The 55,719-nt window shown below is 63.4% G+C and carries 53 protein-coding genes and 1 riboswitch (1 of these 54 only partly in view); of the genes, 22 read left to right on the top strand and 31 right to left on the bottom strand.

Annotated features, from left to right (window positions below; genetic code table 11):
• Positions 1 to 888: the 5' portion of a TldD/PmbA family protein gene (locus tag FFS37_RS04625; protein WP_137929773.1), read on the bottom strand. Its footprint begins 456 nt before the window's first position; the window shows 888 of its 1,344 coding nt (coding positions 1-888); the start codon lies at positions 886 to 888; its stop codon lies beyond the left edge, outside the window.
• Positions 889 to 1,051: 163 nt separating this feature from the next.
• On the opposite strand from FFS37_RS04625, the gene FFS37_RS04620 reads away from it, so the two are divergent.
• Positions 1,052 to 1,468 (top strand): VOC family protein, encoded by a 417-nt coding sequence (locus tag FFS37_RS04620; protein ID WP_137929772.1) that lies wholly within the window; start codon positions 1,052 to 1,054, stop codon positions 1,466 to 1,468.
• A gap of 24 nt (positions 1,469 to 1,492) precedes the next feature.
• On the opposite strand, the gene epmA is transcribed toward FFS37_RS04620, so the two are convergent.
• Positions 1,493 to 2,539, bottom strand: coding sequence for an EF-P lysine aminoacylase EpmA (epmA, locus tag FFS37_RS04615; protein WP_137929771.1), 1,047 nt, complete (start codon positions 2,537 to 2,539; stop codon positions 1,493 to 1,495).
• Between the two features lie 114 nt (positions 2,540 to 2,653).
• Between epmA and efp the strand changes: the two genes are divergently transcribed.
• The 8 genes from efp to FFS37_RS04575 all read left to right on the top strand — a co-directional run bounded on the left by efp (position 2,654) and on the right by FFS37_RS04575 (position 10,652).
• Positions 2,654 to 3,223: an elongation factor P gene (efp, locus tag FFS37_RS04610; RefSeq protein WP_137929770.1), complete on the top strand. Its 570-nt coding sequence runs from the start codon at positions 2,654 to 2,656 to the stop codon at positions 3,221 to 3,223.
• Between the two features lie 233 nt (positions 3,224 to 3,456).
• Positions 3,457 to 4,365 (top strand): class I SAM-dependent methyltransferase, encoded by a 909-nt coding sequence (locus FFS37_RS04605; protein ID WP_137929769.1) that lies wholly within the window; start codon positions 3,457 to 3,459, stop codon positions 4,363 to 4,365.
• 85 nt (positions 4,366 to 4,450) lie between these two features.
• A complete protein-coding gene (locus FFS37_RS04600; RefSeq protein ID WP_137929768.1) occupies positions 4,451 to 5,440 on the top strand; it encodes a 3-oxoacyl-ACP synthase III family protein in 990 nt (329 codons plus the stop codon).
• Positions 5,440 to 6,438 carry an NAD-dependent epimerase/dehydratase family protein gene (locus tag FFS37_RS04595; RefSeq protein ID WP_137929767.1) on the top strand — a complete coding sequence of 333 codons (999 nt, stop codon included), beginning with the start codon at positions 5,440 to 5,442 and terminating at the stop codon, positions 6,436 to 6,438. Before FFS37_RS04600 ends, FFS37_RS04595 begins: the two co-directional genes overlap by 1 nt.
• Entirely contained in the window at positions 6,435 to 7,259 is an 825-nt protein-coding gene (locus FFS37_RS04590) for an MBL fold metallo-hydrolase (protein WP_137929766.1), read from the top strand. The genes FFS37_RS04595 and FFS37_RS04590 overlap by 4 nt, the downstream gene beginning before the upstream one ends.
• On the top strand, positions 7,256 to 8,518 hold the full coding sequence (locus tag FFS37_RS04585; protein ID WP_137929765.1) for a F390 synthetase-related protein: 1,263 nt from the start codon (positions 7,256 to 7,258) through the stop codon (positions 8,516 to 8,518). Before FFS37_RS04590 ends, FFS37_RS04585 begins: the two co-directional genes overlap by 4 nt.
• Positions 8,515 to 9,660, top strand: a complete 1,146-nt coding sequence (locus tag FFS37_RS04580; RefSeq protein WP_137929764.1) for a GNAT family N-acetyltransferase — start codon at positions 8,515 to 8,517, stop codon at positions 9,658 to 9,660. The genes FFS37_RS04585 and FFS37_RS04580 overlap by 4 nt, the downstream gene beginning before the upstream one ends.
• Positions 9,657 to 10,652 (top strand): Rieske 2Fe-2S domain-containing protein, encoded by a 996-nt coding sequence (locus FFS37_RS04575; RefSeq protein ID WP_137929763.1) that lies wholly within the window; start codon positions 9,657 to 9,659, stop codon positions 10,650 to 10,652. Before FFS37_RS04580 ends, FFS37_RS04575 begins: the two co-directional genes overlap by 4 nt.
• On the opposite strand, the gene FFS37_RS04570 is transcribed toward FFS37_RS04575, so the two are convergent.
• The 6 genes from FFS37_RS04570 to FFS37_RS04545 form a co-directional block, all read right to left on the bottom strand.
• Entirely contained in the window at positions 10,637 to 11,797 is a 1,161-nt protein-coding gene (locus FFS37_RS04570) for an ATP-grasp domain-containing protein (RefSeq protein ID WP_137929762.1), read from the bottom strand. The two genes, FFS37_RS04575 and FFS37_RS04570, sit on opposite strands and share 16 nt — an antisense overlap.
• Positions 11,798 to 11,832: 35 nt before the next feature.
• The gene (locus FFS37_RS04565; protein WP_137929761.1) at positions 11,833 to 12,702 is read right to left on the bottom strand and encodes a patatin-like phospholipase family protein; all 870 of its coding nucleotides are present in this window, start codon (positions 12,700 to 12,702) and stop codon (positions 11,833 to 11,835) included.
• Positions 12,699 to 14,081, bottom strand: coding sequence for a M16 family metallopeptidase (locus tag FFS37_RS04560; protein WP_232375575.1), 1,383 nt, complete (start codon positions 14,079 to 14,081; stop codon positions 12,699 to 12,701). Before FFS37_RS04560 ends, FFS37_RS04565 begins: the two co-directional genes overlap by 4 nt.
• Before the next feature lie 2 nt (positions 14,082 to 14,083).
• Positions 14,084 to 15,472, bottom strand: a complete 1,389-nt coding sequence (locus tag FFS37_RS04555; protein ID WP_137929760.1) for a M16 family metallopeptidase — start codon at positions 15,470 to 15,472, stop codon at positions 14,084 to 14,086.
• A gap of 117 nt (positions 15,473 to 15,589) precedes the next feature.
• Positions 15,590 to 16,147 (bottom strand): 16S rRNA (guanine(966)-N(2))-methyltransferase RsmD, encoded by a 558-nt coding sequence (rsmD, locus tag FFS37_RS04550; protein WP_137929759.1) that lies wholly within the window; start codon positions 16,145 to 16,147, stop codon positions 15,590 to 15,592.
• 13 nt (positions 16,148 to 16,160) lie between these two features.
• Positions 16,161 to 18,146, bottom strand: a complete 1,986-nt coding sequence (locus FFS37_RS04545; RefSeq protein ID WP_137929758.1) for a pseudouridine synthase — start codon at positions 18,144 to 18,146, stop codon at positions 16,161 to 16,163.
• Positions 18,147 to 18,327: 181 nt separating this feature from the next.
• Between FFS37_RS04545 and FFS37_RS04540 the strand changes: the two genes are divergently transcribed.
• Positions 18,328 to 18,780 carry a nucleoside deaminase gene (locus tag FFS37_RS04540; protein WP_137929757.1) on the top strand — a complete coding sequence of 151 codons (453 nt, stop codon included), beginning with the start codon at positions 18,328 to 18,330 and terminating at the stop codon, positions 18,778 to 18,780.
• 2 nt (positions 18,781 to 18,782) lie between these two features.
• On the opposite strand, the gene FFS37_RS04535 is transcribed toward FFS37_RS04540, so the two are convergent.
• The 3 genes from FFS37_RS04535 to FFS37_RS04525 form a co-directional block, all read right to left on the bottom strand.
• Positions 18,783 to 19,460 (bottom strand): metal ABC transporter substrate-binding protein, encoded by a 678-nt coding sequence (locus FFS37_RS04535; RefSeq protein ID WP_137929756.1) that lies wholly within the window; start codon positions 19,458 to 19,460, stop codon positions 18,783 to 18,785.
• A gap of 201 nt (positions 19,461 to 19,661) precedes the next feature.
• Complete coding sequence (ileS, locus tag FFS37_RS04530; RefSeq protein WP_137929755.1) at positions 19,662 to 22,646, bottom strand: isoleucine--tRNA ligase; 2,985 nt, start codon at positions 22,644 to 22,646, stop codon at positions 19,662 to 19,664.
• Positions 22,647 to 22,948: 302 nt separating this feature from the next.
• Positions 22,949 to 23,755: a MipA/OmpV family protein gene (locus FFS37_RS04525; RefSeq protein ID WP_137929754.1), complete on the bottom strand. Its 807-nt coding sequence runs from the start codon at positions 23,753 to 23,755 to the stop codon at positions 22,949 to 22,951.
• Positions 23,756 to 23,943: 188 nt separating this feature from the next.
• Between FFS37_RS04525 and FFS37_RS04520 the strand changes: the two genes are divergently transcribed.
• Positions 23,944 to 24,498 carry an HdeD family acid-resistance protein gene (locus FFS37_RS04520; RefSeq protein ID WP_137929753.1) on the top strand — a complete coding sequence of 185 codons (555 nt, stop codon included), beginning with the start codon at positions 23,944 to 23,946 and terminating at the stop codon, positions 24,496 to 24,498.
• A 57-nt stretch (positions 24,499 to 24,555) separates the two neighbouring features.
• Here the strand turns inward: FFS37_RS04520 and FFS37_RS04515 are convergent, their stop codons facing one another.
• Positions 24,556 to 25,536: a bifunctional riboflavin kinase/FAD synthetase gene (locus tag FFS37_RS04515; RefSeq protein WP_137929752.1), complete on the bottom strand. Its 981-nt coding sequence runs from the start codon at positions 25,534 to 25,536 to the stop codon at positions 24,556 to 24,558.
• Positions 25,537 to 25,542: 6 nt separating this feature from the next.
• Entirely contained in the window at positions 25,543 to 26,403 is an 861-nt protein-coding gene (locus FFS37_RS04510) for a TIGR01459 family HAD-type hydrolase (RefSeq protein WP_137929751.1), read from the bottom strand.
• Positions 26,404 to 26,690: 287 nt separating this feature from the next.
• Here FFS37_RS04510 and FFS37_RS04505 point away from each other — a divergent pair, with 287 nt between their 5' ends.
• From FFS37_RS04505 to FFS37_RS04495, 3 genes are all read left to right on the top strand, one after another.
• Positions 26,691 to 28,634, top strand: a complete 1,944-nt coding sequence (locus FFS37_RS04505) for a TadE/TadG family type IV pilus assembly protein (protein ID WP_137929750.1) — start codon at positions 26,691 to 26,693, stop codon at positions 28,632 to 28,634.
• Between the two features lie 202 nt (positions 28,635 to 28,836).
• Positions 28,837 to 30,822 carry a TadE/TadG family type IV pilus assembly protein gene (locus FFS37_RS04500; protein ID WP_171026172.1) on the top strand — a complete coding sequence of 662 codons (1,986 nt, stop codon included), beginning with the start codon at positions 28,837 to 28,839 and terminating at the stop codon, positions 30,820 to 30,822.
• 111 nt (positions 30,823 to 30,933) lie between these two features.
• Positions 30,934 to 31,566, top strand: coding sequence for a LysE family translocator (locus FFS37_RS04495; RefSeq protein ID WP_137929749.1), 633 nt, complete (start codon positions 30,934 to 30,936; stop codon positions 31,564 to 31,566).
• Between the two features lie 84 nt (positions 31,567 to 31,650).
• Here FFS37_RS04495 and FFS37_RS04490 read toward each other — a convergent pair whose 3' ends face one another.
• From FFS37_RS04490 to FFS37_RS04480, 3 genes are all read right to left on the bottom strand, one after another.
• Entirely contained in the window at positions 31,651 to 32,475 is an 825-nt protein-coding gene (locus tag FFS37_RS04490) for a DUF2189 domain-containing protein (RefSeq protein ID WP_137929748.1), read from the bottom strand.
• A 160-nt stretch (positions 32,476 to 32,635) separates the two neighbouring features.
• Positions 32,636 to 33,034 (bottom strand): VOC family protein, encoded by a 399-nt coding sequence (locus tag FFS37_RS04485; RefSeq protein WP_137929747.1) that lies wholly within the window; start codon positions 33,032 to 33,034, stop codon positions 32,636 to 32,638.
• Positions 33,035 to 33,085: 51 nt separating this feature from the next.
• Positions 33,086 to 33,658 carry a GNAT family N-acetyltransferase gene (locus tag FFS37_RS04480; protein WP_137929746.1) on the bottom strand — a complete coding sequence of 191 codons (573 nt, stop codon included), beginning with the start codon at positions 33,656 to 33,658 and terminating at the stop codon, positions 33,086 to 33,088.
• A gap of 153 nt (positions 33,659 to 33,811) precedes the next feature.
• Here FFS37_RS04480 and FFS37_RS04475 point away from each other — a divergent pair, with 153 nt between their 5' ends.
• Positions 33,812 to 34,318, top strand: coding sequence for a CAP domain-containing protein (locus FFS37_RS04475; RefSeq protein ID WP_137929745.1), 507 nt, complete (start codon positions 33,812 to 33,814; stop codon positions 34,316 to 34,318).
• A gap of 8 nt (positions 34,319 to 34,326) precedes the next feature.
• Here FFS37_RS04475 and FFS37_RS04470 read toward each other — a convergent pair whose 3' ends face one another.
• The 8 genes from FFS37_RS04470 to FFS37_RS04435 form a co-directional block, all read right to left on the bottom strand.
• Positions 34,327 to 35,310 (bottom strand): isopenicillin N synthase family dioxygenase, encoded by a 984-nt coding sequence (locus FFS37_RS04470; protein ID WP_137929744.1) that lies wholly within the window; start codon positions 35,308 to 35,310, stop codon positions 34,327 to 34,329.
• A gap of 79 nt (positions 35,311 to 35,389) precedes the next feature.
• Positions 35,390 to 36,925 (bottom strand): DHA2 family efflux MFS transporter permease subunit, encoded by a 1,536-nt coding sequence (locus FFS37_RS04465; protein WP_137929743.1) that lies wholly within the window; start codon positions 36,923 to 36,925, stop codon positions 35,390 to 35,392.
• Between the two features lie 310 nt (positions 36,926 to 37,235).
• Positions 37,236 to 38,414 carry an HlyD family secretion protein gene (locus tag FFS37_RS04460; RefSeq protein WP_137929742.1) on the bottom strand — a complete coding sequence of 393 codons (1,179 nt, stop codon included), beginning with the start codon at positions 38,412 to 38,414 and terminating at the stop codon, positions 37,236 to 37,238.
• Complete coding sequence (locus tag FFS37_RS04455; protein WP_137929741.1) at positions 38,411 to 38,890, bottom strand: MarR family winged helix-turn-helix transcriptional regulator; 480 nt, start codon at positions 38,888 to 38,890, stop codon at positions 38,411 to 38,413. Before FFS37_RS04455 ends, FFS37_RS04460 begins: the two co-directional genes overlap by 4 nt.
• Positions 38,891 to 39,040: 150 nt before the next feature.
• The gene (locus tag FFS37_RS04450; RefSeq protein ID WP_171026171.1) at positions 39,041 to 40,090 is read right to left on the bottom strand and encodes a FecCD family ABC transporter permease; all 1,050 of its coding nucleotides are present in this window, start codon (positions 40,088 to 40,090) and stop codon (positions 39,041 to 39,043) included.
• Positions 40,090 to 41,037, bottom strand: coding sequence for an ABC transporter substrate-binding protein (locus tag FFS37_RS04445; protein WP_137929740.1), 948 nt, complete (start codon positions 41,035 to 41,037; stop codon positions 40,090 to 40,092). Before FFS37_RS04445 ends, FFS37_RS04450 begins: the two co-directional genes overlap by 1 nt.
• Before the next feature lie 47 nt (positions 41,038 to 41,084).
• Positions 41,085 to 41,873 (bottom strand): ABC transporter ATP-binding protein, encoded by a 789-nt coding sequence (locus FFS37_RS04440; protein ID WP_137929739.1) that lies wholly within the window; start codon positions 41,871 to 41,873, stop codon positions 41,085 to 41,087.
• Complete coding sequence (locus tag FFS37_RS04435) at positions 41,870 to 42,268, bottom strand: DUF1636 family protein (RefSeq protein ID WP_232375574.1); 399 nt, start codon at positions 42,266 to 42,268, stop codon at positions 41,870 to 41,872. The genes FFS37_RS04440 and FFS37_RS04435 overlap by 4 nt, the downstream gene beginning before the upstream one ends.
• 91 nt (positions 42,269 to 42,359) lie before the next feature.
• Positions 42,360 to 42,567: riboswitch (cobalamin riboswitch) on the bottom strand.
• Positions 42,568 to 42,940: 373 nt separating this feature from the next.
• Between FFS37_RS04435 and FFS37_RS04430 the strand changes: the two genes are divergently transcribed.
• Complete coding sequence (locus FFS37_RS04430) at positions 42,941 to 43,642, top strand: hypothetical protein (protein ID WP_137929738.1); 702 nt, start codon at positions 42,941 to 42,943, stop codon at positions 43,640 to 43,642.
• Between the two features lie 34 nt (positions 43,643 to 43,676).
• Positions 43,677 to 44,360, top strand: a complete 684-nt coding sequence (locus FFS37_RS04425; protein ID WP_137929737.1) for a hypothetical protein — start codon at positions 43,677 to 43,679, stop codon at positions 44,358 to 44,360.
• A gap of 236 nt (positions 44,361 to 44,596) precedes the next feature.
• On the opposite strand, the gene FFS37_RS04420 is transcribed toward FFS37_RS04425, so the two are convergent.
• The gene (locus tag FFS37_RS04420) at positions 44,597 to 44,926 is read right to left on the bottom strand and encodes a hypothetical protein (RefSeq protein WP_137929736.1); all 330 of its coding nucleotides are present in this window, start codon (positions 44,924 to 44,926) and stop codon (positions 44,597 to 44,599) included.
• A 96-nt stretch (positions 44,927 to 45,022) separates the two neighbouring features.
• On the opposite strand from FFS37_RS04420, the gene FFS37_RS04415 reads away from it, so the two are divergent.
• Positions 45,023 to 45,856 carry an AraC family transcriptional regulator gene (locus tag FFS37_RS04415; RefSeq protein ID WP_137929735.1) on the top strand — a complete coding sequence of 278 codons (834 nt, stop codon included), beginning with the start codon at positions 45,023 to 45,025 and terminating at the stop codon, positions 45,854 to 45,856.
• A gap of 55 nt (positions 45,857 to 45,911) precedes the next feature.
• On the opposite strand, the gene FFS37_RS04410 is transcribed toward FFS37_RS04415, so the two are convergent.
• From FFS37_RS04410 to FFS37_RS04390, 5 genes are all read right to left on the bottom strand, one after another.
• Positions 45,912 to 46,226, bottom strand: a complete 315-nt coding sequence (locus FFS37_RS04410) for an antibiotic biosynthesis monooxygenase family protein (protein ID WP_137929734.1) — start codon at positions 46,224 to 46,226, stop codon at positions 45,912 to 45,914.
• A gap of 251 nt (positions 46,227 to 46,477) precedes the next feature.
• On the bottom strand, positions 46,478 to 47,428 hold the full coding sequence (locus FFS37_RS04405) for a bifunctional helix-turn-helix transcriptional regulator/GNAT family N-acetyltransferase (RefSeq protein WP_137929733.1): 951 nt from the start codon (positions 47,426 to 47,428) through the stop codon (positions 46,478 to 46,480).
• Positions 47,429 to 47,601: 173 nt separating this feature from the next.
• Positions 47,602 to 48,738, bottom strand: coding sequence for an alanine racemase (locus FFS37_RS04400; RefSeq protein WP_137929732.1), 1,137 nt, complete (start codon positions 48,736 to 48,738; stop codon positions 47,602 to 47,604).
• On the bottom strand, positions 48,735 to 50,015 hold the full coding sequence (locus tag FFS37_RS04395) for a D-arabinono-1,4-lactone oxidase (RefSeq protein ID WP_137929731.1): 1,281 nt from the start codon (positions 50,013 to 50,015) through the stop codon (positions 48,735 to 48,737). The genes FFS37_RS04400 and FFS37_RS04395 overlap by 4 nt, the downstream gene beginning before the upstream one ends.
• 69 nt (positions 50,016 to 50,084) lie before the next feature.
• The gene (locus tag FFS37_RS04390; RefSeq protein ID WP_137929730.1) at positions 50,085 to 51,263 is read right to left on the bottom strand and encodes an MFS transporter; all 1,179 of its coding nucleotides are present in this window, start codon (positions 51,261 to 51,263) and stop codon (positions 50,085 to 50,087) included.
• A gap of 123 nt (positions 51,264 to 51,386) precedes the next feature.
• Between FFS37_RS04390 and FFS37_RS04385 the strand changes: the two genes are divergently transcribed.
• On the top strand, positions 51,387 to 52,013 hold the full coding sequence (locus FFS37_RS04385) for a TetR/AcrR family transcriptional regulator (RefSeq protein ID WP_137929729.1): 627 nt from the start codon (positions 51,387 to 51,389) through the stop codon (positions 52,011 to 52,013).
• Between the two features lie 34 nt (positions 52,014 to 52,047).
• Here the strand turns inward: FFS37_RS04385 and FFS37_RS04380 are convergent, their stop codons facing one another.
• Positions 52,048 to 52,899: a hypothetical protein gene (locus FFS37_RS04380; RefSeq protein WP_137929728.1), complete on the bottom strand. Its 852-nt coding sequence runs from the start codon at positions 52,897 to 52,899 to the stop codon at positions 52,048 to 52,050.
• A gap of 77 nt (positions 52,900 to 52,976) precedes the next feature.
• Between FFS37_RS04380 and FFS37_RS04375 the strand changes: the two genes are divergently transcribed.
• From FFS37_RS04375 to groES, 3 genes are all read left to right on the top strand, one after another.
• The gene (locus FFS37_RS04375; protein ID WP_137929727.1) at positions 52,977 to 53,771 is read left to right on the top strand and encodes a class I SAM-dependent methyltransferase; all 795 of its coding nucleotides are present in this window, start codon (positions 52,977 to 52,979) and stop codon (positions 53,769 to 53,771) included.
• Positions 53,772 to 54,123: 352 nt separating this feature from the next.
• Positions 54,124 to 54,969, top strand: a complete 846-nt coding sequence (locus FFS37_RS04370) for a hypothetical protein (protein WP_137929726.1) — start codon at positions 54,124 to 54,126, stop codon at positions 54,967 to 54,969.
• 260 nt (positions 54,970 to 55,229) lie between these two features.
• Positions 55,230 to 55,526, top strand: a complete 297-nt coding sequence (gene groES / locus FFS37_RS04365; protein WP_010915433.1) for a co-chaperone GroES — start codon at positions 55,230 to 55,232, stop codon at positions 55,524 to 55,526.
• Positions 55,527 to 55,719 lie beyond the last annotated feature (193 nt).

Genomic DNA, 55,719 nt, shown 5'->3' with positions numbered 1-55,719 from the left:
GAACGGACGCGAGGCCTGGCCGCGCATCCTGAGAGGCTCGTCGGTGACCGTGATCGTGGAGGCCGCGACCTGCTTGCCCATGAAGTCGCGCAGGAACGAGGTCTTACGTGCGACGGACGCGCCGTTGATGGCGCCGGCAAGGTGTCCGGCGATGCCGCGCGCGACGCGCGGATCGAACACCACATCGACTGGTCCGGTTGCCGCCTTGCGGGCACCGAGGCGGCGCACGGCGCGCTCGCCGGCCTTGCGGCCTATGTCTTCGGGCGCGTCGAGATCGGCGAAGTGAAGGCGCGAGGAGAATTCGTAGTCGCGCTCCATGCCCGTGCCCTCGCCGGCGATGACGCTGGCGGAACGCGAAAAGCGGGAGACGATATAATGCCCGACAAAACCGTGCGATGTGGCAAGGACAAGGCCACCCATCCCCGCACCCGCGCTGCTGCCGGCCGAATTGGTGACACCCTTGACGGCTAGGGCTGCAGCTTCCGCCGCCAGCGCCGCTTCCTTCAACTGGTCGGCGGAGACCTGCGTGGCATCGAACAGGCCGAGATCGCGCGTTTGCCTGGCAAGCAAGGCCGGATCGGCAAGGCCTTGATAGGGATCCTGCGGCGACACCTTGGCCATCGCCACGGCCCGCTCGGCCAACGTTGCCGGGTCCGAGGCGGCGGTTGCCGAGACGCTCGCCACTCTCTGGCCGACGAAAACGCGCAACGAGACGTCCTCGCTTTCAGACGATTCAGTGCCCTCGACCTTGCCAAGCCGCACCGACACGCCGGTGGAGCGGCCGCGCACGGCCACGGCGTCCGCGGCATCGGCACCGGCCTTTCCCGCAGCCTCGACAAGCGCGGCGACGCGATCGGTCAGTTTTGCTGCGTCTGCTGTATCGGTCATGCGTGTGATCCTGCTGTCGCGGCCAATCCGTGGCCGCCCACCCATCTATTGTCCCAGTCCGGCTTGTGCAATGGCACAGGCTTCAATCACAATGCATCGATTTGGCGTTGCCACCGCGAAACGGACGACGCAAAACAGTCCGCAGCCTGTACGGAGCCTTTCGATGACGCCTTTCCATCTCGCCTTTCCAGTTCGTGATCTCGATGAAACCCGAGCTTTCTATGGCGACGTGCTGGGCTGCGCGATCGGCCGCTCTTCCGCGACCTGGGTCGATTTCGACCTGTTCGGCCATCAGATGTCGGCGCATTTGAGGCCGCAGGCCGCTCAAGCCGCCGCCGACGGCAAGGTCGACGGCATTCTGGTGCCGATCCCGCATTTCGGCGCCGTGCTGTTGATGGAGGACTGGCAGCGCCTGGCGACGCGGCTGGAAGCGCGCGACGACATAGACTGGCTGGAGCGGCCGATGGTCCGCTTCAAGGGCGAGCCTGGCGAACAGGCAACGCTGTTCATCCGAGATCCCTCCGGCAACGCCCTGGAATTCAAGGGCTTTCGGTCACTCGAGCAGGTATTCGCGCACTGACGCGAACGCTCTGAGAAAAGGTGTTCAGGGCGCTGCGACCGGCGTCCAGATGATGTCCTCGATCTTCTGCGCGCTGGTTGCCAGCATCACCAATCGGTCGAAGCCGAGCGCGATGCCGCTGGCCTGTGGCATGACGGCCAGCGCGGCGAGGAAATCCTCGTCCAACGGATAGCGCTCGCCATAAATGCGCTCTTTTTCGTCCATTTCGATGATGAAGCGCCGACGCTGTTCGGCCGGATCCGTCAGTTCGCCAAAGCCGTTGGCGAGTTCGACGCCGCAACAATAGAGCTCGAAGCGCTCGGCGACGCGCGGGTCCCTCGGACTCGGCCGCGCCAGGGCTGCCTCGGCGACCGGATACTCACACAGTATCGTGGCCTGCCCGATGCCAAGATTGGGTTCGACTTTCTCGACCATCACCCGGCTGAACAGATCGGCCCAGCTGTCGTCGGGCGCCGTGCGCAAACCGGATTGAACCAACGCGGCATGAAGCGCGTCCCGGTCCGTGCCGCCATCGCCGGCGACGGTGGCCAGCAGATCGATGCCGGCGTGACGCGTGAAAGCGTCTGCCACCGTCAGCCGCTCGGGTTCGGCGAACGGGTCGCAATCGCGGCCCCGGAAGGAGAAGCGCGCGGCGCCAGCCCTTGTCGCAGCCAGCGCCAGCAGATCGGCGCAGTCGCGCATCAGGCTTTCATAGGTCTCGCCCACCCGGTACCATTCGAGCATGGTGAATTCGGGATGGTGCAACGGACCTCGCTCGCGATTGCGATAGACCGGGCCAAGACTGAAAATACGCTGTTCGCCGGCCGCGAGCAGCTTCTTGCAGGCGAATTCCGGTGAGGTGTGGAGATAAAGCGGCGATGGCGTGCCATCCGGGCCGATCGCCTCGGTCGCGAAAGCCGCCAGATGCGCCTCATTGCCGGGCGAGACCTGCAAGGCCGATGTTTCCACCTCGATGAAATCCTGGCGGGCGAACCAGTCGCGCAAGGCGGCGGTCAAGCCGTTGCGCAGCAGCAGACGCGGGCGGCGGTCGGCATGGACGTGAGGCGTCCACCAGGGTGAAGCGGCGGTCATCGGCGCGTTTCAGCTTGCACAGGGGGCTGGCGGTTCGGTCCAAGATGCGGTAGGCCCGCATCCAGCGCCGCACAAGCCGGCAAACGCCATTCAAACCTCGCAGGATTTAAAACCGTGGTGAAAGTCATCGCCAGTTCGCTCCGCAAAGGCAATGTCGTCGACAAGGACGGCAAGCTTTATGTGATCCTCTTTGCCGAAAACATCCACCCAGGCAAGGGCACGCCCGTGACCCAGCTCGACATGCGCCGGATCGGCGACGGGGTGAAGGTTTCGGAGCGCTATCGCACCACGGAGCAGGTGGAGCGCGCGTATGTCGAGGAGCGCGAGCATACTTTCCTCTACGCCGATGGCGAAGGCTACCACTTCATGAACCCGGAAACCTACGACCAGGTTGCGGTGACGGAAGCCGTGGTCGGTGACGCGGCTCCCTATCTCCAGGAAGGCATGCCGGTGCAGGTGTCGCAGTTCAACGGCATCGCCATCGCCCTGGTCCTGCCGCAGCGCGCGACCTTCGAAGTGGTCGAAACCGAGCCGACGACCAAAGGCCAGACGGCGTCGTCCTCCTACAAGCCGGCCGTGCTTTCGAATGGCGTGCGCACGGCCGTGCCGCCGCATATCGCGCCGGGCACCCGCGTGGTGGTGATGACGGCCGATGGCTCCTATGTGGAACGCGCCAAGGACTGAGGCCAGCGTCTGGAGTTTGCGGGCCTTCGCCAGGCTCGCCATCTTGTGCCGATCGAATATCCCGGTCATTTCCGAGGGCTGCGCGGGATAGGCTGCAAGCGATCTGGCCGCGATCCTCAAGAAATGTGCTATTGTCGATATCCAGCCGAGGACGATCAGGCGGCAACTATTCTCTGTGACGGTTCGCCCGCCCGCACCACACAGAACGATCTCCGCGCAAGGGACACACCCCGATGCTGACAGCCGACCAGGCGCTGGGCATGATCGAGACGCTCGACATTGCCGTTTTCCGGGTCGAGACGCATAGCACGCCTGGCGACCGCGCGAGCTTCCTGCGGGTCCAGAACCTGGCCCGATCCGTGCTCGGCCGTTACGTCTACCTCGAAGTCGGCTCGCATCTTGGCGGAAGCCTTTTCCCGCACCTGATCGACCCGGCCTGCGGGGCCGTTTTGTCGTTCGATCCGCGGCCAACGGCGCTGCCCGACGAACGCGGCGAGTTCATTCCCTATCCCGAAAATTCAACCGCCCGCATGATCGCCGTGTTGGGTGAACAACTTCCTGCCTCGGCAATGACGAAGTTGACCACGTTCGACAGTGACGTTTCCGCAGTCCTTCCGGAGGCTGCGAGCTCAAAAGCCACGCTCGCGTTCATCGACGGGGTGCATACGAACCAGGCCTGTTTTTCGGATTTTGTCGGCGTTTTGAAGTTCATGGAAACAGACTGCATCGTGTGCTTCCACGACGCCAACCTGATAGCCGACGCGATCATCAACGCGGAGCGTTTGCTAGATCATCTCGGCATCGCGCATGAGACGGTATTTCTTCCGGACACCGTTGCCGTGATAGGACTTGGCGCGCATGCGTCAACAGTCCGGGATAGACTCCATCCCCATTCTCTGGAGCGGGCGGCGTATCTCGAGCACTCGCAACGAAAGCTATGGTCTCACATAGCCAAGGTGCATTCGCCCGAACTCCGCGCCGAAATCGACCGGCTACGCTCCGAGACTTCGCGGCTGGCCGAAAAAGTGGCACGCATGCGGGCGGAGAGACGTCTGGGCGCCAGGGTGTCGCGCATCGCCCGGCGTCTGTTCGCCTCCCTGGGCAAGAGGGCTGATCGGATCAGGCGCCGCTTGGCGCGGTGACCGGCACCCTCGGGCACCAATGTTTAGCCTCCTACCATCAGCCTGGCTTATGCGTTAGAAATCGCAACTCACTGGGCGGCTGAGAATGCGGATCAAGATCGTCGGAACCGGGCGCGCGCTACCCGCCCAATGCGTGACATCCCGTAACCTCGAAGAGCGGCTGGGCCTTGACCGGGGCCGGCTCGAAGCCGCTACCGGCATTGTCGAGCGCTATGTCTGCGAGAGCGAATCGCAAGTCGATCTTGCCTGTGCGGCTGCACGCCTGGCGCTGGCCGACGCCGCGCTGAAGCCCGATGCCGTCGATCTCGTCATCGGCGGATGCGCGGTGCCCTACCAGCCCCTGCCGTCGACAGCGCCGCTGGTGATGCAGCGCCTGGGGCTGGCCGACGGCTCGGCCGCAGCCTTCGACGTCAACAGCACATGCCTCGGCTTCCTCACGGCGTTCGAGACCGCCGCTCGCATGATCGATGCCGGGCAATGCGAGACGGCGCTGGTATTCTCGTCGGAGATCGCTTCACGCGCCCTGCCCTGGGCGGATCAACCCGAGATCGCCGCCCTGTTCGGCGACGGCGCGGCGGCCGCGGTGCTGCGCAAGGCCTTGCCCGGAGAAGGCAAGGTGCTGGCCAGCCTGATGCGCACCTATCCCTCGGCCTACGAAGCCTGCGGCATCGGCGCCGGCGGCACCCGCTTCGACTTCCAGCGCCAGCCTGAGGAATTTTCCCGCCATACGCTGTTCCATATGGACGGCAAGGAGCTGTTCCGGCTGACCTCGCGCCATTTCAGCGGTTTCGTCGGCGAACTCCTGCGGCGCGCCGGCTGGCGGCATGAGGATGTCGGTCTCGTCGTGCCACACCAGGCCAGTCCCCTGGCACTGGCGCATATGGCGCGTCAGTCGGGTTTTGCGGCGGAGAAGCTGATCGATATATCGGCGCGCTACGGCAACCAGATCGCCGCGTCCATTCCCTTCGCGCTCGACATTGCGCGCAAGCAGGGACGCGTCATGCCGGGCACGAAAGTGCTGTTTCTGGGCACCTCGGCTGGCGTCTCGTTCGGCGGCATGGCGCTGGAGGCCTGATGGGACGCGTGCTCGTCACCGGCGCCACCGGCTTTCTGGGGGCCCATATCGTGGCGCGGCTGGCCGCCGCAGGCACGCCGCTTTTGGCGCAAGGCCGCGATCCCGGGCGCAGCGCAGCGCTTCAGGACGCAGGCCACGCTATCCTGCGTCGAGACCTTTCGCGGCCGTTTGACGCCAAGGCCGATGCCGAGTTCGGCGAGGTCGATGCCATCGTGCATTGCGCCGCTCTTTCTTCGCCCTTTGGCCGGCTGGCCGATTTCGAGGCCGCCAATGTCGCGGCAACCCGCAATCTCGTGGATTTCGCGCGGCGGAACGGTGTGCGCCGCTTTGTCCAGATCTCCAGCCCCACGGTCGGCTTCGCCTTTCGGGACCAGCTTGGCGTTGCCGAAGACAATCCCTTGCCGGATCCGGTCAACCACTACGCCCGCACGAAACGGCAAGCCGAGGAGGCCGTGCTTGCGGCGGCACCCATAGGGCCCATAGTGCTCCGGCCGCGCGGCATCTACGGCGCCGGCGACCGCGCGCTGCTGCCGCGCCTGCTGCAGGCGGCGCGGCGCCGCCCCCTGCCGCTTTTTCGCGATGGTCAGGCACGCATCGACCTCACCCATGTCGACGATGTCGTCGATGCGGTGTTCGCGGCCCTTTCGGCCGGAGCGGCCGCCGAGGGCCAGATCTTCAACATCTCGGGCGGCGAGGTGCTGGCGGTACGCCACATTGCCGACAGGGCCTGCAAGCGGGCCGGATTGCGGCCGCTATGGCGCAAGACAGCGCTGGCGCCGGCAATGCTGGTGGCCGGCATGATGGAGGCCGTGGCGCTGTGTTTGCCCGGCCGGCCCGAACCACCGGTCACCCGCTACGGCCTCGGCCTGTTCGCCTATGCCCAGAGCCTCGATATTTCCAAAGCCGCACGAGTGCTCGGGTGGGCGCCAAGAGTGTCGTTCGAGCATGGGCTCGACCGCACCTTCGCCAGTGAACGCGAAGCCTGGAGGACCTCATGAAGATCGTCTTCGCCAACAGCGCCTGGGTGAGCGCCGCCGAACGGTTGATCCTGCGCGACGGCAGTTGGCAGAAAATCCGCTTGCCCGTCCGCTATGGGCTGATCATCCACCCGCGTGCCGGCCCGGTGCTGGTCGACACCGGCTATACGCCGCACGCGATCAGCGGCGCCCAGCGCGGCGCGGCTCTGCGTTTCTATGGCTCGGCACTCAAACCTGAACTCATCGAGACGGGGCAGCCGGTCCAAGTGCTGGCGCGCTTCGGTCTGACACCGCAAGATGTGCGCGCTGTTGTCGTCACGCACTTTCATGCCGATCACATTTCTGGCCTTGCGCTTTTCCCCAATGCCCGCTTCATCGCCAACGATGCGGCCTGGGCTCGCCTGAAGACGAAAACGGCCTGGCAGAACCTGCGCCATGGCGTGTTTCCCGAATTGTTCCCGAACGACTTCGAAAGCCGGCTCGACGGCCTGTCTTCTATGGAACAGATCGTGTCACGTGGTGACACCCCCGGTGGGGCCGACCTGTTCGGCGACGGCAGCGTGATCGCTGTCGATCTGCCCGGCCATGCCGATGGCCAATTCGGCCTGTTGTTTGCGCAAATGAAGCGGCCGTTGCTCTACGCCGTCGATGTGCAATGGCTGGTCAAGGCGCTGGTCGAAACCCGCACACCCGGCTTTCCGGCGAGCCTGCTTGCCGAGGATTTCGCCGCCATCGAGCCGAGCAGCGCCGTGCTGCGCCGTTTCATGGCCACCGGCGGCGAGGTGATGCTCTGCCACGATCCCGGACCTACCGAGTATGATCTGACGCCGGAGGGCGGATGACCGGGCTGGCCGAAGCGCTCAAATCCTTTGCTGTCACGATATGGGTGTCACGCAAGAGCCGTGAAAACTTCGAGCGTTGGCAGGCGCGGACCTTGCGCCGCTGGCTCGACAGCGACCTGCCGCGAGCCTCGTTCTACGGCAAGGCGCCACGGCAACTCGGCGACCTGCCGGTAACCGACAAGGCGCTCTTGATGGAGAATTTCGAGCGCTTCAACGTGGCCGGCGTGGCGGCGAGCGCGGCATGGCCGGCGGCGACCAGTGATGGCCGGCTTGGTGCGCTTACCGTCGGGGCGAGCACCGGGACATCGGGCAATCGTGGCCTGTTTGTCATTTCCGAAGCCGAGAAATACCGGTGGCTGGGCACGATCCTGGCGAAGGCCATTCCCGACCTGCTGTGGAAACGCCATCGCGTGGCGGTGATCCTGCCCCAGAACACCGGGCTCTATGACAGTGCCCGGAAATCGCGGCGCATCGACCTGCGCTTCTTCGACCTGACGCTGGGACCGGAGCAGTGGCGGGCGATGCTCGAGGATTTCGCACCGACCGTGATCATCGCGCCACCCAAGATGCTGCGCCATTTCGCGACCGAATGCTTCCGGCTCTCGCCGCTGCGCATCTTCAGCGCCGCCGAAACGCTCGATCCGGTCGACCGGCCCGTCATCGAGGCGTTTTTCGGACGCAGGCTCGACCAGATCTATATGGCGACCGAGGGGTTGTTTGCAGTGACCTGTCGGCGCGGCGGCCTGCACCTGGCCGAAGATTCCATATTCTTCGAGTTCGAATCCGCCAGCGACGGCCTGGTGACGCCGCTGGTAACGGCCTTCCGCCGCCAGACTCAGATCATGGCCCGCTACCGGATGAATGATCTGCTGCGGCTGTCGTCCGCGCCATGCGCCTGCGGCTCGCCATTGCGCACCGTGGACGAGATCGTCGGCCGTATGGACGATGCCTTCCGGTTCGCGTCAACACAGGGACCAATCCTGGTCACGCCCGACATCCTGCGCAACGCGGTGCTGAAGGCGGACCGGCGCATCGACGACTTCCGCCTCATCCAGACCGCGCCCGACGCTGTCGAACTCCGCCTCGAGGCCGAACTGCCCGCAAATGCGGCGCAGGCCGCGCTGGAGGCTGTACGGTCGCTGTTCACCCTGCGTCGGGCGACCGTCACCGTCGAACTGATACGTACGCCCCTCCCCCTGGAAACCAGCCGCAAACTGCGTCGTGTCGAGTGTCGTCTGCCGCCGGAGGCAAAGGCGTGAACCAGGTGGCAACCGCGCGGCAGTCCCCGGAGCCACCAAGCCGGGTCGAAAACGATCCCGGCAAGGTCGAGGTCTTCACGCGGCTTTTCAACGAGGTACCGCCGCGCGACCTCATCGCCAACCTCTCGGTCCGCGTCGAAACGGTCGAGATTGCCGGGCGCGCCTTTCCGCTCACTTTGAACGACGCCCGGGATGCGCCGAACTGCTATATCTGCTGTCCGTCCAGCGCCTATATCGACTATGCGATCGACGAGACCCGCAATTTCGCCTCGAGCCCCTTTTTGCAAAAGGTGATCAGAGCGCTCATCGGGCTGTGCGCGCCCCTGGTTCGAGCAAGCGGTCTCGACCATCAGGCGCAGTTCAACAACTGGCTCTTTTCGACCAATCCGGTGCCCCTGCTCGACAAGGCCCTGATCACCGAGATGCGCGCCGCGCTCACCGCACGATTTGCGGACCGCGCCATCGTCATCCGATCGTTGAACGCGATCGCCGATGCCTCGACCATCGCCGCGCTGCGAGCGCAAGGCTTTCGCATGCTGGCGGCGCGCCAGATCTATATCTTCGCCGACCGGAGCGCGGCGCCGCGCATGACGCGCGACATGAAGCGCGACCGCGCCCGGCTGCGCGCGCCACGACTGCGCCTCGTCGGCGATGCGGATTTCACGCAAGCAGACTACGTCAGGTGCGAGGAGCTCTACGCGATGCTCTATCTCAGGAAGTATACACCGCTCAATCCGCAGTACACGGCGCGTTACATCGCCGAAACGCACCGCCGCGGCATCCTGCGGCTCGCCGGGCTGCGCGACCGCTCCGGCCAATTGGTCGCCGTGACAGGGCTCTTCGAGAACGGCACCACACTGACCCAGCCGATCGTCGGCTACGACACCAGCCTGCCGGTCAATGACGGACTCTACCGGATGATGATGGCGGTGGCGCAGGACCACGCCACGACGCACGGCCTGTTCTTCAACATGAGCGCCGGAGCCGCCGATTTCAAACGCCAGCGCGGCGCCGTACCGACGGTGGAATACAATGCCTGCTATGTCGGGCATCTGCCGCTTCGCCGGCGCCTGGCGGTTCGGGTGATGGAACATGTGCTGGCGTGGGTCGGCATCCCGCTGCTTCGGAGATTCGAGCTTTGAGCAAGGCCGCGCGCAAGGACTACTGGCAAGCCGTGGCGCTGGCCGACGATGTCGGCCGCAAGCCACGCCGGATCCTGTTCGAGGGCGCGCCGGTGGTGCTGTTCCGCTCTGGCAAGGGCATCGCGGCGCTGTTTGATCGCTGCGTGCACCGGCTGGTGGAACTGTCTACCGGCAAGATCGTCAATGGCGAGATCGAGTGTCCCTACCATGGCTGGCGCTATGACGGCGACGGCCGCTGCACCGCCATTCCCGGCCATGTCGGCGACATGCCGCGTTACCGGGTGCGGCGCTACAGCGCCATCGAGCGTGACGGGGTGATCTTTGTCTCTGCCGGCACGCCCGAAGGCGAACCTTACCGCCACTGCATGCAGGGTCACGACGTCATAGCGCGCCGCGTCCGCTCCTCCACCCAGTCGACAGTCATCGACGCGGCCGAGAACATCCTCGATGCCACCCATACGCATTTCACCCACAAGGGCCTGCTGCGAGGCCTGAGCGCCAAGCGTCATCTGGTGCGCGTCGATGTCAGCGGCGGCGAAGGCTGGGTCGAGGCATGCTACACTGGCGAGGAGCGCCAGCAAGGGCTGATCAGCCGGCTGCTGGAGGGCGAGCGCACCAGGACGATCGGCCGTTTCCGCCATCCGGGCATCGCCGAGCTGGAATATTGGGGCAAGGACGGGCTGGCGCTGGCGACGACTTTCCATCTGCGCCAGGCGGACGAGAGCACCGTCGAAGGGATCGGCTGGCTGATCGGGCCGCGTCAGGGCGGGTTTGGGCACCTCAAGGCGCTGGCCTTCAGGCCGCTGTTCAACATCGCCCTGCAACAAGACCGCAAGGTGCTGAAATCGGCCAGCGACAACGCCCGCCATCCGCCCCGGACAGCACCGGCAATCGGCCCGCTGGATTTCCTGCGCCGCGACATCGCTTCCATCATGGCCGGCGAGATGCCGGCGGCCGCGACAACGCCGCGCGTCCATCAGATCGAGCTTTGAAGCGGTCCGTTCCATTCGATGTCGCGGGTCGAAGCGGCCTGCAGGCTGATGCGCTGGCGCAATGCCGTGCCCGCGATCTCGGCCAGCGCCTGCCATTGCGCCCGTTTGGGCTCGGGATCATCGGGCCAATCCAGCAATTCGTCGGCATCGCGCATGGCCTGGCGGAAGCGCGCGATCGCGCCCGAGCGCACGGCCGACGGCAGCCCGTATATCCACATGGCCAGCCGCACCGTCTGCGGCCGGTTGAGATCGGGCTTGACCTGCGCGCCGTCCAGCAAGGCGGCCGCGAACGGCTCCGGATCGCGGAAGAAATGCAGGCCGCTGACGGCACGCGGATTGCATTCGAGCGGCAGCACGGTGCCGTCGTCTTCCCGCATCAGGTCGAAGGATACCTGCCCGGTCCAGCCTGTACCGGCGACGAAGGCTTCGACGAAATGACGGGCAGCGGCATCCTCGACCCGCTCGAACCATATGCCGGCGCCCTTGCCTGCCCGGTAGCGCGAACGATAGAGCGCCAGCGCCTTCAGCTTGCCGTCATGCGCCAGCGCGTAAGCGCTGATTTCATCGCCGGCGACGAAGCGCTGGGCCACCCAAGGTGCTGCCGCCGAAGGGCTGATTGCGTCGAGCGCAGCGGGCGACGGGCGCAGCAGGACATGGCTGGCAAACCGCGACCAGACCGGCTTGAACACCAGTTCGCCCGCACGACCGCGCACCGTGCCAACATCATGAGCAGACTCCAGCAGCATCGTTTCCGGCACTGCGAGGCCAAGACCTTGGGCCAGCCGGATGAAGGCATGCTTGTCGTGAACCTGGGTCAGCAGGTCCATGCCGGGGGCCAAGAGACGAGCCGGCATGGCTCGGTCGCGCCATATCTGGCCGAGGTAGAAAACCTCCTCGCAGGTGGGGATCACCAACTGCGCGCCCTCGGCGCGGACAAGGTTCTGTAGTGCTTGAGCATAAGCCTGTGGCGCAAAACGCGGCGGCGGCAGCCTGTGATACGAGGCGCAGGCAACGCTCGCGGCGGCAATAGGGCGCGCCGGTGTGTCGGCCATGATCACCCGCAGGCCAGCACCGTGGAGCAGCCGCGCAAGATGCAAGGCCACCGGCGCTCGGGCACCCGTGACCAGCACCGTAACGGCGCGCATCAGATCACGGCCATGCGCATTGGCCGCCCCACAACTCAGTCCAGACCGCGCTTGCCGCGCTTGAGCCGGGTGGCGCCGGAGCGCGTCTCCAGCGCCTTGTCGACCTGGCGTTTCAACTCATCCTTGATGTCGGCGGTCTCGCTCATCAGTGCGTCTATCTTCATGAAGTCGAGCACGCGGTATTTCGACACCGCCGGGCGGACCAGAATGTCGGGCTGGCACTGTTTCAGCTTGTTGGCGATGATCGACTGCATCATCAACTGCGTGGCGCCGAACATCAAATCGACCGAAGTCGGTTGCTTGCGGTCGGCCTCTTCCGGCGCGCCGACCACGTCGACGCCGATGATGATGTCGGCGTCCTTCTCGATCAGGTCGAAGGGCACGGGGTTGTAGATGCCGCCGTCGATCAGCAGCCTGCCGTCGCGCGTCACCGGGCGGAACACGGCGGGAATGGCGGCCGAGGCCGCAAGCGCGGAGTGCAGGTCGCCATCGCCAAACACCGCGAGCTTGTGACCGAAATAATCCGTCGCGGTCACCTTCAGCGGAATTTTCAGTTCAGCGAAGGTTTCGGGGATGGCCTCGGGCAGAAAGGCCTTGAGGATGCGCTCGACATTGAACTGGCTGACCCGGATGCCGTTCTGCATCGCTTCGGCGATCGTCCCTGGCCGCGCCCGCCACATGCGGCTCGCCACTTCGGCGCGGCGGCCGAGGATGGAACGGGCATAGTCGTGGATATCCTTGCCGGTCATGCCCGATGCCATGCCGGCGCCCATGATCGCGCCGATCGACGAGCCGGCGATCGCCACCGGCCGGATGCCGAGCTCATCCAATGCCTCGATGACATGGATATGCGCCAGACCGCGCGCGCCGCCGCCGCCAAAGGCTATGCCGAAGGTAGGGCTCATCCCTTGCCTGCGCCGGTCAGCGGGGGGCCGACAACCATGACGGTCGGATCGGCCGAGAGCAGCTTTCTTGCCACCGCCTTCACCTGGTCGATCGTCACCGCATTGATATAGCCGGCGCGGCGCTGCATGTAATCGACGCCGAGATCGTCGAGCTGCAATTCGACCAGCGTGGCCGCGATGGAACTCGATGAGTCCAGATTGTTGATGGCGTAGGCGCCGATCAGGTACTTCTTGGTCGCCGCCATTTCGGCCTCGGTCGGCCCGTCCTCGGCCAGGCGCTTGACGACGTCGCGCACGATGGCAAGCGTCTCGGCGGCACGGTCCGACCGTGTCCCGGTGGTAACGATCAAGGCGTTCGCATGGTCCTGGTTGACCAGCGAGGAATTGACGCTGTAGGCCAGCCCGCGCTTTTCACGGACTTCCTGGAACAGGCGCGAGGTGAAGGTGCCGCCGCCGAGTATCTCGTTCATCAGCACGGCGGGGAAGAAATCCTGCGACTTGCGCTTCACGCCGGGCCAGGCGAGTTGAAGCGAGGTCTGCGGCAGGTCGTAATTGACCTCGACATGTTGCGCCAGCTTCGGCTCGATATCGGCGACGGACACCAGCGCCTGGCTTGCCGGCAGGTCGCCGAACACCATGTCCAGTTTCTTCTTCAGCGTCTCGGCATCGATGGCCCCGACCACCGCGACATGCAGGCCGCCGCGCGCAAACACAGCCTTGTAAAGGGCCTTGAGATCGGCCTGCGTGACCGCGGCAATGCTCTGCCGGGTGCCTTGATCGGTGCGCGAATAGGGGTGGTCGCCGTAGATGGCGCGCGCCCAGCGGTTCTGTGCGATCGTATCGGGATCATTCTCGCCGGCAATGATACCGGACAGGATCTGCGCGCGGATGCGGTCGATCGGCGCCTGGTCGAAGCGCGGTTCGTTGACCGCAAGCCGCAACAGATCGAACGCCTCGTCGCGCTGTTCGGCCAGCATGCGCATGGAACCATAGAGGCCGTCGCGGGTCTCGTCGAAGCTCATCTCGGCGCCGGCGTCGTCCAGCTTGGTCTGGAAGGCTTCGGAGTCGAGCGGGCCAGCGCCCTCGTCGAACAAGCCGCTCATCAGATTGGCCAGGCCTTCCTTGCCCGGCGGATCCTGCGTCGAGCCGCCGGCCAGCACAAAACGGACGGCGATGACCGGTACGGAATAATCCTCCACCAACCAGGCGGTAACCCCCTTCGGCGACGTCACCTGCTGGATCTCCATGGCGCGGGCGGCGAGCACCGGCAGAAGCAGGAAGAACAGGGCAAAGCCGAGAGTGGCGCAGGCGCGGTAGACCTTTCCTTCTTCCTTTGCGGGCGAAGGAACGGCGCTCAAGCGTTCGAAAACCAGGCTCATCGTCAATTCCCCGCCTGTTGCTGCGGCAAGAGATAGCCGGTGGTCGATCGGGAAAGCACCAGATACTTCGCGGCAACCGCCTTGACCTCGCCGGCGGTGACTTTGCGCACACTGTCCGGCCATTGCTCGATATCCTGTACCGTGCCGCCGGTGGCGAGTTCGGCGCCATAGATGTTGGCCATCGAATCCTGCTTGTCGCGGGCGAAGATCATCGACCTGATATAGCGGTCCTTTGCCTTGTCCAGTTCGTTCTCAGTGACGCCATCCGTAACGATGCGTGTCACCTCGGCATCGACCGCCGCTTCGACGTCGGCGAGCTTGGCATCGCCGCTCGGTGCGCCGTAGACGGTGAAATTGGTGTCGTCGAGCATGGTGCCCTGGAAATAGGCGCCGGCGCTGGACGCGATACCCTGCTTGACCACCAGCGCCTGATAGAGCCGGCTGCGGGTGCCGCCGCCGAGAATCTCAGCCAGCAGGTCGAGCGCCTCGGCCTCGCCCGGCTTCGCGGTGTGGTAGGAAGGCACCACCCATTGCGTCGAGAAATTCGGCACGCTGACACGGGCGTCCGAGAGAGTGACGGTGCGCTTCGTGTTCTGCTCAGGCTCTACCGGCCGTACGCGCGGCGGCAAGTCAGGCCCGCGAGCGACCTTGCCGTAGGTCTTCTCGGCGAGCGCCTTCACGGTGTCGGGCTCGACATCGCCGGCCACGATCAGCACTGCGTTGTTGGGGCGATAGTATTTGTCATAGAAGGCGATGGCGTCGGTGCGGTTGAGCTGTTCCATCTCCTGCATCCAGCCGATCACCGGAATGCGATAGGGCTGGTTCTGCCACAGCGTGGCGGCGACCTCCTCATCCAGCACCGCCTGCGGATTGTTGTCGATGCGCGAGCGGCGCTCCTCCAGGATGACGTCGCGCTCGGTCTTGATGACGTCGTCGGAGAGAATGAGGTTGCGCATGCGGTCGGCCTCGAAGCTCATCATGAGCTCCAGTGCAGAAGGCGCCACCGTCTCGTGGAAGGCGGTGTAGTCGTAGGAGGTGAAGGCGTTGTTGGAGCCGCCAATATCGGAGACGGCGCGATCGAACTCGCCTGCCGCGTGATTGGTCGTCGCCTTGAACATCAGATGTTCGAAGAAATGAGCGATACCGGATTTGCCGGGCGGCTCGTCGGCGCTGCCGATCTTGTACCATACCATATGGGTGACGATCGGTGCGCGATGGTCGGGAATGACGACCACTTCCATGCCGTTGTCGAGCAGGAAATTCGTCACCTTGAACTCGGCCGGCGCGGCAACGGCCGGAACCGGGCTTTCAGCCAGAGCGGCTTTGTGCACCACGAATGTCAGCGAGGTCGCCAGCAGTGCTGTCCGCAGCCATTCAGTCCTGGATGTCATCAGTGGCTCCGGTTCCGCAGCGTGGCACAACGATAGGCAAGGTGCTGGCGACAAGCAAAATGAATCGTTGATCTTGTTGCCGCCAAAGGCGGCGGCAAAGAGGCGCGGAGGAACGGCCTATGGGGCGGCCTCGATGAAGCGGATGACGGTTTCACCGTAATTACGCTCATCGAGCACCGCAAAGCCGGAGCCAGGCTCGAAGGCAACCGCCGCCGTCTCCTCCACCACGCACAGCGCACCAGGTCGCAGCCAACCGCCTGCCTTGGCCGACTGTAGAGCGCGCTCGCCAAGGCCCTTGCCATAGGGCGGATCGGCGAAGACGAGGCCGAATGGCGCCAGCGTGCCGGCTTCACCCAGTGCCGTTGCGTCGCGTCGGAATATCTTCGTGCGTCCGGTCAGGCCGAAGGCTTCGACATTGTCGCGGATCAAGCCCCGGCCCTCCGCCGATTCCTCAATGAATACGCCGTAGGAAGCGCCGCGCGACAGGGCTTCCAGGCCAAGCGCCCCGGTGCCGGCAAACAGGTCGAGCACGCGTGCGCCGTCCAGTTGGCCGCCGAAGCGATGCGCCAGCACGTTGAAGACCGCCTCGCGTGTGCGGTCGGTCGTCGGACGGATGGCGCTGCTGCGGGGCGTCGCCAATGGACGCCCGCGAAACTCACCCCCCACGATTCTCATTTAAGTCCGGGCCTCATCTGGTCCTGGGGCCTTTGGGACCGCGCGGACGATCCGTGCCGCCAGCTCCGTCCGGACGTTCGCCACGTGGCTTGCCGAACGGCTTCGCGCCGCCCGGTTTGCCGGCGGGCTTGCCGTAGGCCGGCTTGAACGAGGCCTTGCGCGCCTTGGCTTCGGCCGCCTTGGCGGCGTCGGCTTCCGCCCTGCCCTTGCCGATCGGCCGGGCTCCCGGCGCCATCCATACATTGGCCTTGCGCTGGCCGGGCGGCTCGATCGGCCGCTGCTCGCGCTCGGGTTTCTTGCCGCCGCCACGAGGCTTGTCACCGAACCCGCCGCGCGGCTTGTCGCCAAAATTTCCACGCGGCTTCTCGCCGAAGCCGCCGCGTTCGGGCCGGGAGCCGCGTTCGCCAAAGCTTCTTTCCGGCCGCTCGCTTCTGTCGGGACTTGTCGACAGTTTGCCGAGCGCCTCGTCACGGCTGCCTTCCCGGCGCTTGCGGTTCTTGATCAGGCCGCCCTCGCCGATCGGGCGGCGCTCCCCGTCACGCGTGAATTTCGGCCGTTCAGGCTCCACCTCGCGGGGTTCGGTGCGCCGCACCGGCTTGTTGGAGAACGGTTTTGTTATTTCGGCGTCGAAATTCGCGCCGGATTCCTCCACCAGGCGCTCGCCAAGCTGGTCGCGCAGCACGCGGCCCTTGATCTCCAGCACGTGACCTTCGGGAAGATCCTCGAGCTGGAACGGCCCATAGGAAATGCGGATCAGCCGCGTCACATCGAGGCCGAGCGCGCCGAGGATGTTTTTCACCTCACGGTTCTTGCCCTCGCGCAGGCCGATCGTCAGCCAGGCGTTGGTGCCCTGCTCGCGGTCGAGGCTGGCCTCGATGGCGCCATAGAAGACGCCGTCGACGGCAATGCCTTCGCGCAGGCCGGCAAGCGCGCTTTCCTCGACCTTGCCGTGGACGCGCACCCGGTATCGGCGCAGCCAGCCGGTAGCCGGCAATTCGAGCACGCGCGACAGCCCGCCATCATTGGTGAGCAGCAGCAGGCCCTCGGTGTTGATGTCGAGGCGGCCAATGGTCATCAGCCGCGGCAACTCGGCCGGCAACACGTCAAAGACCGTCTTGCGGCCTTCGGGATCACGGTTGGTGGTGACGACGCCGGCCGGCTTGTGGAACAAAAACAGCCGCGTGCGTTCGATCTTGGGTATTTCCATGCCGTCGAGATGGATGATGTCATCGGGCATGACGTTGAAGGCGGGCGAAGCCAGGACCTTGCCGTTGACCTTGACGCGGCCGGCCGCGATCAGGTCCTCGGCGTCGCGGCGCGAGGCAAGACCGGCGCGGGCCAGCCGCTTGGCGATCCGTTCGCCGGCTTCCTCTGTCGCTTCGGCTGGACGCGGACGCGGTTTGAAGCCGCCCGATCCTGCCTGCGGACGGTCGCTGAAATCGCGCTTCGGACGGTCGCTGAAGTCGCGCTTGGGGCGATCGGCAAAGTCGCGCTTCGGACGGTCGTTGAAGTCGCGCTTGGGGCGATCGAACCGCTTTTCGCCACCGTCGACTGCTGCCGCGGCCGGACGATCGCCGCGCGGCGCGTAGGGCTTGCGTGGCCCTTCGCGCTTCTCATAAGGCTTGCGCTCGCCGTCCGCCGCTATCGGCCGATCGCCACGCGGGGCATATGGCTTGCGCGGCCCTTCGCGCTTCTCATAAGGCTTGCGCTCGCCGTCCGCCGCCATCGGCCGATCGCCACGCGGGGCATATGGCTTGCGCGGCCCTTCGCGCTTTTCATAGGGCTTGCGTTCGCCTTCAGCGGCCATCGGGCGGTTACCGCGCGGAGCGTAAGGCTTGCGCGGTCCCTCGCGCTTCTCGTAGGGCTTGCGCTCGCCATCGGCCGTCATAGGCCTGTCACCGCGCGGCGCATACGGTTTCTTGGCGCCAAAGGATGGCTTGCCGTCGCCTTTGTTACCCGGTCCTTTTCGGCGCGGAGATTTCTTGTCGTTGTCGTCCATGTGGCCTTTGTCCGTTTGCGCTGCTACAGCGTGGCGCATCCTTTCGGGCGCGCAACGAACGCTGTAGCACTTTTGATTTGGCGCATGATCATTTCCGAAAATCGAGTCCGATTTTCGAGGTTATGCGCTCAATAACAGGATCACCGCCGAGTGGCGAGGAGATAATGGGAATGGAAACCGCGTGAAGCGGCCGGATTTCATGGCCCTGGCGCTCAGGGAAGCCGAGGCGGCGGCCCTGCGCGGCGAAGTGCCGGTCGGCGCCGTCATCGCCAGGGACGGTACGGTCATTGCCAGCGCCGGCAACCGCACCCGCGAACTTGCCGACCCCACCGCTCACGCCGAGATGCTGGCGATTCGCGAAGCCTGCAGCAGGATTTCGAGCGAGCGGCTTACGGGCCACGATCTCTATGTGACGCTGGAGCCCTGCGCCATGTGCGCCGGCGCCATCTCCTTCGCCAGGCTGCGCCGGCTTTATTTCGGCGCGGCGGACGAAAAGGGCGGCGCGGTGATCAACGGTGTGCGTTTCTTCTCTTCGCCTACCTGTCACCACGCGCCAGACGTCTATGCGGGCATGGCCGAGACCGAGGCGGCCGTCATTCTCAAAGATTTTTTCAGAGGACGGCGTGAAAGCTGACGCTAGAGGCCCAGCCAGTCGAACCAGCCGCCGCCCTTCTTGCCTTCCGCCTGCGCCTTGAGGCGGCGCTCCTTCTTGTATTCGTCCTCGCCGAGTTGGTCCTGCGGCGCGGTATCGGACGCGACACGGTAGGCCAAAGGCGGCTCGCTCAGATATCTGCGCGTGTTCGGGTCGCCCTGCTTGCTTTGGGCAAGGCGGCGCTGAATCTCGGCTGTACGGCCCTTGTCCGAATCCTCGGGCGTCCAGCGCGGCGGATGGCTCGAGCCCGATTCGTCCAGCGCTTTCTGCACCGATGCCGGATCCGTCTGCACATCGCCGACGATCTCTGACTTGTAGTTTGGATCGTTCTGGTGGGCGGTGGCGTCAGCGCGCAGGCGGGCGCGCCGCTGCTCGGGCGACTCGGGCCAATCGGCACTCGCCGTCTCGATGCTTTCCTGCGGTACAGGCAGCGCGTCCTTCTGTCCGGGAGCGGGCTTCACCAAAGTGGGGCGCGGCTTGTAGTCGATCGGATCCCTGTGCTTCGGCGAGATGGAGACGGCGCCGGTTAGATCGCCGGCCAGCTGTTCGGCGGCGGTCTTGTCGGTTCCATAGGTCGGAGAGCCCATGCAGCCGGCCAGAGCAAGGCCCGATGCGACAAGCGGCGCCAGCAGCGCAACGCGCGCTCTATATCTCTCGGTCATGCCAAAAAGTCCCACTCTACAGCCTCTCGATCGCCACCGGTCCTGTGTCCGGCCCCCATCGCCCAAGCACTTGCGACGGAAATCCGGCGACAATTTGTCTGCCGGAGTTTCGCGTCTTTACCTCAACCAGTCGTTAAGGGCAACGCGCGGGCCGTCTTGCATGGCCCGGCGTGGTATTTGTGCACCGATAAGCCATGGCCGTCAAAGCCGGCCAAGTGCCTGCAATTCATGCAACACGGCGGCGTCACGGGCAGAAACGTCGGGAAAGGCGGTATCCTGACCGACGTCGGCCGTGTAGCGCCATGAACGCGCGCACTTGACCAGCCCGCGATCCTCGGCCTTCTCGACCACCACTGCCACGCCCTTGACGTCGTCCAGGGTGAAAGCCCCTTCCGGTGCCTGGCCATGGGCAATGACGAGATCGCTGGTGATCGCCATCTCGGCCATGTCGATGTCCGAGATCGCGGCCTCCAGCGCCGGGTCGTTGATCGTGACAACCGGGACAGCCTCGAGCGAGGATCCGATCACCTTCTGGGCCCGCGCGATTTCGAGCGCGCCGGTGACGACACGGCGCACCTGCCTGACCTTGCGCCATTTCTCGGCCAACGCCTCGTTGCGCCAGTCCGCCGGGATTTGCGGGAACTGGTCGAGATGCAGCGACACCGCTTCGGGGTAACGGTCGAGCCAGGCCTCTTCCGTGGTGAAGGGCAGCATCGGCGCCAGCCATTTCACCAGGCAGTCGAAGAGATGGCGCACAACCTGCACCGACGCCTTGCGTTTCACGCTCGACGGCGCATCGCAATAGAGCGCATCCTTGCGGATGTCGAAATAGAAGGCCGACAGTTCCACCACCATGAAGTCGATGAGCGCGCGGGTGACGCGCTTGAATTCGAAAGCGTCGTAACCCTGGCGCACAACCTCGTCGAGTTCGGCAAGCCGGTGCAGCATCAGCCGCTCCAGTTCCGGCATCTGCGGCAGCGGGATCTCCTCGCCATCGTCATGGGCGAGCGTGCCCAGCATCCAGCGGATGGTGTTGCGCAGCTTGCGGTAGGCGTCGATGTTGGTCTGCAGCACGTTCTTGCCGAGCCGCTGGTCTTCCCAATAATCCGTCGTCACGACCCAAAGCCGAAGGATGTCCGCGCCGGACTGCTTGATCACGTCCTGCGGCACGACCGTGTTGCCGAGCGACTTCGACATCTTGCGCCCGTCCTCATCCATGGTGAAGCCATGGGTGACGACGGTGTCGTAAGGCGCCCTGCCCCTGGTGCCGCAGCTTTCGAGCAGCGAGGAATGGAACCAGCCGCGATGCTGGTCGGACCCTTCGAGATAGACATCGGCCGGCCATTTCAGGTCGGGGCGATCCTCCAGCGTGAAGACATGTGTCGAGCCGGAATCGAACCAGACATCGAGAATGTCGGTCACCTGCTTCCACCTGGATGCATCGTGGTTGCCCAGGAACCGCTCCTTGGCGCCGGCAGTGAACCAGGCGTCGGCGCCCTCTTGCTCGAAGGCGTCCATGATGCGCTGATTGACGGCCTCGTCCTTCAGCACGTTGCCGTCCTCGTCGGCGAACACGGCGATCGGCACCCCCCAGGCACGCTGGCGCGACAATACCCAGTCGGGGCGCTCCTCGATCATGGCGCGGATGCGGTTCTGGCCGGCGGCCGGCACGAAGCGCGTATCGTCGATCGCCTTCAAGGCTCGGCTGCGCAACGTCGTGCCGTCGCCGAGGTCCTTGTCCATGTAGACGAACCATTGCGGCGTGTTGCGGAAGATGACCGGCTTCTTCGAGCGCCAGGAATGCGGGTAGCTGTGCTTCAGCCTGCCGCGCGCGAAGAGCGCGTTGCGCTTGATCAATTCATCGATGACCGTCTGGTTGGCATTGCCCTTCTTGCCGTTGTCGTCGATGACGCGTGCCGGGCCGCCTTCCCGGTCGGGCCCGAATCCGGGAGCGTCCTTGGTGAAGAAACCGGCGTCGTCGACGGTGAACGGAATGGTGGTGTCGAGCCCACGCGCGCGCAGGTTCGGGGCAGCATCCATCCAGGCGTCGAAATCCTCGCGGCCATGGCTTGGGGCGGTGTGAACGAACCCGGTACCGGCATCGTCGGTCACATGATCGCCCGCAATCATCGGAACCGGGAACTCGTAGCCACCGCCGAGCCCCTTGAAGGGATGCGACAACACAAGGCTTGCCAGTTGTTCGGCGCCGATGCCGTGAAGGCGGTTCATGGTGATCTTGGCCTTCGCCTGGCTGTCCTCGGCCAGCGCATCGGCGAAGATCAGCTTCTCTCCCGGCTGCGGGCCAAACGCGTTCTCGGCCGCCGTCACCTCGTAGAGCCCGTAGGCGACGCGCGGGGAGTAGCTGACGGCACGGTTGCCGGGGATCGTCCATGGCGTGGTCGTCCAGATCACGACATGAGCGTCCAGCAGATCCAGCGATCGCCCGCTGAGGTCCGGATTGAGCTCCGCCGGCTGCCCGTCCACGACGTTGGCGACCACAAGGTTGGCCACCGGAAACTTCACCCAGATCGTGTCGGATTCGTAATCCTGGTACTCGATCTCGGCCTCGGCGAGTGCGGTGCGCTCGACCACGCTCCACATCACAGGCTTGGAACCGCGATAGAGCTGGCCCGACATGGCGAATTTCAACAGTTCACCGGCAATGCGCGCCTCGGCATGGAAGGCCATTGTCGTATAGGGGTTCTTGAAGTCGCCGACGACGCCGAGGCGCTGGAACTCGCCACCCTGCACCGTGATCCAGTGGGAGGCGAATTCGCGGCATTCCTTGCGGAACTCGTTGACCGGCACCTCGTCCTTGTTCTTGCCCTTGGCGCGGTATTGTTCCTCGATCTTCCATTCGATCGGGAGGCCGTGGCAGTCCCAGCCGGGAACATAATTGGAGTCATAGCCGCGCATCTGGAACGAACGGGTGATGACATCCTTGAGGATCTTGTTCAGCGCATGCCCGATATGGATGTTGCCGTTGGCATAGGGCGGCCCGTCATGCAGCACGTATTTCGGCCGGCCGGCCGCGCTCTCGCGCAGCTTGCGATAGAGGTCCATATCCTGCCAGCGCTTGACCAGCACCGGCTCCTTCTCGGGCAAGCCGGCGCGCATCGGGAAATCCGTCTGCGGCAGGTAGAGCGTCTTGGAATAGTCGATCGTTGATTGGTTTTCGTCGGTCATTGGTCTGCCATGTGCATGCCGGGCCACGTGGCTTGCGGCGTGAAATTCTACTTCATACGCATGCCGTTTTCCCAAAAACCGGGCCGCTTCCGGGCGACATGCCTTGATGATCTGGAAAAGCGCGAGAGGCCGCGCGCAAAATTCCCGGCGGCTCCGGCAGCCTTCAGGCTGCCAGGAACACCGGGCTGGTAATTCGTATCGCGACCGCGAATGCGCCGGAAAAGTGCGTCATCCCCGGGCTTTTAGCCGATGCCGCCGCAGGAATAAAGCGCGGAATTGAGGCCTGCCGTGCTTTGGGATGGCTACATCTTGAAGTCGAAACGGTAGGTGGTCGACACACCGACCATGAACTGGTTGCGGTCGCCGCGCTCCCTGACCAGGCTGGAATCGGCGGCCGGACCTTCGAGCCGCGAATATTCGCCGAAAAGACTGGCGGTCATCGGATCCGTCACTTTCCAGGTTACGGCGCCGCCGAGGCCGATGGATTTCAAGCCGCCGCCGGGGCTGTACTGGCTCAGGCCCGAGGCCACCGCTTCCTGCGCGTTGACGCCGTAGTAGGCATCGAAATAATTGGCCGACGCAAACGACACGCGCGGGCCGCCGGAAATCCTGACGGTCGGCGTCACATCATAAAAAGCATCGGCGGCAATGTCGGCGACAAAACCGTTATGGGCACGGATGCCATGCCGCAATTCGGCGCGGGCGCGCATCCAGTCGGTCGGATAGAACTCGAAGAAACCGCCAATCTCGCCGCCCCAGCGAACCGGGTCGAGGCCTTTCAGTTCGTCGTCGCTGCTGCGCGAAAAGAGGAACTTGCCGGTCAAGCCGGCGCGAACCCCGCCATCGTCGATCAGCGCAAGCGAGATATTGTCATTGCGGGACGTGAAGCGTGCCTCCGGCCCCGCCTTACCCAGCGAGATGATGGGCTGAGCGCTCAGCATGTACTTCTTGCCGCCCTCGAAATTGGGGGCCACGAGGCCGGTGGCGCCGACCGTCAGATACCAGTCGCCGGAAAGCCAGCCGAAGGCGCCATCGCCGGCCCTGGCAATGCCTGGCGCCGCCAGCGTGGAAATGACCAAGGCTACAGAAATCTTCCAGACCGGACTCATGGCCACTCCACTAACACGATAACACTGCCCCGCGCTGACAGCTTTGACGAGGCTTTGGTAAAATTTGATTTAAGGGCGAGATATCCGGGCTCGCCTCGCTTGGACAATCTGGCCCCCCGTCGGCTGGACGCGGATCGGCACCAGGGCTAACGTCATAGCATCGCGGCGGTTCTCGATGGAGGTGTGACATGACCCTGCACGGCGATACACTGAAGAACGCGATCGGCCAAACGAAAGACAAGTGGGGATGGTTTGTCGGCCTCGGCGTGCTGTTGCTGATCCTCGGCGGCATCGCCTTCGGCAATCTGTTCATCGCCACGGTCGCCTCCGTCTATGTCGTGGGATGGCTGATGCTGGTGGCCGGCATCATCGAGATCATACATGCTTTCGGCGTCAAGACGTGGGGCCGCTTCTTCTACTGGCTGCTCAGCGGACTGCTTTATGCGGTCGCCGGGTTTTTCGCTTTCGACAATCCCCTGCTGGCCTCGGCGGTGCTGACGTTCCTGCTGGCGGTTGCACTCGTCGCATCCGGCGCGCTGCGGGCGTGGGTCGGCTACAGCCATCGTCCGGAGCGCGGCTGGGGCTGGATCGTCGCCGCGGGCGTCATCAGCGTCATCGCGGGCCTGGTCATCGCCATGGGCTGGCCGGTCAACAGCCTGTGGGTGCTCGGACTGTTCCTGGCGGTCGACCTCACCTTTCAGGGCTGGACCTTCATCGCGGTCGGTCTTGCGCTGAAAAACTAAACCAATTCCAGGAAATGCGTGTGGCGGCTCACGCCCGCCACCGCGCAAAAACAAGGTTCAGAACGCGATGGCCGCGTCGAGTTGCGAAAGCGGCTTGACGCCGGCAAGCAACGCGCGGGCTTCCTCCTCGTCGCGCTTCATCTGTACGATCAGCGCATCGAGCCCGTCGAATTTGATCTCGCTGCGCAGGAAGCCGAAGAACGACACCTGGCAGATCTGGCCATAGAGATCGCCGGAAAAATCGAAGACGAAGGTTTCCAGGAGCGGCGCGCCATTGTCGTCGACCGTCGGGCGGCGGCCGAAACTGGCGACGCCGTCGTGCAAGGTGCCGTCGGCGCGCCGGAAACGAACGGCATAAATTCCTTCCTTGAGCCCGGCTTCCGCGGAAAGCCTCATATTCGCGGTCGGAAAGCCCAGCGTTCGCCCAAGCTGCTGGCCACCCACGACCTCGCTTTGCACCGTGAACCGGTAGCCCAGCAGACCAGCGGCCTCGGCCACCGCCCCGTCGCAGAGCAAAGTCCGGATCCGGCTCGATGAAATCACCTCGGCGCCCTCGTCGCGAAAAGCGTCGACAAGCGTGACACCGAAACCATGGCGGTCGCCGGCCGCCATCAGATAGGCAGGCCCGCCCTGACGGTCCTTGCCGAAATGGAAATCGAAACCCGTCACGGCATGGGTGATGCCGAGCGTCCGCTCCAGAACCTCGGTGACGAAAGCTTCCGCCGACAGCGAGGCGAAATCGCGCGTGAAGGGCTGCTCGACGAGTGCGGCGAAACCCAGCAGCGACAGCAGCCTTGCCTTCATCGGCGGCGGCGTCAGCACGAACAGCGGCAAGTCAGGCCTGAAGACCTTTCGCGGGTGCGGTTCGAAGGTCAACACCAAGGCGGGCACGGCTCGCCGCACAGACTCTGCCAATGCCCGTTCGAGTACCGCCTGGTGGCCACGATGGACGCCGTCGAAATTGCCGATCGCGACCACGCCGCCGCGCAGATCGGCAGGCAGCGGGGTGCTGGCCGAGAGATGATGGAAGCCTGCCATCGCCACCTACTGCAGTCTGGCTATGACGGCGACCGGCCGGTAGCCGTGCCGTTCCAGGAAGAGCTGGAGCTTCGCGGGGTCGGGCCGGGATGCATCGCCATAGTCGCGGGCATGAATGCCGCCGGAGACGTAGAGGACGTCGAAACCATTGTCGGCGGCTCCCTTGACATCGGTCATAACACCGTCGCCGATGGCCAGCACCCGCGAACGCTCGACCGGCCGGCCGAGTATCGCGGCCAGTTCCTTCATCGCCAGATCGTAGATCGGCGCATAGGGCTTTCCGGCGATCAGGGTGCGGCCGCCGAGCTGGGCATAGTCACGCGCCAGGGCGCCGGCGCACCAGATGATGCGTTCGCCGCGCTCCACCATGATATCGGGATTGGCGCAGATGAACGGCAGGTTCCTGGCTCTCAATCGGCGCAGCAATTCGGTGTAATCCTCGGGCTTTTCAGCCTCGTCATCAAACAAGCCGGTGCAGACGACGCCGGCGGCTTCGAATTCTTCGACGAGTTCGACATCGAGCCCGTCATAGAGGGTCAGATCGCGGTCGGCGCCGATGTGGAAGATCTTGCGTGGGCCTTCCGCGATGAGATCGCGGGTCACGTCGCCGGAGGTCACTACCCGGTCATAGGCCGACGGCGGAACGCCGATCACGCTCATCTGGGTCACGACATCGGCACTGCGGCGAGGCGAGTTGGTGATGAGAACAACCGGAATACCGGCCGTCCTTGCCGCCGCCAGCGCGGCAGCCGCCGCCGGAAAATGCCATTCGCCATTGTGGACCACGCCCCAGACGTCGCACAGGATTGCCGAGTAGGTTTTCGACACGTCTTCAAGCGAGCCGACGATTTCAGGCGAATCCGCCATGCCGTTTCCTTCGATATGATCATTGCAAGTGCCGCGGCCGGCGCTCCGTCGCGGCCGGTTCGAATTAACCGAACCGGCCCAAGCTGTCACCAGCTTTTGCCGCTTGCCGACCGGAGGCCGTCACCAAGGCCTCCGGTTTCGGAGGCGGAAGCCGGGGCTGGCCGGGCATTTGGTTAACGAGCTTTGAAAAGGCACCCCGGCCTTGGATATATTCCGGAAACCTGAAATTTAACGATTTATGACACGGTCCTCACCGATAATTGATTTTTCGGGGGTGGTTCGCGGCAATGATCCGGAAATTCGGAAACGACAGGCGTGGCAACTACGCGCTGATGATGGTTCTTGCCATGGTGCCGCTGATGGGCGGCCTGGCGATCGGCATCGACTATACGGAAATGGTGCGCCAGCGGCAGAACGCCCTGAATGCGCTGGACGCCGCCGGCATTGCCACGGCCCAGCAGATCGTCGCCGGCGCCACCGACACGGCCGCCAAAGCCTATGCGAAGAATTTCTTTGAAGCCAACCTCGCGCATGTCGACCCGGCCAACACCACGCTGACGGTAACGCTGCCCAACAACAATACGGGCGGAGGAACGCTGAAGCTCTGCGGCACCCTGACATACAAACCCTACTTCCAGCCCGCCGCGAGGATCCTGTTGGGAGGCAGCCCCGACACAACCGACATAGCGTTCAACACCTGCTCGGAGGTCCGCCTGAAGAACACGCTGGAGGTGGCGCTGGTACTCGACAATTCCGGATCGATGACGGAAACCGGCAAAGGTTCGAACAAGGTTCGGTTCGACCTGCTCAAGAGCGCCGCCAAGCAGCTTGTCGACCAGCTGGCCGGCGAAGCCCAGCAGATGCGGCAGATCGCCAACCCGGTCCAGTTCAGTCTCGTTCCATTTGCCGCCTCGGTTAATGTCGGCTCAGGCAATGCATCGGCGGCGTGGATGGATACGACGGGCATTTCGCCGATCCATCACGAGAACTTCGACTGGACGACGATGAGTTCGTCCTATTCTTCGACCAAATACGCACAGAAGATCAATGGCGTCTGGTATGCCAAGGGCAGCGGTTGGGATGTCAGCCAGAAGGACAAGCCGCTGACGCGCTTTTCCCTCTACAACCAGATGCAGCGGGTGGTTTCGGCAACCTACGTCGCCCAGTTCAAATGCACGGCGACCTACTCCAACGGATCGTGCAGGACCTGGCAGGACGGCTACAACTACACCTATGGCAGCGTTGCCGCCTGGGGAGGATGTGTCGAGTCCCGCCCCTACCCCTACAACATCCAGGACACAGCGGCCTCTACGGGTACTCCGGAGACCCTTTTCGTCCCGATGTTTGCCCCTGACGAGACTGACAACACCGACAGTTCCTCAAGGCCTGCCAACAACAACTGGGACACCGACAGTTCCTCTGGCACGGATGCCGAGCGTCAGCGCTACATGCCCAAATACTTCAACGTCGGCACCACGGTGACGCCGGCCTACGGCATGAATGCAGGCCCTAATACGAGCTGCAGCACAACCGCGATAACACCGCTCACCGACGTCTCCACGACGGCGGGAGCGAGTTCCGTGAAGACAGCCATCGACGCCATGAACGCCAGCGGCGCCACCAATGTGCCCGAAGGCATGGCTTGGGGTTGGAGAACCCTGTCGAGCGGGGCGCCCTTCACCGACGGTCGTCCGGAATCCGAGAAGGGCAACGACAAGGTCCTGATCGTGCTGACCGACGGCGCGAACACATACTACACGCCAACCTCGGTCACGGCACAGACCTATTCCGGGACCAACTGGGCTTCCGGTGGCAATGATCTGGCCGGCGCGAAGGCCATCTATTCCGCTCTCGGCTATGTAAAGCCGTACAGCAATGGCTACAGCTACGGCCGCATGTTCCTCGGCACCAGCAGCAGCATCAGCAAGACCGACTATTCGAATTCCAACTACACCAAGGCCATGAACGAGCACTTCGCGACGCTTTGCAGCAACGCGAAGACGGCCGGCGTCATCGTCATGACCATTGCGCTCGACCTCGACTCGAAGAATACGGCCGAGAAGGCGCAGATGGATGCGCTGAAAGCCTGCTCGTCGGACTCTCGCTTCAGCAAGGATCCAACAGATCCCAGCAAGCCGATGAAACTGTTCTGGAATTCGACCGGAGCCTCGCTCTCCGACGATTTCAAGGCGATTGGCAACGAGCTTTCCAACCTGCGCATCGTCAGCTGATCGAACGCCCCCGCCTGCATGAACGCCCCGCATCGGCGGGGCGTTTTGCTTTGAACGGCGTTGGGCTGCCGCAACCCCTTGGATTGGTTAGCGGTTGGTGAAACATCAACCAGGCAATAGAGCGGTTTCCCAAACCCGTCCTTCAGCGTTTTGTGGAAAGGTGCGGCGATTGAGAATCCGCCGGCGGGGGCCGCTGCAAGAGATGCGTGAAATCTGGCGTCAGTTCGGCCGCGACAGGCGCGGCAACTATGCTCTTATGACGGTCGTGGCGATGGTGCCGCTGATGGGCGGCGTCGCGATCGCTGTCGACTTCACGGAAATGAACCGTGAAAAACAGATGGTTTCGAACGCGCTCGACGCCGCCAATTTCGCCACGGCGCGCCGACTGACGGAAGGCGCGACCGACGATCAGTTGAAAGCCTATGCCCTCGACTTCTTCAAGGCCAACCTGAACGACATCGACCCGGCCAGCACGACGCTCAACGTCACCTTGCCCAGCAGCGCCACAGGCGGCGGCGTGCTGACGATGACCGCCCAGCTCAACTACAAACCCTATTTCTACCCCGCCTTCGCTCAGCTTGTCGGCAAATCGGCGGACGATGCGAACAAGAGGCTCAGCTTCAACGTCATCTCGCAGGTGCGGCTGAAGAACACGCTGGAAGTCGCCCTGGTGCTCGACAATTCCGGATCGATGACCACGGCCGGAACGGGCTCGCGGCAGCAACGCATCGACCTGCTCAAGACCGCCGCAAAACAGCTGGTCGACACGCTCGCTCAGCAGGCTGCAATGATCAAGCAGATCGACAAGCCGGTGCAGTTCGGCCTCGTGCCCTTCGCCGCTTCGGTCAATGTCGGACCTGCCAACGGCAACGCGTCCTGGATGGACACTGAGGGTCTGTCGCCAGTGTCGAACGAGAATTTCGACTGGTCGACGCTCAACGCCGCCGACAAATACGCCCAGCAGACCAATGGCATCTGGTACAAGCGCGGCACCGGCTGGGGCAGCGAGGAAGGCCAGATGCTGACCCGGTTTTCGCTCTACCGCGATATGAAGGTGGTCACCAATCACGAGCGTGTCGCCAACAGCAAGCGGGTTGTCTGTGCCGAATACAATTCGAACAATACCTGCAAGCGCAGCTATGACGCATATGACTACGCCGATACCTATGGTCCCTTCGCCAGTTGGCAGGGATGTGTCGAGGCAAGGCCCTACCCCTACAACGTCAACGACGCTCCGCCGTCCGGCGGCTCCGCCAACACCGGCATCGGCGTAGGCGATCCGGCAACGATGTTCGTGCCCATGTTCGCTCCGGACGAACCCGGAAACCACTGGAAGGTGACGCAGGATCCCAAGGAGGCATCCCCCGCAACCTACGGCGCCGTGAACAGTTGGTGGAACGACAACCCGTCGAGCAGTAGCGGCCAGTCGAGGCTGCGCAACATGGCCAAGTATTTCCAGCCGCGGCCGATCGATGCGCCGGCGCTACCGGCCGGCAACGGGCCGAACTACAGCTGCACCACCAACCCGATCACGCCGCTGACCGATGTCAGCGTCGCCGACGGCCTCACCTCGATCAAGGCCGCGATCGACCTGATGCAGCCGAGCGGAGGCACCAACGTCCCCGAGGGCATGGCCTGGGGCTGGAAGGTTGTATCGAGCGGTGAACCGTTCACGCAGGGACGTTCGGAAACCGAGAGAGGCAACGACAAGGTGGTGATCGTCCTGACAGACGGCGCTAACACCTACTATACGCCCTCCTCGCTGAGCTATTCCGACCCCGCGGATTCGAAATCCACCTACGCGTCCTACGGCTATCTCAATCCCGGCTACAACCGCACCTCGGTCGGCCGCATGTTCATGGGCACATCGAGCGCCATCGGTCAGTTCGACTATTCGAACGCGAATTACACCAATGCGCTCAACGAGCAGATGGCAACGCTTTGCAACAACGCCAAGGCCGCCAACATCATGGTGATGACGGTGGCGCTCGACCTGTCGACGACCAAGGACGCGGACAAGCTGGCGATCGACGCGCTGAAGTCCTGCTCGTCGGACTCACGCTTCCGCAAGGACTCGACCGATCCGAGCAAGCCGGCGAAACTGTTCTGGAATGCGACCGGCGCCAGCCTGTCGAACGATTTCAAGGAAATCGGCAACGAACTGTCGAACCTGCGCGTGGTCGGCTAGCACCTCTCTGGCGCAATGAGCGGAGCCGCCAAGCCCTTGCGGCTATGGCCCTGAACGGGCACAGATCGGGCGCCTGCGGGTGGCGCATCCCCGCACACGGGAAGACGAACCATGCCTGAAGCCGCCAATCACCTCGCCTTCGCGCTGGTCTGCCTCGGCATGGTGCTGACACCAGGCCCGAACATGATCTACCTGATCTCGCGCTCGCTGTCGCAAGGGCCGAAGGCCGGCCTTATCTCGTTGTGCGGGGTGGCCGTCGGCTTTCTCTTCTATGTGGTCTCGGCCGCGTTCGGCATCACCGCGCTCTTGCTGGCGGTCCCCTATGCTTACGATGCGCTGCGCTTTGCCGGCGTGGTCTATCTCCTGTGGCTGGCCTGGCAAGCGGTGAAGCCCGGCGGACGTTCGCCGTTCCAGGTGCGCGACCTGCCCAAAGACAGGCCGCGCAAGCTGTTCGCCATGGGGCTGATGACCAATCTCCTCAACCCGAAGGTGGCGGTGCTCTATCTGTCGCTGCTGCCGCAGTTCATCAGCATCGGCAAGGGTCACGTCCTGTCGCAGCTCCTGGTGCTGGGCGCCACGCAGATTTCGATCAGCCTCACCGTCAACGCGATCATCGCGGTGACAGCAGGCTCGATCGCCACTTTCCTCGCCGGACGGCCCCTGTGGCTGGTCATCCAGCGCTGGATGATGGGAACGGTGCTGACGGCGCTGGCCGTGAAGATGGCAACCGACGCGCAGCGCTGAAGGCGAACGCGTCGGGTCTTCTCTTTCAGCCGCCAAAGGCTTCCTTCATAAACGCTTGGATGCCTCCCGCGACCGGACGCCTGCCTACATCGGCCGGCGCGGTGGCCGGATCTGAGGCGGCTCGATGACCTTGCGGTAGAGATGCCAGGTGGCATGGCCAAGGATCGGCATGACGATGGCGAGCCCGGCAAACAGCGGGATCGAGCCGATGACCAGAAGCACGGCGACCAGCAGGCCCCACAAGGCCATCTGCAGCGGATTTGCCATCACAGCGCGAACCGAGGTTTCGATTGCGGAAACGGCGCCCACATCACGGTCGAGCAGCAGCGGAAAGGCGATCACCGTGGTGGCGAGCACGATCACGGCGAACACGAAACCGGCCGCATTGCCGGCAAGGATCAGCGTCCAGCCCCTGCTGGTCGTCAGCACGTCGCGCAGGAATGCGCCGATCGAGGCCGGCGGCTGATCGCCGAACAGGCTTGTGTAGATCGATTGCGCGGCGAACAGCCACAGAAGGAAGAGCGCGAACAGCATGATGCCGATCACTGCTATCGAGGGCAGCGCCGGAGAGCGGCGCACATTCAGGGCATGGCGCCAATCGGTGTTCATGCCAAGTTCGCGCCGGCGGCTGATCTCGTACAAGCCGATCGCGGCGAACGGCCCGACCAGGGCAAAGCCCGACATCAAGGGGTAGACAAGCTGGATGGCATTGGAGCCCGACGTCCACTGCGTCAGGATAAGGCCGACGATCGGGTAGATCAGACACAGGAACACATAGTGCGAGGGCTTCGCCCAGAAATCCTCGGCGCCGAGCCTGAGCGCGTCCCAGAGATCCGCCGTGGTGATGCGGCGTACCGTGGGCTGCACGTGCATCCCATAGGCGTCCGCCATGACATGAAAGCCGGCCATAACCTTCCTCCCGAGTATCGGGGGCGGTCACCGCCATGATGGCCGCCCGCAGCTGCCACTAGTAGATGTGGCAGCATAACCGATTTGCCAGGGGTTGTCGCCGTATCGATGGCTTTGGTGACGCCCTCACGGGATTGTCACCGGATGGCAGCCGGGCGGATTATCCAGGTGCGTTGAAAACCGCCTCGATATGATGACCGTCCGGATCGATGACGAAGGCCGCGAAATAATGCGGTCCGTAGTCGGGCCGCGGGCCAGGCGCGCCGTTGTCGCGGCCGCCATGCACGAGCGCTGCAGCATGAAATTGCTCGATGCTTTGGCGGTTCGGGGCGGCGAAGGCCAGGTGAAAACCCGGACCAGGCGGACGCTGCCCCTTCGGACGGAGCTTCAGCGCCAGCTTGTCGCCACCGCCGGCAACGCCGTAGCCGACAGCCTGATCGGCCTCGCCGGGCCTCAGGTCCTCCCAGACCCTGACATAGCCGAGCGGCGCCAGCGCGGCGTCATAAAAACCTGCCGAGCGTTCGATGTTGGAAACCCCAAACGAGACGTGATGGAGCATTTGGCAACGATCCCTGTGCTTGAGCGGAATGTCCGAGCCGCTTCTATGAGCCTATGCGCGTTGGTTCGAACCCGCATGATCGCCGGCCACCCGGCCAAACATGCGAAAGTCGTGATAGCTGCCCTTGAACCAGGCTTTCTGCCGCAAAGTCCCCTCGTAACGGAAGCCTGCTTTCTCCAGCACGCGGTCGGATCCGGGATTGCCTGGCAGCGTCCATGCCTCGATGCGGTTGAGGCCGAAAAAACCATGGCCGCAAACGGCGACAGCCGCGGCGGCCTCGGTCATCAGGCCCCTGCCCCAGAAATCCGGACGCAGTTCATAGCCGATCTCGCCGCATTTCGATTTCCTGATGAACCAGTTGTACCTGATTGCCCCCGCCACCGTCCCGGTCTGGCGATCCTCGATCATCCAGGCGCAGCCCTTGCCGGAAGGATAGGCCTTGCGCATCCATCGCACTGCCCGCTCGGCCACGGCCTTGCCGGCCGCATCGGGCCAGTTCGAGAACCTGACGACTTCGGGCATCGATAGAATCTCGTGGAAGGCGTCGACGTCTTGCTGGGCCGGAGCGCGCAGCAACAAGCGCGAGGTGGAGAGCGTCGGGAAGTCACGTCCGGTCGTCGGCATTGGAGTCTCGCATCTCATGCTCCGTCCGACTCGTGGGGATCAGACGGCAGTCCAAGACTATGCGATGGCTTCAGGGCACGCCAAGCCGCGACTTTCCCAGCTAATTTCCACTCTTGCCCGCCAAAAGCCATGATCGCGGCTATTCAAGCGGGAATGATCCGTCTCGCCCACTCCCTTGACGAACCGCGCCTCAACAGACGCACCCTGATGATCGCGCTCGCGGCCATCGCCGCGCTTTCGGCCTGCAGCACCGTTTCCGTCCCGACCGGCGAAGGGGCAGGCGTATCTTCCTCCGCCACGGCTACCTTGGCAGGGCTCCGTGCCACCGGAGGGCGCGGGCCGCTCGTGCCCGACGCGCAACTCGAGCAGGCGGCGCTGCAACAGGCCGGCTACATGGCGCAGAGGGAGCGCATGAGCCATACGACCGGCTGGGGCAAGGACTTCGCCTCACGCATGAAGGACAACGGCGTGCGCGGCGCGGCGGCAGAGAACATCGCCGAAGGCCGTTTCGACCAGAAAAAACTGTTCGATATCTGGATGAATTCGCAGGGCCACCGGCGCAACATTCTCGATCCGGACTTCAGCCGCTTCGGGCTGGCCTATGTCCGCGACGGCAAGGACCCCAGCCTGCGCTACTGGGCACTCGTACTCGGCAGGTAGACGCGGCCCTACTTCGTCGTCGCCTTGAACTTGCCCATCAGATAGGGGCCGGAACGTACTGGCTCATATTTCGGCGCCTCGCCTTGCGCGAGACAGGCTTCCAGCACCTTGATCTCGGCGTTCCAGTTGGGCTGGTGGAAGAAGGCCATGGACTGACGCCGGTCACGACCGCCGTCTTCCGCCGGCGGATTGACGACACGATGCACGGTGGAGACCCAGCGGTCGTTGGTCCAGCGCGCCATCAGGTCGCCTATGTTGATGACGAAGGCGCCCGGGATCGGTGGCACTTCCGTCCACTCGCCATCCGGCGTGATAATCTGCAGACCGCGAGACCCGGCCTGCGGTAGCAGGATCGTCAGGCTGCCATAATCGGTGTGGGCGCCGGCGCGGATCTGGCCCGGCTTCGGCGCGACATGTTGTTCGGGATAGTTGAGCGCCCTCAGCGCGCTGATCGGCGCATCGAGGTAGCTGTCGAAATGCCTTTCAGGCAGGTCGAGCGCGGTGGCGAACACACGCATGATGCGCAGAGCCAGATCCTCGAGCGCGGCGTAGTAGGCTTTCCAGGCGTCGACGAAGCCGTCTGGTGCGTGAGGCCAGATTGTCTCGGCATAGCAGAAGGCGAGCGCCTCTGGATCGGACATGGCTGGGGGAACGTTGAGCGGCCCGCCGTTGAAGCTCTCCTTGAGATCGGGCGGCGTGTCGACATTGCGGGATTTGGCCAGTGCTTCGAGCTCGGGGCCAAGATAACCGTAGGGATAGCCCTTGTATGGCGCCTTGGAGCGCTGTTTCTCCTCCGGCGGCAGGTCGAAGAAGGCGCGAGCTTTCAACCATGCCGCGTCGATCACCGACTGCGCAATTCCGTGGTTGGTCACGGCCAGGAACCCCGTATCGCGGCAGATGCGGTCGACCTCGGCGCCGAGCGCAGTCTTTTCCGCGGCCCCGGCTGTTTCGAACCGTCCAAGATCGAAGACCGGAAATGTCTGGGATTGCATCGTTCTCACGTCCAGCTGGCAATGGCGGAACGATGCAGCCGGCTTCGGTCAGCAGCTAGGACCAACCGATGTGGCAATCCTAGTCCATATGCGCGGCCGGCGCTCCCCCGCCTGCCGGGCCGGCCTTCGGCTTGCGCAACAGAAAAACGAACGGGATGGCGGCCAGCGTCATGACCATCAGGATTTTGAAGTCGTTGACGTAGGATATCATCATGGCCTGGAGATTGACCATGCGATCGACTTCCGACAGCGCCATCGGATCACCGCTCGCGGCGGCTGGCGAAGCCGCCCAGAGATTGGGATTGAACGGATTGATGAAAATGGAAAGCTCGGCGTGGTTGACCTGTGTGTTACGCACCAGCAGCACGGTCACGACCGACACGCCTATCGATGAGCCGAGGTTGCGCACCAGGCTGAACAGCGCGGTTGCGTCGGTGCGGTAGCGCGCGTCGAGCGTGGCGAAGGCGACGGTCGACAGCGGCACGAAGACCATGCCCATGCCCAGACCCTGGATGACGCCCGAGCTGATGATCAGCCAGTTGTCCATCTGCGGTGTGAAGCTTGCCATGGTGTAGAGCGACTGCGCCGTCAGGAGAAAGCCGACGACGACGAGAATCCTGGCGTCGATCTTGCCCATGATCCGCCCGACGACGAGCATCGAAATCATCGTGCCGACACCGCGCGGTCCCATGACAATGCCGATGGTGACGGTCGGATAGCCGAAGATGGTCGACAGCATGGGCGGCAACAGCGACATGGAAGCCAGGATCAGCACGCCCATGACGAAGATGAAGGCGAGACCGGTAACGAAATTGCGGTCGAGGAAGATCTTGGGGTCGATGAACGGATGCTCCGCGGTCACCGTGTGGATGATGAACACCCAGAAGCCGGTGATCGACAGGCCGAGCTCGATCCAGATTTCGACCGAGGAAAACCAGTCGACCTCGCCGCCACGGTCGAGCAGCAATTGCAGCGCGCCGACGCCGAGCGATATCATGGCGAAGCCGAAGAAATCAAAGCTGCGCACCCGCCGGGCGACAGCGGGAAGATAGGCAGCCATGCCGAGGAAAGCGACGATGCCCACCGGCAGATTGATGAAAAACACCCAGCGCCAGTTGAAATTCTCGGTCAGCCAGCCGCCCAGCGTCGGCCCAAGAATCGGACCCAGCATGATGCCGGCGCCCCAGATGGCCATCGCCTGGCCGTGGCGTTCCCTGGGATTGATGTCGAGCAGGAAGGTCTGCGACAGCGGCACGATGGCGGCGCCGAACACACCTTGCATCAGCCGGAAGAACACCATCGTCTCCAGGCTCCAGGCCAGGCCGCACAGCATGGAGAATATGGTGAAGCCGACCACCGCCGTCAGGAACAGCTCCTTGCGGCCCAAGCGGTCGGCGAGCCAGCCGGTGACCGGCGTCATGATGGCGGCGGCGACGATGTAGGAGGTCAGCACCCAGTTGATGTTGTCGGGCGAGGCGCCGAGATCGCCGGTCATGGTCGGCAGGGCGACGTTGGCGATGGTGGTGTCGAGCGCCTGCATGATCGTCGCCAGCATCAGCGCGACCGTAATCAGCCCGCGATGCGGCACTTCCCGAAATGGTTCTGGCGTGCTCATGATGCGGAACTTCCAGCAGGTAACAAAAACGTGTACACGAGGTTTCCGGGCGGCAACGCCTTCCGTCGAGAGACGCTCATCGCGGTGGGACGCGATTTGTCGATGTGGGGGTTACATCGACTGAAAGTCTCTGTGCCAGCGGATGCCTGCCGCCCGGAAACATGAGGACCGAAGGGTCCGTGTCGAGGATTTCAGAGTTGGGCCACCGCTCGGCGGCTCGAACCAAGTTCCGATCCTTCTCACTCCTCCCATCAGACCAATCCTGCTATCCGCCTCCACCCGCCGGGTCGCAGCGGGCTTCAGCCGACTTCTACTGCGCGGCCTCGCCAGCCTTGGCGTGACCGAATATGGCGGGAAAGCCGCGGGCAACGCCGGTATCGACGCTGACGGAGGCGCTCATACCCGTACGCAAAGCCATCCTGGCATCAGGGGCGGTCAGCTCCAGGCGCACGGGAATGCGCTGCGTGACCTTGACCCAGTTGCCGGTCGCGTTCTGTGCCGGCAGCAGCGAGAATTCCGCGCCGGTTCCCGCCCCGATCGCCTTGACGGTCGCCTCGAAGGTCTTGCCCGGATAGGTGTCGACCACGATCTCTGCCTTCTGGCCCGGCTTCATGTTGGTGAGCTGCGTTTCCTTGAAATTGGCATCGATCCAGGTGTCGCCGGTCTCGACCAGTGAAAACAGCGGCGTGCCGGCGCCGACAAACTGGCCGACCTTGAAGGACGAGGCCTGGGATATCACGCCGTCGGCGGGCGCCTTGACCGTCGTCTGCGCCAGGTCGTAGGCGGCCTTGTCACGCGCGGCGAGCGCCGACATCACTGTCGGGTGCTTGTCGGTCTCGATGTCGGGATTGCCGCCAAGCGCCGCCTTGGCGCTGATGATGCCCTGTTCGGCAACGGCCAGCTGCTGCTTTGCCTTGTCGAGGTCGTTCCTCGCCTGGTCGAGCGACGATTTGGCGTTGATGCCCTTCTGGGCAAGATCGGCGGCGCGGTCATATTGCGACTGCGCGTAGTCGACCTCGCTGGAATCGGATTTCTGCTGCGCCAGCGCCTGGCTGTAGGCGGCGCGCAACTGCTCGACATTGAGGCGCGCGGCAGCCACCGCCGCGTCGGCCTGTGCAAGCGCGATGCGATACGGCTCGGGGTCGATGGCGAACAGAAGATCACCCTGCTTGACCATCTGATTGTCCGCTATGGCGACCTGGACGACGCGCCCGGCAGTATCCGAGGCGATCGACACCTTGGCCTGCTGCAGGTTGGCGTTTTCGGTCTCCTGGTAGCGCCCGCCGGTCACCCAGACATAGCCGCCACCGACGATGAGCGCGGCCGGCAGCGCGAACATCAAAAAGAAGCGGCCGAGGCGCCGCTTCTTCTTCGGCGCCGGGACCGGCTGGACGGGAGGAGCGACCGCGACAGGCGCGGCAACCGGCTGTGCCGGCGCTTCCATCTCCACCTCGGAAGGATTTTCCTTTACCTTTGCCACCGCGTTCATGCTGCCGCGCCTTCCGCACTTTTCATCTTCTCAAGCGACGACGCTTCGCCGTCCGTCAGATTCTGCACGATTGCATCGAGCACCCGGATCAGCAGGCGACGGTCTTCCTGCGAAACGCCGCTCAGCGATTCCTCATAGACCTCGCCGGCAAGGCTCTTCACATCGGCATAGGCGGCACTCGCCTTCTCCGTCGGGAAGATCATGCGCACGCGGCGGTCGGCGGCATCGGCGCGGCGTTCGATCCAGCCACCCTCCTCCATGCGGTCGACAAGGCGCGAGACGCTGATCGGCTCGATTTCGAGCAATTCGGCGAGCCGGGCCTGGGTGATGCCGGCCTCCTTGGCGACACGCACCATCAGGCGCCACTGCGCGGAGGACAGGCCAAGCCCGCTTGCGCGCGTCTCGAAACGCTTGCGCAGCAGACGCTGCACGTCGTGGATCAAAAATCCCAATCTGTCTATGCCGTCGGAAACCATGAGCGATACTTATAATAAGCGTGCTTACTATTCAAGATGCCGCATTGCGCCAGAAGCCGGCAAATCGGGATGGCAACAGTCCACCGCAATCATGGTTAGCGACGAATGAACACCGCACCGCCATGAAGCCGGCACAAGAAAACAGACGTTTCACAGGCGGTTTCGCACAACCATGGTGACGACGAAGAAAGCACCGAGCGAGCTGGTGATGATACCGATCGGCAGTTCCTGCGGCGGCAGCAGCGTTCGGGCCAGAAGGTCGCTTGCCAGCAGGAGCACCGCCCCGAACAGCGCGCAGCTTGCGATCAGGCGCAGATGCAGTGGCCCGGCCAGCGGGCGCGCCAGATGCGGGATCATCAGCCCGACGAAGCCGATGACACCGGCGACCGAGACAAGGATCGCGGTCGAGAAGGCGGCGACCAGGAACGTCATCCTGCGCATCCGGGCGACCGGCACACCGAGGCTTTCGGCTGCACTTTCACCGGCCAGGAAGGCATCCAGCCGGCGATGGTTCCACAGGCCGTAAGCCGCGATCGTGCCGGCGCCCACCGCGCCCAGCCACACATTGTCCCAACGCGCCAGTCCGAGCCCGCCCATGGTCCAGAACAGCACCGAATGGGCAGCACGCTGGTCGCCGGCGAAGACGAGATAGTTGGTCAAGGCCGTGAACAGGAAGGAGACCGCGAGGCCGGCGAGGATCAGCCGCTCCGGCCCCTGCCCCCTCACCCGCGCGACCAGCAGCAGGACGATGAAGGCCGCCAGTATGCCGCCGGTGAAGGCCGCGACCGGCAAGGTCCAGATGCCGAAGCTGTCGCCGAAGACGGTGATAACGGAAACCGCCCCTGCGGCGGCCCCCGACGACAGGCCGAACAGGAAGGGATCGGCAAGGTCGTTGCGGGTCACTGTCTGCAGCAACGCGCCAACAATCCCCAGCCCGCCGCCGACACAGACCGCCAGCAGGGTGCGCGGCAGCCGCAGATCGACGACGATCTTGCCAACCGGGCCTGACACCTGGTGTTCCCCCAACCCGACAGCGTGACCGAGGGCGGCAACGACATCCGTCAGCGGGATCAGTGTCGACCCGTAGGCGATCGACAGCAGCACCAAAGCGACGAGTGCCACCGCGCCCGCCAACATGGCCGCCGCGAATGCCTGGTGCCCCGAAAGCGCGCCGGATCCATGTTTCGGGGCAGGATGCATCAGAACGCTTCCGGATGCATCGCCTTGGCGATCTTGCCGATCGCCTCGATGTTGGCCGGGCCTGGCGTGAGCTCGGCATAGCGAAGGGCGACGAAACGTTCGTTCTTGACCGCGTCGGTCTCCTTCATCGCCGGGTGCGCCTTGAGGAAATCGAGCAGTTTCTTGTAGCCGCCGCCATCCTGATAATCGAGCAGGATGAGGAATTGCGGATTGCGGGCAGCCACCGTCTCCCAGTCCGTATTGCCCCAGCTGGTGTCCATGTCGGCCATGATATTCTCGCCGCCGGCTGCTGATATCATGGCGCTGGGAATGGCAAATTTTCCGGCCGTAAACGGCTTGTCCTCACCGGAATCGTACAGGAATACGCGCGTTCCCTTTCGGTCGCCGACCTTGGCGGTGATGTCGGCGAGTTGCGCCTTCCAGCCGGCGACAAGTTTCTCCGCCTCTGTCTCCTTGCCGAAGATCTTGCCCAGCTTTTCGACGTCGCCATAGAGCAGGTCCATGGAAGCCGCGGGGCGGTTCTTGTCGAGATGGACACAGCTTTCGGTCAGCACCAGCGTCTTGATGCCGTGCGGGGCCAGCGTGTCGGGCGTCACGTCGCCGCCCGGCTTCATGCCATAGTACCAGCCGGCGAAGAAGAAATCGGGCTCGACCGCGACAAGGTTCTCGATCGTGGGGTATTTCGGCGCCAGTTCCGGAATGGAGCCCTGTTCCGCCTTGAATTCGGGGCCGACCTTGTACCATCCAGTGATACCGGTCAGTCCGACGATGGACGGCTGCAGTTTCAGCGCGAAAGCCATCTCGGCCATGTTGAGGTCATGGATGACCGCGCGCTTTGGCGGCGCATCGAAGGTCAGCGGTTTGCCGCAGCTGTCGACGGTGACCGGGAAGGCGAAGGCCGTAGAGGCCAGCAGCGAGAAGACGAGCGACAAAGCGAGACGTTTCACGGATTTTGCTCCTTGGTTGAACAGTGTTGATTGGGGCGAAGTGTCGGTCAGCTTGGCGGCGCTGCTCGGTTCGGAACATCGAACACCGTCAGTTCGCGGTCTTCCGTCGGGTGGCGCAGGCGAAAGACGTCGACGCCGAAGATCTCGCGGATGAGTTGCTGGGTGAGCGCCTCGCGCGGCGACGCCAGCGCATGCAGCCGGGCCTCGTTCATCACCGCGACCCGGGTGGCGAAGGGCGCCACGAGAGCCAGATCGTGCAGCACCGCGATCACCGTCATGCCGAAACCGGCCACGAGTTCGAGCAGTTCGCCGCGGGCGCGCGGATCGAGATGGTTGGTCGGCTCGTCGAGGAACAGCACTTTCGGCTCCTGGGCGATGGCGCGAGCCAGCTGCGCCCGCTGGCGCTCGCCACCCGACAGCGAGCCGATGGTGCGGCCAAGCAACGGCAACAGGCCGGTCCGGCGCAGCGCATCCACGACGATGTCGCGATCCTCGCTGCGACGCCTGCGGCCGGCATGGGGGACGCGGCCGAGTTCGACATAGTCGATCACCGCCAGGCGTGCATCCGGCTGGTCGGTCTGGCCCACGACGGCGATGTGCAGGGCGCGTTCGGCGGCCGAAATCTTGTCCAGGCGGCGCCCGCCGAGCTTCACCTCCCCGGAGCTTGGGCTGAGCATGCCGGACAGCATGCGCAGCAGCGTGGTCTTGCCGGCGCCATTGGGACCAATGATGGCGAGGCGATCGCCCGCCGCCACCGACAGGCTGACCGCATGGACCAGATGGCGGCCATTCGCCGTCGCGCCGAGATCGCTCGCTTCGAGAAGCGGCACGGTCATCGGCGTTCACCCGCAATCGCGCCCGGGATGCGGGCCAGCGTCTTGCCGGCCAGCCTGGGCGGACGCTGTCCGGAATTGCACCATCCGTCGGGAAGCGAGGCGTAGAGGCTGGCAAATCGCACGAGGTCGCCGGCGTCGGCCTCGGCGTCGATGGAGCCGAAGAGATAGGCGGCCTTGCCCGGCGCCTGGAAGGCCACAGTCAGTGGCCGGGAGCAGCCCGCCATGCATTCGATGCCTTCGATCGTGAAGCCATTCGCCACGGCGGGTTCATGGTGAGCCGAGAGCCGCGACCGCAAATCGACGCACAGGCTTTCGCCCGACCTGATACCGGTTGGGATGTCGCGGCAAAGCGTGCACACGATAATGCGGTGAATAGGATCGATGGCGCCGTCCAACTTTCCGTCTTTCTCGATTGGCGACGGAAGGATTTTTGGCGGGCCGGCCGACAAGACCGACGTCCACGTCTCCTCCCGGCACACCCCGTCCGGTCAACTCATGCGGATGGCAGGTCTCCTGGCTCGCGGGTCTCGGCGCAATCCTGCCTTCCCAGCCTTGCCGGCCAGTGGCATTCCGGATCTTGCTCACCGCTTACAGTTGCGGGGGCAGCCACGGTCTCGATCCCATGGAGGATCTCACCGTGTTCCCTTTTCACCCCTCGCCTTTCGGCACGGGGACCATCTGCAGCCATGGTAGTTTTCAACCAGCCGCGTCGCAACGATTCTTTTCGAGGCTTGCCGACCCATCGGACTGGCTGGCGCACCTGTTCATTGCCACCATATGTTATATAATTACGCAGAGGCTTTACCGGGCATCCCTCACCATTGTCAATCCCTTGTGGATGTCTGGTTTGCAGGCAGCCGGATCCAAGCGTCCGCCGTCTGCGGCATCTGATCGAGTGGGATCGTGGCTGGATCGGCTGCCCATCGAAACAGGCATCCTTAGTCGATGCTCTACAAATATATCTTCTTAACTATATTTTATGCTAAACAGTCATTTCCACAATTATCCTGCCTACATTAAATATACTCGAACAGTTCCATCTCCATGTTGCGGCAGGAGGCATTCCCTTGGGATTGATTAGACGGATCATTGCGGGTGCAGCGTTAGCGATTGTCATCGGCCCCTTTGTGGTTTGGGGTCTCGTCATACTCTTGGTCACAGTGGATGCCTCAAAGACCGAAAAGGCCAAAGCGCACCTGACCTTGCAGCAACGCTACGCCGACACTCTTGGCGGAGCGCAAGAGGTCGAGTTACTCGAAACGCCGGAGCAATCCGGGTCGACAGACATGACCGCATCAGCCAGCATCAACGTGAGGAGGCAGTTCCCCGTCAGGGATATTGCCGCAACGTCGGGTGAAAAGCGTATGGCCGACATCCATGCGCTGAGATACGCCGAGGAGGAATGCGAGCGGCTCGTGCGAAAAGTCGCATCGAAATGCGCCGTTGTCGATCCCGACTTTCAATCCTCGATGAAGTTGCAATTCATTACGCCCGGCCAAGCCGGACCCGATGGGCAATCGGGGGTGATCGATGCATTGCGGCTACGCTATCTGGACCAGCGATCCGGTGATGACACGGCGGGACGTGAAGAGATTTACGCCCAGATCGCCGACAACTGTCGCGAGACAAGGATGACAATCGGGTCGTGCAGGATCGTCAGGATAAGCCTGTCGTCGACGTCGTCCTTCGACAACAAAGGTCAGAAGCGATCAACCACGAGCGGCATTGCCGACATTCTGGTCATGCGCAAAGAGGAACCCGGGTCTTGACGCTGACTGAACCTAAGCGGGTCCGGAGTTTCATATGAAGAAGCTTATCCTTGCACTGCTTCTAGGCGCCGTATGCCCGCCACCCGTGATGGCTGGCTCGCAAAAAGACATCATAGACACGCGTTTCGGGCCGCTTGTGACGCAGACTCACGATGTTGACCTGCTGACTATGCTCAAGCCATCAACCGGCGCGGCTGCGCCGGTGACCGCCAGAATCGAACTTGTCTGGCCCGGCGAGGTGTTCGGCGCGAATTACTCGGAACGCAGGCAGACACTGAAGAAGCAGGCTTCGGATTGGGGCAGGAAGGAGTGCGAAATCCTGCTGAAGACGCTTGCGTCCGAATGCCAGCTGGATTCAGCAACCGCGGATTCTTGGATGACTTCAGCAATCCTTGTGCTCAACCTGACATTCGTGCCGACCGAGGCGTTCCCTGCCGCTAAGGCCACCGAAGCAAGGCGGTTGAAACCGCTTGACCTTGTCTATGACAACGATGCGAAATCTCCTGCCGCGGACGTGGAAGCAGCAGCAGCCGAGCGGAGCCGCATCTATGCGCAGATGCGTCGGGACTGCCGTGAGACGCGTAATACCTTCGGTAACTGCATGCTCTACCGAATCCGCATAGACAGCTATCTGCTTGGGAAGGCAACCGACCTAAGGATAAGATCGACAGGCAGCGCGCAGATCGCGGCAATCTGGCAGCAGCGCGAGTTCAAATAGCCGTCAACCGAGCCGGTGAAACCCGGCCGGCACCAGGGACGACGTGACGACCTTCCAGGCGAATTCGGGCGACGCGCAATTTTCGATCAAACCGGCCTTCTTCGGTTGGCACTCTTGAGACGACGGAAAAGCGAGCCGTCGGGTCGTTCCAACTGATATGGCGTCCAAAAGATCCGCCGGTCAAGTTGCAGGTAGCAAGGCAGCCGAGCTCCTGCCATCGACCCGCGCTCCTAGGGTCAGAACCTGTGGCTCAGCCCCAGCTTCCCGCCCCAGGAGCTATAGTCATCGCTGCCCAGGCCGTCATAGAAGGCCGAGGCGTCGATCGACATGCCGTTGCCGGCCGACAGCGCGAATCCGGTTTCGGCGCGCCCGCGCAGACCGGTTTGCGCCAATCCAGGAGTTGCCGTGGCCGACGTGGCGGTGTTGTCCTGCATGAAGGTCCAGATGCCTTGCAGGTTGACGAACGGCGTCATGACGAGGCCGCCTTCCAGTTGCACGTCCGTGCCGATGTTGGGGCCGAAGGCGGCGCGAATGTTTAGCCGAGCATCCGAACACGCACGGACCATATCCCCGCCATCGCCGGATCGATTGCGCCATGCGCAATTTCGATCAAACTGACCGTCCGCGTCTCGCTAGGGTGAGCCGGCCAAATGCGAGGAACCATGAACCCTGCCGAGAAAGCGCTCTGGTTTGTCGAAAGCCACCTGCCCGATGCCATCAGCCTTGACGATGTCGCGACGAGCAGCGGCGTGTCGCGCTTCCATGTGACGCGGGCCTTCGGTGCCGCGACCGGCCGCTCGGTGATGGGTTACATGCGCGCGCGCCGGCTGACCGAGGCGGCGCGCCGTCTGGCCGGCGGGGCGCCCGACATTCTCGGCGTCGCGCTGGATGCCGGCTACAACTCGCATGAGGCATTCACCCGTGCCTTCCGCGACCAGTTCGGCACCACGCCGGAGTTGGTGCGTGCGCAAGGTTCGACCAAGACGTTAGACCTCGTGGAACCTATCCTCATGGACCAGTCCCTTCTCGCCCACCTCGAGCCGCCGCGCTTCGAAACCAGCCGGCCATTGCTGATCGCGGGCCTCGGCGAACGCTACAGTTGCGAAACCAGCGCCGCCATTCCCATGCAGTGGCAGCGCTTCGGCCCCTATATCGGCAACATTCCCGGCGAGACCGGCGATGTCGCCTACGGGGTTTGCGTCAATGGCGATGATGCCGGGAATTTCGATTACATTGCCGGCGTCGAGGTGTCGGACTTTTCCGACCTTCCCAGGGAATTCACACGCGTGCGGGTGCCGGCCCAGAAATATGCGGTCTTCGCCCATCGTGAGCACATCTCGACGATCCGCCGCACGGTCAACACGATCTGGAACAGGTGGCTGCCGGCCTCCGGCCACGAAATTGCCGACGCACCGGACTTCGAACGCTATGGTCCCGAATTCGATCCGCGTAGCGGCAATGGCGGATTGGAAATCTGGATACCGGTCAAGTCATGACGCAGCGCAAGCCAATGCCCCGGCGCGCTGGCCGGAGCATGGCCCCTCAAATCCCTTACTCCAGGGTGAGAGCGACCTCATAAAGGCCGGGATGAGCCTCGCCCAAAGCCTTGTTGTGGTCGAGAAAACCGTTGTTGCGCAAATGCTCGAAAACGCGCCGCATGGCCGCCTCGTCCCGCGCCTGCGCGTAATTGACGACGCGCGTGCCGTCGAGGCTCCGGTGCAAGCTGGCCGACATCCAGCCTGAGATATCGCGGCAACTCATCGCCGCTTCCCGCAGCAGATCGATCAACGCCTGCTGTCCGCCCTCGGGCACGGTGAAGACATTGATCTGGGTGATGACGCCGGTATCGGCGCGGATGATGGGCATTCTTCTTCTCCTTCGTTGGCGCCTGGCAAACGAAGGAAACGCCGATCCGCGAAGCCCCGAACGCCAAGCCAGGCGTAAGGCACGCCGTGGGCTTGCCGTGGGTTCCCATATGGGATGGGAACGGAGCTTCCAGGTGATGGAAGGGAGCGGGCTTACCATTTGCCGCTCCAGGGTCCTTTTCGACAATCTGTTGATAGCACCGGCGCCAACCGGCAACAACCGCTCAGGTTCTGGATGGATGCCGCAGCCGGCTAGAGGTCGAGATTCCAGGTCTGGCCCACCAGATCCTTGCCGAAGGAATGATGAGCCTCTTCCTCGATCAGTTTGAAGCCGGCCGCCACGTAGATGTGGCGGGCGGCGGTGAGGATATCGTTGGTCCACAAGGTCAGCGTCTTGTACCCCCGGGCGCGGGAAAAGCCGATGCATTCCTCGACCAGCCGCTTGCCGATGCCGAGGCCACGCGCGGAAGGCTCAACATAGAGCAGGCGAAGCTTCGCCACCTGATCCGATTTGCGTACGACGAAGACCGAGCCGACGACCTCACCGTCGCGCTCGGCGATCCAGTTGCGCTCCCATTTGGCGTCGAAGGATTTCACGAAGGCCGAGAGAATCTCGGCGACCAGCGCCTCGTAGGTTTCGTCCCAGCCATAGTCCTGTGCGTAGAGCATGCCTTGCCGGCGGGTGATCCAGCCGATGTCGCCGACCTGCAGAGGCCGCAACAGATAGGGGACTTTCGGCTCCGCGCTTTCCCCCAGCAGTCCCTGGACCGTCCGCATGGATTTCACCAGTCGGTGCTGCTCCGAGGCAGGCAGCCGGCCGAGCAAGGCGGCGACCTGATTGTGCGAATCCTTGTTCAGCGGCGCAAAGGCCTCCCTGCCCGCTTTCGTCAGCGCGATCGACGACTGCCGCGCATCCGACGCCAGCGTTGACCTCGAGATGAGATGACGGCGCTCGAACTTCTTCAGCAAACGGCTGACATAGCCCGCATCGAGGCCAAGATCGCGGCCGAGGTCGGTCGCGGTCAGGCCGTCGCGGTGCGCCAGTTCGTAGAGCACCCGCGCCTCGGTCAGGGAGAACGGGCTTTTCAGCAAACCTTCGTCGAGCAACCCGATCTGGCGCGTGTAGAAGCGATTGAAGGCCCGCACCGCATCGATCAGCTCCTTGCCGGGAGCATTCTTGTCGGGTTGATGGTGAATGGTCATGGCTTCTCTCCTGTGAAAACAGGATCAACCATTTATTTGACTGAGTCAATAAAATGATCCAGCAAGCCAGCACACGATGTCGTCATTCCAGGGCGGAGCAAGGAGCGAAGCGTTCCACCCTGCAATGACGAAGTTCGGGACGCGGGCGCTAACAGCCAACGCTGAGATATCTCTCATCCAATCGGCAGCACAGGCCAGGAGTCCGCGATCCGACCATCCGAAAACACCGCAATCGCGCCGAAGTGCTGCAGCACGGCCTCACTCTGCGTCGGCCGCAGGAAGGCATAATCCCCGGGCTTTACCTCCGCTGATACCGGCAGGCCCATGAATTGCTGGTTGGAGGAAAAGCCCATCAGCCCGTTCGTCTTCATGCCTTCCGGGAACACCGGATCGGCCATCCATTTGCCGCCGTAGAGATAACAGCCCCTGCGCGGGAAGAGGCCGAGCGCCTGAAGGGTCTTCGAGGCCCAGGCCGGTCCAGGCAGCGCCGCGGCGGCCACTTTGAGGATCGGCGTGGCGATGAAGGCGGCCGGCTGAAAACCGTCGAGACCGGGCTTGTCGAAGTCGCTCGGCAGCACGAAGGCCGAGCCCATCGACACCTCATTCGCCGCGCCACCGCCGTGCAGCAGCGCCGTCTTCGAGCCCCCGATGTTGAGGATACGGCGCTGGTCCGGTTCGAGCCCGGCGACGAACTCGGCCGCCAGTGTCGAGGCCTTTTTCAGCGCCTTGGCGGCGCCGCCGAACAGACCGGGGATTTCCGGTGCATGCGCCTCATAGGCCATGATGCCTTCGCAGCGCAGGCCTTTCGGCATCGTCAGCACCTTGATCTCGGACGGGCTGGCAAAGCCGCCGCGATGCAGGCCGACATCGACTTCGAAGGCGAAGCGCAATTCGGTGCTGAGCTCGGCGGCCAAAGCGCCATATTCGGCGAGCCGCCTGGGCGTGTCGATCAGCCAGCAGACGCGCGACCACCAGCCGGCGCCGCGCCGCGTCAGCGCCGCCTTGGCAGCCTCCACCGGCATCGGCTTGCCGTAGAGCATATCGCCCTCGGGAAAGGCGTCGAGCACGGCTTGAGTCACCGGCGGGTGGAAGGTCATGAAGCGGTTCGTGTCGAGCGCCTTGGCGATATAGGACAGCAACGGCACGCAAGGCAGCGACTTGTCGACCAGCCGCACGGCAAGACCCGGTGCCAGCCTTTGCTTGACCTGCGCGATGTTGCGGTCGAGCCGATCACGGTCGAGCACCAGGCAAGGCCGATAGATATCGGCCGCCAGCAGCGCCTTCGACATCTCGGCGAAATACGCGCTCATGGCTCGATGCCGAAGAGCCCGGCCATATAAGGCGAGATGAAGCGGTTGTGCGGATCGATGTCTCGGCGCACCGCCATGGCTTCGTCCCAGCGCGGATAGAGTTTTTTCAGATCGGCCGCCTTCAGGCTGTGCATCTTGCCCCAGTGCGGCCTGCCGCCATACTTGCGGAAGATCGGCTCGACCGCGCGCATGAACGGCAGCGGGTCGTTGGCCGCGTCATGGTGGATGGCGATGGAACAGGTCGGCCTCTCGTAGAAAGGCGAGAGCCAGAACCGGTCGGCCGCGACGCTGCGCACCTCCATCGGGAAATAGACTTCGGGAAAGTGTTTCTCGGTGAGCTCGATGATCTCAGCCAGCGCCCTGGGTCCCTCTTCGAAGGGAAGGTGATATTCCATCTCGTTGAACTTGGTCTGACGGTCACTGGCATAGACGTTGAGCCAGTCCTGCACGTAGTCCTCGGCCGGCACCTTTTTCACGGCGCCGGTGATCAGAGCGCGCCGCAGCGAGGGCAGCCAGGCCAGTCCGGTGCGCAGCCGGCGCAGCGTGCGCAAGGAACCCTCATCGTCCTCGGTAGGGCGCGCGGTGGTCGCCGCGTCGCTCAGATCGCTGGCGATGAACTGCGCGTAGCCGGAGAACGGAATGTAATAGAATTCCGCCGACCGGTGCGCGGCCATCATCGTTTCGAAATCACGCAGCATGTCGGCGATGGGCAGCACCCATTTGCGGCGGCGCAGTCGATAGGTCGCGATGTTGTTCATGGTCACTTCGCTCAACACGCCGAAGGCGCCGAGCGCGACGCCCGTGGCGTGGATCATGTCCTGATCGTCAGAGCGCGTGAATTCGCGGATCCTGCCCAGCCCGTCAACGATCTGCACGGCTTCGAGCTGTGTGTGATAGGCGCCGAGCTTCGGGCCGGAGCCGTGGGTGGCGGTTCCCAGCGCGCCGCCGATCGCCTGGCGGTCGATGTCGCCCATATTGGGCAGCCCCTGGCCGACATCCTGCAGGATGTGCATCAACGCGCCGAGGCGAGTGCCCGCCCGCACACGTGCCTGGTGCTTTTGCGGGTCGTGCGAGACGAGCCCTTCAAGCTTCTCCAGCGACAGGATCGTGCCGTCGGACTTGACCAGCGGCGTGAAGGAATGGCCGGCACCGGCGACGCGCACCGGAGCGGGTGCGGTGCGGATAATATCGCCGAGTTCGCCGGCATCGGCGGGGCTGGCTATCCGCTTCGGTGACGCCGTGACGAAGCCCGACCAGTTGCTCCAGTTGCCCGACATGCTACGGCACCACTCGATCTTCAGGTTGGATCATGATTTCTTCCGAAAACCGGCCTCCACGTTTCGGGATCATGATCCGGCGCGGCGACGCCGCGCAACCAGGACGAACAGGCCAAGCAGTGCCACGCTGGCGACGGCACTTGCGGCGGCGAATTCCGGCACCGGGCGAAAATCCTTGCCGTCGATGAGCAAGGAAGCGGCAATCGGCCCGATTGCCAGGCCGAAGAGCTGGGCGGCCGGCACCAAGAGCACGGCGGTGCGCGTCTCGTCGGCGGTTATTGCCAGCCGGATCTGGTAAGGCACGATGAACAGGAGGATGAAGCCCATGACCAGGGCGGCGACCCAGAATGTGGCGAGAGCGGGTCCGCTGGCGAGGACAAGCGAACTCGCCAGCGCGACAAGACCTATCGCCGAGATGGCGAGACGATAGTCGATGCGGGCCTCGAACAGTGTCGCGGTCATCGCGCCCAGAACCTGCACAGCCAGGCTGGCCGAGACAATCAGGCCGACGGTGCGGCCGTCGATGCCGAACTGGGCGCCCAGCGGCTCCAGAAATGCCCACACGGCACCGAAGAACATAAAGTAGCAGAAGACAGACAGCAGCGCGGTGATCGAGGGAACCGTCAGCACATTGGCCAGATTCTCATCCTTCGGCAGATCGGCGTAGTCGGCGGGGACGGCGAAGGCGATCACCAGCGACGCCACGCAGACCACGGCGAGAACGATGAAGCCGCCCGCGGACCCGGCGGCTGGAATGACATAGAGCGCCAGGAGTAGCGCAAGGGCGCACTGCGCCAGCGTCTGCATGGTGACGAAGTAGCCGCCGACGCGTTCGGCCCGCCGCGAACGGGCGATGAGTTCGGTGGCGATTGCGACCAGACCGCCTTCGGCCAGGCCGGCGAGCCCCCGTGCGGCTATCAGGACATTGGCGCCGCCGGCATAGGCCGCCCAGACATTGGCGAGGGCCAGCAAGAACAGAAGGACCGCACTTTTCCAGCGCATGTTGTGGGCCGAAAGCAGCATCGCGACGATTGCCGACCCGATCGCGATGGCGATCATCTCGGCGGTAGCAACCAGCGCCAGTTCATCGCCGCTGACATGGCCTTCGGTGTAAAGGGCGCCGAGCAGGACGGGCTGCAGGCCGAGAATGAGCAGGCCGACGGAACCGATCCACAAGGCCGACGCCAGTTGCGCGCCACTCGGATTGCCGACCAGCCAGTCGCTGTCGCTGGTGCTTGTCGAAGTCAAAGGCGCCTCCCAACGTCCTTGCCGCTCGGCAAAAAAGCTGACAATCTGTCAGCATTCCAGAAACCTGATACTTGATCATGTTTCTGTCAACCAGAATTTACATTCTCGCGTGAGAACCGGTGCATGGAAGACGCAAGGCAGACGACAACCCAGCCCAGACGCCGGCCCAAGCAGGAACGCAGCCGCGAGCGCATCGACGCCATCCTGTCGACGACGATGCGGCTGATCGGCGAGAAAGGCATCGATGCCGTCACCATGAAGGAGGTCGGCATGCTGGCCGGCGGGCCGATTGCCACCGTCTACCACTACTTCCCCAACAAGTCGGCGATCCTGGCGATGCTCTATGAGCGGTTTTCGGAAGAGAGTCGCGCGCGCTTCGGCGCCATCATCGCTGAGATTCGCGAACCGGCTGATTTGACCAGGGCGGCCGACCGGATGCTCGACGACTATTTCAACCGCGTCGCCGCCGATCCGGCTATCCAGGACCTGCAGAACGCCATCCAGGCCGACAAGGCGTTGCAGCATCTCGACATCGCAGAGACGAGGCATCAATCCAACATCTTGTGCGACCGCGTCGCGCCCATGCTGAGACCGGATCAGCGCGAGCCCTTTGCAAGGCTCGTGTTCCTGATCTTCCAGCTTGCCGGCGGCGTTGTCCGCCTGGCTTTGACGCAGAACCAGGAAGAAGGCCGGCGCACGATCGAGGATTATCGCTCGATCATCCACACGCAACTGCGTTTGTTTCTTTAGGGGGGCTATCCGGCCGCAAGGGATAGACTACCGGCTATGCGACCTGGCGGATCAAACCCTCGAAACCGTCCGCCAGATTGGCGTTGCCGGCGGCCAGGAAGCTGGACAGGTTGCGGGCACCGCCCGGGGTCTTGTTGGCGTCGAGCAGCACCGCCTTGCCTTCGTGCACGACGAAATCGAACTTGCCATAGTCGAAACCGAGCTCGCGCCTTGCCGCGCGAAGCTCGTCCGGCACCGGAACCGGCTCGCGGCGGATCGTGTCGCTCCCCTTGACCAGGCTCTGCGGCGAGACATGGCGGGTGCAGCGCTCGCGCTCGCCGCAGAATGTCCAGAAGCGGGCGCCATAGCCGTCGGGCTCGGCTTCGGGAATGAACTTTTCGACCACGAGATCCCCGCGCTCGAACACGGCCTCGGCGACATCGGCAAGCGAGCTATGGATGGTGTAACCATCCACGACCTTCACGCCCGGAAACGGCTCCGGCTTTCCGGCGCGCCGCGATCGCCGGTTGAGCGACTGCTCGCGCGTTCCCAGATTGTTGAGGCTGCTCTTGACGATCACCGGCCCTTGCCAGTCGTCATCCTTCCCGATAACCGCGCCGCTGATGCGACGTTTGGAAATATCGGTGGCGCCGATATTCAAACAGTATGGGAAGGTCCGCGCATACTCGACATATTCGGGTGGCGTCACGGTTGCGTCGACATGAAGAACGGCGATGTCGGCTTCCGGTTTCGCCGACGTGCCGGCGAGTATCCGCACGGAATGCCCGCGCCGTTTCAATTCCTCCAGCAGGTCGCCAAGCATGTAAGAGCTGTCGCGGCGCAGAAGCAGGCCGCGTCGGCGTTCGAACCTGTCGAACTCATGCGTGATGACCGCGATATGTGCCATTCCCCTATCCAGCTTGGTTTCAGCAGCGTCCTCGATTATGCCTGCCGACGCAACGTCGCGTAAGCTTTGAGGGGTGCATGACCGATCACTGGAATTCCATTCGAAGGCACTGGCGGTTGCTTGGCGCGCCGTTGCGCCCACCGGTGGAAGCAGTGGAGACCTATCGGCGAGAACTGGACCTCTCGCGGGCCCATGTCACCCTCCTGGGCGTGACACCCGAACTCGCCGGGCTCGGCGCGGCGATGACGGCGGTCGATGAATCCCCTGACATGATCGCTGGGATCTGGCCTGGCGACACTGCCGAGCGAAAGGCCATCAAAGGCGATTGGCTGGACCTGCCGGTGCCCAACGCAAGCGCGGAGGCGATAATTGGCGACGGCTGCCTCTCGGCGCTCGCCCATTCGGCCGCGCGCCGAGCGCTGTTCGCGGCAATTGCGCGGAGCCTGCGCTCCGATGGCAGGGCTGGAATACGGCTCTTCGCCAGCCCGGAGACGCCCTACAATCCGCCTGCCGTGCGCGCACTCGCCCTTTCCGGCGGCATCTCCACCTTCCACGAACTCAAATGGCGCGTTGCCATGACCGCCACGGGCAATACCCCTGACCACGCCATCTCTGTGCGAGCGATCCTGGAAAGGTTCGAGGAACTTTTTCCCGACCGCGAGGCGTTGAGCAGAGCCACTGGATGGGAACTACCTGTCATCGGCACGATCGACGTGTACCGCCACTCGTCGGCCGTCTACAGTTTCGCCCCGACAAGTGCGCTTATCGGCGAGGCGGAAGATTTCTTCCACAATGTCCGCGTCGTTCCGTCAGGCAGCTATGCCTTTGCCGAGGGATGTCCGTTGTTGGTGTTACGCTTGCCAAAGTCCTGAAATTTACAGAATGCGAGTTTGCCGAAGACATCTCCATGTGGCGGCATCACCACAGCAGTGATGCAAATTGCAAAGTGCCCGGCAATAATTCATCTTCGGCCTTGTTGAAATCTATCAACCAGAAACAGGGCGGGCGAATGAAGATACTTGTGGCACTGCTATCGACCCTGTTGTTCGCACTCTTTTATCCCCCCTCCCCCGTCAGAGCCGATGGCACTCCCACGACCATTCCCTTGATAAAAATGGAGTATCCAGGGAATCCAAAAATATTCATATGCTTTATGTGAGAATTCTTTCTCTTGGAAGCCGGAAGATTAATCAACCTCTTTTGCTAGATACGGGGTCCAGCGGAATGACGATCGAATGTCGATCGGTGCTCCCTGCCGAACTATGCTCTCCAGACGGAATAAATGTTACGGAAAGCCGGGATTTCGATGGGATCGTTGTCACCACCCAGAAAGTGGTCATGCACTACGGAACCTACGATGAGTATGGGAATGTCGCTTCGGCGCGCGTGGCTTTCGGCTCGCCGGACTCGCCGGTATCGACTGACAGACGGGTCTCGTTCCTCATCCGCTACAAGCAAGTCAGGCGCGACACAGGTGAGATTGTTGGCGGCCCCCTCTGGCCAAGAGGCATTTTTGGCATCTCGCCCATCGGGGGTGATGGGCCACATCAGATGATCAGGTCGCCGATGAGCGCTGTGAACGTAGCGACAGGTCTGCATAGAGGCTATTACCTCTCCGCGATCGGCAGCAAGTGGAAGGAATGTACAAACGAGGAAGGCAATTGTCCAGAGGTTGAAGCCCTCCATATCGGCATCCCGAATGACGTTAAGAAGAGTTTTAAGATGCAGAAATGGAACCGGGCCAGCCCGCAGTACAATTTCCCAACCTTCGAATCCTGTCTCTCATGGAACTCAGAACCCAATTGCAGGCCAACTCTCTACGACACAGGCAACTCAAACATTATGGTCTCCGCCGACACATCCAAACTGTATACGTCATTAGACGCCGGAACGAAGATTTTGGTGAAGACTGAAGGCCAGGACGATTGGAATTTTACAACCACCTACAAGCCCGAGGTGGAAATTGTTCCCGGCCTCGAACATAATATCGTCGGCATCCGATTTTTCGAAAAGAACAGCCTGCTCGTCGATCTTGAAACGCAGGAGATCGGCTTGCGCCTCGGACATTGAACAATCGATGCTCAGCGCTCCATCGAACTGGCCGGCAAATTTCCGCTAAGTCGCGGCTAAGCAATTGGTGTATTTCAGAACCACTTGGTCTATGGCAAAAAATTTCGCGCTGTTCACCCCTTGCGCGCGCCTTGACACTCGAAGGTCACCGGCCTATTTCAGCGCCACGTTAGCACTCGCCAGAGGTGAGTGCTAACCACAGGTCCGGCGGCCGCCGGACGGAGGAACAGTTCTCACCGTTCTCATTCGAGGAAGAAAAAATGGCAAAGTCGAAGTTCCGCCCGCTTCATGACCGCGTGGTCGTTCGCCGGGTTGAATCCGAATCCAAGACCGCCGGCGGGATCATCATCCCCGATACGGCGAAGGAAAAGCCGCAGGAAGGCGAGATCATCGCCGTCGGCTCGGGCGCCCGCGACGAAAGCGGCAAGCTCGTTCCGCTGGACGTCAAGGCCGGCGACCGCATCCTGTTCGGCAAGTGGTCGGGCACCGAAGTCAAGCTCAATGGCGAAGACCTTCTGATCATGAAGGAATCCGACATCATGGGCATCATCGGCTGATTATCGGCCTCACCTTCAACTTGAATTTTCGGGCTTGATCCCAAGCCCCTGCCAGGAGCTAAAACATGGCTGCCAAAGACGTAAAATTCTCCCGTGATGCCCGCGAGCGCATGCTGCGCGGCGTCAACATCCTCGCCGACGCGGTGAAGGTCACGCTCGGCCCCAAGGGCCGCAACGTCGTCATCGACAAGTC

The sequence above is a fragment of the Mesorhizobium comanense genome (assembly GCF_005503535.1).
GTDB classification, from domain to species: domain Bacteria; phylum Pseudomonadota; class Alphaproteobacteria; order Rhizobiales; family Rhizobiaceae; genus Mesorhizobium; species Mesorhizobium comanense.
The sequence above is the reverse complement of the archived record's forward strand: the minus strand, read 5'-3'. Positions and strand labels throughout refer to the sequence as shown.

Excerpts from the sequence above, each read along its gene's own strand:
- FFS37_RS04525 (WP_137929754.1), bottom strand. The coding sequence starts at position 23,755 with ATGAGTCCGGTCTGGAAGATTTCTGTAGCCTTGGTCATTTCCACGCTG.
- FFS37_RS04560 (WP_232375575.1), bottom strand. The coding sequence starts at position 14,081 with ATGAGCCTGGTTTTCGAACGCTTGAGCGCCGTTCCTTCGCCCGCAAAG.
- FFS37_RS04510 (WP_137929751.1), bottom strand. The coding sequence starts at position 26,403 with ATGGCGGATTCGCCTGAAATCGTCGGCTCGCTTGAAGACGTGTCGAAA.
- FFS37_RS04480 (WP_137929746.1), bottom strand. The coding sequence starts at position 33,658 with ATGCCGACGACCGGACGTGACTTCCCGACGCTCTCCACCTCGCGCTTG.
- FFS37_RS04585 (WP_137929765.1), top strand. The coding sequence starts at position 7,256 with ATGACCGGGCTGGCCGAAGCGCTCAAATCCTTTGCTGTCACGATATGG.
- FFS37_RS04440 (WP_137929739.1), bottom strand. The coding sequence starts at position 41,873 with ATGACCGTGCCGCTTCTCGAAGCGAGCGATCTCGGCGCGACGGCGAAT.
- FFS37_RS04455 (WP_137929741.1), bottom strand. The coding sequence starts at position 38,890 with ATGGTTTCCGACGGCATAGACAGATTGGGATTTTTGATCCACGACGTG.
- FFS37_RS04415 (WP_137929735.1), top strand. The coding sequence starts at position 45,023 with ATGAACCCTGCCGAGAAAGCGCTCTGGTTTGTCGAAAGCCACCTGCCC.
- FFS37_RS04600 (WP_137929768.1), top strand. The coding sequence starts at position 4,451 with ATGCGGATCAAGATCGTCGGAACCGGGCGCGCGCTACCCGCCCAATGC.
- FFS37_RS04400 (WP_137929732.1), bottom strand. The coding sequence starts at position 48,738 with ATGAGCGCGTATTTCGCCGAGATGTCGAAGGCGCTGCTGGCGGCCGAT.
- FFS37_RS04595 (WP_137929767.1), top strand. The coding sequence starts at position 5,440 with ATGGGACGCGTGCTCGTCACCGGCGCCACCGGCTTTCTGGGGGCCCAT.
- FFS37_RS04485 (WP_137929747.1), bottom strand. The coding sequence starts at position 33,034 with ATGCTCCATCACGTCTCGTTTGGGGTTTCCAACATCGAACGCTCGGCA.
- rsmD (WP_137929759.1), bottom strand. The coding sequence starts at position 16,147 with ATGAGAATCGTGGGGGGTGAGTTTCGCGGGCGTCCATTGGCGACGCCC.
- FFS37_RS04520 (WP_137929753.1), top strand. The coding sequence starts at position 23,944 with ATGACCCTGCACGGCGATACACTGAAGAACGCGATCGGCCAAACGAAA.
- FFS37_RS04410 (WP_137929734.1), bottom strand. The coding sequence starts at position 46,226 with ATGCCCATCATCCGCGCCGATACCGGCGTCATCACCCAGATCAATGTC.
- FFS37_RS04475 (WP_137929745.1), top strand. The coding sequence starts at position 33,812 with ATGATCCGTCTCGCCCACTCCCTTGACGAACCGCGCCTCAACAGACGC.
- FFS37_RS04465 (WP_137929743.1), bottom strand. The coding sequence starts at position 36,925 with ATGAGCACGCCAGAACCATTTCGGGAAGTGCCGCATCGCGGGCTGATT.
- groES (WP_010915433.1), top strand. The coding sequence starts at position 55,230 with ATGGCAAAGTCGAAGTTCCGCCCGCTTCATGACCGCGTGGTCGTTCGC.
- FFS37_RS04490 (WP_137929748.1), bottom strand. The coding sequence starts at position 32,475 with ATGGCCGGCTTTCATGTCATGGCGGACGCCTATGGGATGCACGTGCAG.
- FFS37_RS04505 (WP_137929750.1), top strand. The coding sequence starts at position 26,691 with ATGATCCGGAAATTCGGAAACGACAGGCGTGGCAACTACGCGCTGATG.
- FFS37_RS04460 (WP_137929742.1), bottom strand. The coding sequence starts at position 38,414 with ATGAACGCGGTGGCAAAGGTAAAGGAAAATCCTTCCGAGGTGGAGATG.
- ileS (WP_137929755.1), bottom strand. The coding sequence starts at position 22,646 with ATGACCGACGAAAACCAATCAACGATCGACTATTCCAAGACGCTCTAC.
- FFS37_RS04590 (WP_137929766.1), top strand. The coding sequence starts at position 6,435 with ATGAAGATCGTCTTCGCCAACAGCGCCTGGGTGAGCGCCGCCGAACGG.
- FFS37_RS04515 (WP_137929752.1), bottom strand. The coding sequence starts at position 25,536 with ATGGCAGGCTTCCATCATCTCTCGGCCAGCACCCCGCTGCCTGCCGAT.
- FFS37_RS04620 (WP_137929772.1), top strand. The coding sequence starts at position 1,052 with ATGACGCCTTTCCATCTCGCCTTTCCAGTTCGTGATCTCGATGAAACC.
- FFS37_RS04570 (WP_137929762.1), bottom strand. The coding sequence starts at position 11,797 with ATGCGCGCCGTTACGGTGCTGGTCACGGGTGCCCGAGCGCCGGTGGCC.
- epmA (WP_137929771.1), bottom strand. The coding sequence starts at position 2,539 with ATGACCGCCGCTTCACCCTGGTGGACGCCTCACGTCCATGCCGACCGC.
- FFS37_RS04405 (WP_137929733.1), bottom strand. The coding sequence starts at position 47,428 with ATGACCATTCACCATCAACCCGACAAGAATGCTCCCGGCAAGGAGCTG.
- FFS37_RS04395 (WP_137929731.1), bottom strand. The coding sequence starts at position 50,015 with ATGTCGGGCAACTGGAGCAACTGGTCGGGCTTCGTCACGGCGTCACCG.
- FFS37_RS04370 (WP_137929726.1), top strand. The coding sequence starts at position 54,124 with ATGACGATCGAATGTCGATCGGTGCTCCCTGCCGAACTATGCTCTCCA.
- FFS37_RS04420 (WP_137929736.1), bottom strand. The coding sequence starts at position 44,926 with ATGGTCCGTGCGTGTTCGGATGCTCGGCTAAACATTCGCGCCGCCTTC.
- FFS37_RS04500 (WP_171026172.1), top strand. The coding sequence starts at position 28,837 with ATGCGTGAAATCTGGCGTCAGTTCGGCCGCGACAGGCGCGGCAACTAT.
- FFS37_RS04385 (WP_137929729.1), top strand. The coding sequence starts at position 51,387 with ATGGAAGACGCAAGGCAGACGACAACCCAGCCCAGACGCCGGCCCAAG.
- FFS37_RS04605 (WP_137929769.1), top strand. The coding sequence starts at position 3,457 with ATGCTGACAGCCGACCAGGCGCTGGGCATGATCGAGACGCTCGACATT.
- FFS37_RS04380 (WP_137929728.1), bottom strand. The coding sequence starts at position 52,899 with ATGGCACATATCGCGGTCATCACGCATGAGTTCGACAGGTTCGAACGC.
- FFS37_RS04495 (WP_137929749.1), top strand. The coding sequence starts at position 30,934 with ATGCCTGAAGCCGCCAATCACCTCGCCTTCGCGCTGGTCTGCCTCGGC.
- FFS37_RS04450 (WP_171026171.1), bottom strand. The coding sequence starts at position 40,090 with ATGCATCCTGCCCCGAAACATGGATCCGGCGCGCTTTCGGGGCACCAG.
- FFS37_RS04425 (WP_137929737.1), top strand. The coding sequence starts at position 43,677 with ATGAAGAAGCTTATCCTTGCACTGCTTCTAGGCGCCGTATGCCCGCCA.
- FFS37_RS04545 (WP_137929758.1), bottom strand. The coding sequence starts at position 18,146 with ATGGACGACAACGACAAGAAATCTCCGCGCCGAAAAGGACCGGGTAAC.
- FFS37_RS04565 (WP_137929761.1), bottom strand. The coding sequence starts at position 12,702 with ATGAGCCCTACCTTCGGCATAGCCTTTGGCGGCGGCGGCGCGCGCGGT.
- FFS37_RS04535 (WP_137929756.1), bottom strand. The coding sequence starts at position 19,460 with ATGACCGAGAGATATAGAGCGCGCGTTGCGCTGCTGGCGCCGCTTGTC.
- FFS37_RS04555 (WP_137929760.1), bottom strand. The coding sequence starts at position 15,472 with ATGACATCCAGGACTGAATGGCTGCGGACAGCACTGCTGGCGACCTCG.
- FFS37_RS04470 (WP_137929744.1), bottom strand. The coding sequence starts at position 35,310 with ATGCAATCCCAGACATTTCCGGTCTTCGATCTTGGACGGTTCGAAACA.
- FFS37_RS04375 (WP_137929727.1), top strand. The coding sequence starts at position 52,977 with ATGACCGATCACTGGAATTCCATTCGAAGGCACTGGCGGTTGCTTGGC.